Below are 56,786 nucleotides of genomic sequence, written 5' to 3'. Positions count from 1 at the left end.
TTTGTCCTCCTCTTTTTCGAGCCCCTGCCCGCCTCATGTCCACCCTCATCCTGATCCCGGCCCGCATGGCCTCGACCCGCCTGCCGGGCAAGCCGCTCGCCGACATTGCCGGCACTCCAATGATCGTCCACGTCGCCCGCCGCGCTGCCGAGGCCGGGCTCGGCCGGGTCGTCGTCGCCACCGATACGCAAGGCGTTGCGGAGGCGGTGCGCGCGCATGGTTTCGAGGCGGTGATGACGCGGGCGGACCACGAAACCGGTTCCGACCGCATCTTCGAAGCGCTGACCATTCTCGACCCTGGCAACAGCGTCGAGACCATCGTCAATGTGCAGGGCGATCTGCCGACCATCGACCCCCTTGTTATCGGCGCCGCGCTGAAGCCTTTCGAGAACGCAGCGGTCGACATCGCCACGCTCTGCGTCGAGATCGTACGCGACGAGGAAAAGACCAATCCGAACGTCGTCAAGCTGGTCGGCTCGCCACTCTCGACGACGCGGCTCAGGGCGCTCTATTTCACCCGCGCCACCGCCCCTTGGGGCGAAGGCCCGCTCTACCATCATATCGGCCTCTATGCCTATCGCCGCGCCGCACTCGAACGCTTCGTTGCGCTAAGGCCGTCGCCGCTGGAGCGCCGCGAGCGGCTGGAGCAGTTGCGGGCGCTGGAGGCCGGCATGCGCATCGATGCGGAGATCGTCCAGTCGGTGCCGCTTGGCGTCGATACGCCGGACGATCTCGAACGCGCCAGGGCGCTCCTTTCCAACTAAGAAATTCTTCCCCCAATTCCCGAGACTCTGCGCATGCCTGAAAAGACCAACAAAATATCCTTCCAGGGCGAGCCGGGCGCCAATTCCGACACCGCCTGCCGCAACATGTTCCCGTCGATGGAGCCGTTGCCGTGCCCGACCTTCGAGGACGCCTTCAACGCCGTCGAGACCGGCAAGGCCGATCTGGCGATGATCCCGATCGAGAACACCATTGCCGGCCGCGTCGCCGACATTCATCACCTCTTGCCGGAATCGAAGCTGCACATCATCGGCGAATACTTTCTGCCGATCCACTTCCAGCTGATGGTGCTGCGCGGCGTCAGGCGCGACGAGATCAGGACCGTGCACAGCCACATCCACGCGCTCGGCCAATGCCGCAAATACATCCGCAAGAACGGCTGGAAGGCGACGGTTGCCGGCGACACCGCGGGCGCCGCCAAGATGGTCGCCGCGATGAAGGACCGCACCATGGCCGCGCTGGCGCCGGCGCTGGCCTCGACCCTCTACGGGCTCGACATCATTGAGGAGAATGTCGAGGACACCGACAGCAACGTCACCCGCTTCGTCGTGCTGACCAAGAACAAGCAATGGGCCGAACGTCCCTCGGCCGACGCCAGGATGATGACGACCTTCATCTTCCGCGTCCGCAACGTGCCGGCAGCGCTCTACAAGGCGATGGGCGGGTTTGCCACCAACGGCATCAACATGACCAAGCTGGAAAGCTACCAGCTCGGCGCGTTTACAGCGACGCTGTTCTACGCCGACATAGAGGGCCATCCCGACGATCCGCTGGTGAAGCTGGCACTCGACGAGCTCGCCTTCTTCTCGCGCGAAATGCGCATTCTCGGCGTCTATCCCGCCAGCGCCTCGCGCGAGCAATGGAAGGTGGCGGATTAGGATCCGGTCAGGTCAGGCCGAGCTTGTTCTGCTTGGCCGGCTTGCCGCATTCGCGGCGGGCAATCGACCGGTTCATGGCGTCGATCTTGCCGCTTGCCTGGTCGGCGTCGCGTTTGGCTTTCGAGCGCATGTCCGGCGTGAACGGGCCAAAGCCCGTCGCCGGGTTGGAGAAGGACGGCTTGGCGTCCACCGGCAAATGATATTGCTGCGCCAGGCCGTTTCGTTGCGCCAGCAATTGATCGCAAGGCACATTGTCATATAGCAGCGAGGACTGGACGTTTTCGTCCTGCCGTTCGGACATCGAATTGCCGACGCAGCCGGCCATCGCCAGGCAAGACGCCAAGACCATCATGTTCCAGCGCATGAACGTGCTCCTTGTCGTTCGCAGCTGCGGCTTCTCATGCGCAGCGGCAGAAGTCTTAGCCAGATTTTACGCTGCCGGAAAGCAAGCTTGCCCCTACGGCCAGCCCTTCGACCGGTTGGCGGCGATCCTGCCGGATGATTGTTGCCTGCAGCGACAGGACCGAAAAGCCGTTGGCGTCCAGAACCCGCTCTACATAGCTTTGGGAATGCGCGTAGCGGCGGGACGGCAGCAGGGCGAAGCCGGCGCTGTCAGACGATTCTCCGCCCGGGAGCGTCTCGACGGAGAACGCAAACAGACCGCCGCCGGCAAGCATTCCGGCAATCTTGTTCACCACCTTTTCGAGTGCGCCGACATAGATGAACACATCGGCCGCCGTCACCAGATCGGCTTTCGGGCCAGAATAGCAAAAATCCTGCAGGTCCGTCTTGACGAGCAGATCGTAGACGCCTTTGGCGCGCGCCTGCCTCAGCATGGCGGTCGAGATGTCGTAGCCCTCCAGCCGATCGGCGATCGGCCGCAGCCTCTGGCCCATGAGGCCGGTGCCGCAGCCGAGATCGAGCGCCAGCGAAAACCGGCCCGGCCGTGCTGCCTGGATGGCGCGGTCGAGGCATTCGGGCAGACGATACCCGAGCCTGTCGACCAGCTCACCCTCGAAGCTCCCGGCATAGTGGTCGTAAAGCGTCTCGACAAAGGCGCTGGGCGGCGCCGGGGCCGCCGCTGCCCTGCCGATCAATTGCAGCTTGAGCACCGCGCCGAGCCTGTCCGCCGGGTCGAGCCGCAGTGCCGTCGTCCAGGCCTGCGCGGCACGATCGGGCGCGCCTGCCGCTTCCTGCATCTCGCCGAGGCGGAACCAGCCGGCTGGCCATTGCGGCGCCAGTTCGAGCGCGCCGAGCAGCAATTCCGCCGCTGCCGCATGATCGCCGGATGCATAGAGCATTTCGGCATAGTCGGCGCGGCGGTCGGCGGTCAAATCGCCGGACGAGGTCTGGAGCGGTTTCATGCGATCGGGTTCCGCCGGGTGTTTGCAGCCGGCTTGCGCTCTATGCTGGAGTCAGCAGTGACTTACAACAGGCTTCCCGCGCCGGAATTAGCGCCTATCTTGGGGCCATGCGCGCCAGCGACCTGCTTCATCCCCGGCCGGAAGGGCTGTATTGCCCGCCCGGCGATTTCTTCATCGACCCGGTGCGGCCGGTCAACCGGGCGCTGATCACACATGGCCATTCCGACCATGCCCGCTCCGGCCACCGCTCGGTAATGGCGACGCAGCAGACGCTCGATATCATGGGGCTGCGTTACGGCGAAGGTTTTGCCGGAACGACGCAAGCCGCCGTGCTCGGCGAGACGATTGCGCTTGGCGGTGTGGCCGTCAGCTTTCACCCGGCCGGCCATGTGCTGGGCTCGGCGCAGATCAAGGTCGCGCATCAGGGCACATGCATCGTCGCGTCCGGCGACTATAAGCGCCAGAAGGACACGACCTGCGAGCCGTTCGAGCCGCTCAAGTGTGACGTCTTCATCACCGAGGCGACGTTCGGCCTGCCGGTGTTTCGGCATCCGCCCGATTCCGAAGAGATCGCCCGGCTGCTGAAATCGACCGAACAGTTTCCCGAGCGCACGCATCTGGTCGGCGCTTATGCGCTGGGCAAGGCGCAGCGTGTCATGCGCCTGCTGCGCGATGCCGGCTACGAAAAGCCGATCTACATCCACGGCGCGCTGGCCAAGCTCAGCGAGTATTACCAGAGCCAGAATATCGATCTCGGCACATTGGAACCGGCGACCGTCGAGACCGGCCAAAAAAGCGACTTTGCCGGCGCCATCGTCGTCGGCCCGCCATCCGCCTTCGCCGATCGCTGGGCGCGGCGTTTTCCCGATCCGATGTCTTGCTTCGCCTCAGGGTGGATGCGCATCCGCCAGCGCGCCAAGCAGGGCGGCGTCGAGCTGCCGCTGATCATTTCCGACCACTCCGACTGGGACGAGTTGACCGCCACGATCAAGGAGACCGGCGCCGAAGAAATCTGGGTAACGCATGGCCGCGAGGAGGCTCTGGTGCGCTGGTGCGAACTCGAAGGCATTGCGGCTCGGCCGCTGCATCTCGTTGGCTATGAGGACGAGGGCGATTGATGGTGTTTTTGGATCCAGCAATCGCCGGTACGGCGCTCTACGGCGCCCCCCTCTGGCCTGCCGGCCATCTCCCCCTCAAGGGGGGAGATCGGCAGCTTTGGTTTTGCCGCTCATCCTGCAACGTTGGAAATTGGCGAAAGCAGTCGCGACAGCAAATCTCCCCCCTTGAGGGGGAGATGTCCGGCAGGACAGAGGGGGGCGCGACAGAACGCAAGCCTTTCCCATTGGCGTCGCCCCTCCCATGAACCGCTTCGCCGAGCTTCTCGACCGGCTGGTGCTGACGCCGTCGCGCAACGGCAAGCTGACGCTCTTGACCGATTATTTCCGCAGCGTCGAGGATCCGGACCGCGGGCTGGCGCTGGCTGCCATCACCGGCGATCTGTCCATCGCCGCGGTCAAGCCGGCGATGCTGCGCACACTGGTGATCGAGCGCATGGATCCGGTGCTGTTCGGCTATTCCTACGACTATGTCGGCGACCTGGCCGAGACCGTGTCGCTGGTCTGGCCGCAGGCGCCGGTCGACATTGCGAACCACGAGCCGACGCTGGCCGAGGTGGTGGCGAAGCTGCAGGCGGCGAGCCGTTCCGACGGGCCGCAGGTGCTGGCCCGGCTGCTCGACAGCGCCAGCACTTCGGCGCGCTTTGCCATCATAAAGCTGGTCACCGGTGGCCTGCGCATCGGTGTCTCGGCGCGGCTCGCCAAGCAGGCGCTGGCCGATTTCGGCAAGGTCGATGTCGCCGAGATCGAGGAACTCTGGCACGGGCTGACGCCGCCCTATCTCGCGCTGTTCGCCTGGCTCGAAGGCAAGGCCGAAAAACCCAGGAAGACGGCGCTGGCGCTGTTCAGGCCGGTGATGCTGTCGAATGCCGTCGGCGACGGCGACCTCGAAAAGCTCGACCCGGCCGACTACGCGGCCGAATGGAAATGGGACGGCATCCGCGTCCAGGCGGTTTGCCAAGGCGGCATTCGCCGGCTCTATTCGCGCACCGGTGACGATGTCTCCGGCGCCTTTCCGGATCTTGCCGAGGCGATGGATTTTTCCGGCGCCCTCGACGGCGAGCTTCTGGTCGGTGACCCCAGGCAGGCGACGGGCACCTTCTCGGACCTGCAGCAGCGGCTGAACCGCAAGAGCGTGTCACCCAAGATCCAGCAGCAATACCCCGCCTTCATGCGCTGCTACGATGCGCTGCAGATTGGTGACGAGGATGTGCGCGGACTTCCCTTCCGCGAACGGCGCGGCCGGCTCGAGGCCTTCGTCAGGACACTCGATCCGGGCCGCTTCGATCTGTCGCCGCTGGTCGAATTCACCAACTGGCAGACGCTGGAGGAATTGCGCCGCAAGCCGCTGCATCCGGTCATCGAAGGCGTCATGCTGAAGCGCTGGGATTCGCCCTATGTGGCCGGGCGGCCGAAGGGCCCGTGGTTCAAATGGAAGCGCGATCCGCACACGGTCGACGCGGTGCTGATGTATGCCCAGCGCGGCCACGGCAAGCGTTCGAGCTTCTATTCCGACTACACATTCGGCGTCTGGTCCGGGCCGGAAGGATCGGAGGAGCTGGTGCCGGTGGGAAAAGCCTATTTCGGCTTCACCGACGAGGAACTGAGGCAGATCGACAAATATGTCCGCGACAATACGATCGAGCGCTTTGGCCCGGTCCGCTCGGTGCGTGCCGACCGCAGGAACGGGCTGGTGCTTGAGGTAGCCTTCGAAGGGCTCAACCGCTCGACGCGGCACAAATCCGGCGTTGCCATGCGCTTTCCGCGCATTTCGCGGCTGCGCTGGGACAAGCCGGCGGCCGAAGCCGACCGCATCGAGACGCTGCAGGCGCTGCTCGATAGTTAGTGCATGTGGCGCAAAAAGTGTGCAGCGGTTTTGCGGTAACGACATGCACCAAAACAAGAACCTAAAGTGCGTCGCATGAGGCCGGTCCGAACGCGACGTGCTTTAGGGAACGACTGAAACGCGGATCTCGTAGATGTCGACCGACTTGCCCTGCTTGTCGAAGTCGGAATTGATGGCGATGGTGCCGGCAGCACCCGGACGCTTGTCGGGAAAGCGCACGTCGAACAGATATTCATTGCGCTCGCGACCGACCGCATAGCGCTTGCGGCCGCAGTCGCCGAGTTCGCCGAAATTGCAATCGACGGAAATCTGCGTCTCCTGCCCCTCCTCGGAGCGCGCGATGATGTCGAATGTGGCATGCTTGCCGGCTAGTTTTTCCAACACGCCTTGTCCGACGTCGAAGCTGATGGCCGAGCCGGATGCCCCCGAGCGGATGCGCAGGAAGGAACCGCTTTCGTCCTGGATGACGTCGGCCTTGGCGTCCGACGGTGCATTGACCTGCGTCGGGTCACCCGGCGAAAAAACGTTGATCCAGTCGCGCGCCTGGTCCTCCTCGCCCTGCTTTGGCGGCGAAGCGGTGTCGTCCGGCGTGAAATCTTCGCCATCGACCGTTGGCGGCGCTTCCGGTGGCGCTGTGTCGAGCTCGGTCGCCGATTTGAAGACGCCGGTCTGGTTGGCGAAATAAAGGCCGATGCCGGCGGCTGCGAGCAGCGTCACACCGAAGAAGATCGCGGTCAAGGGCAGGCGGCGCCGCCTCGCCCGCCGGTCGTCGCGGTCGGGCGTCACTTCCGCGTCGTCGGTTTCGACGTCGGCTTCGGTCGGAACCGAGGCCCCCATGTCGATAACCGGCGCCTCGGGAACAGGCGCATCGGGCATGATGTCGGGAACGACCGGCAGGACGCGCGACCGGGGCGCATCGGATTCGGGCGGCTGCGCCGGACCGTCAACGACGACATCGGGCGACGGCGCGGGCTCGGCTTCGGCTTCGGCCGGAGGCTCCACCTCCGGTGCTGCCTCTAAACTGTCGGTCGGCGCGGCAACGTCGGCAACCGCCGGCAGGAATTCCGATTCGATTTCGGTGATCTTCGCCTGGACCGCCTTGCGGCGCTTGATGGCGACCTCCACGGTGACGTTTGGATTGGCCTGCAGGGCACGGTCGAGTGCCGCGAAAGCCGATCGATAGACCCGCTCGCGAAACGCCCGGTCGTCGGCATTGCCTTTCTCGAAGGCATTGCGGATCGCTTTTTCGATCGCGTCCAAGCGAATTCCCTCTGCAATTTCACTCACTTTGTCATGATCGTTAGCCGCAGGCGACCAATCAATCAACAAGCGAGCGGCCGCATTCTGCCTTGCCGAGGGGTACAAAGCTTATTTCGGCGGTTTTCGGTAAAGGAATCAACATTTTTCGCTGATTTTCCGGTCACGGCCAACGTGGCGGTCGCGCGGCGTGCCGATGCGGCATCGCGCGGCCAATGGTAGATCGGCGCGGCGGCTGCCCTTGCGCCCGGCCGGAGGCGGCACGAATTGCCTCGTCCTGAAATCGCGACTGCCATCTTGAATTCGCGGCCGGTTGCGTCTATCACGCAGCCCATCCTGGAAGCTCGGCTTCCCGGGCCGCTTTAGCTCAGTTGGTAGAGCACATCATTCGTAATGATGGGGTCAGGTGTTCGAGTCACCTAAGCGGCACCAAAAATCTTCAACAAAATCAACCACTTCTTCCACATTCGCCTTATAGCGGCTTTCGTCGTTCATGGGAAAGGTAGCAAATAGGTAGCAATCCCTATCGCGCCGGTCGCACATACAGATTGACTTGGTCTGCCCCTTTCTCAGATGGCCATGACTTCCCGGCCTGAATAAACCCATGGCGTTCAAACAGTTTGCGTGGTGCCAAGTTTTTGGATTGGATGGTCGTGAACAGGCCTTGCTCTTTGACGGCGGCTAACGTGCCCAAGACTAGAAGATCGCCGAGCCGCGCCCGTCGATGATCCTTGGCAACGTGCAGGTAGCCTACCTCGCCAAGATACTCAGCGTCGGGGAGTGAGACGCCGGCTTGTGTTTCAACGGTTCTCTGATGTCCTCTGTTGTCCTTGATCGCGTTCGTCCCGACGAGTTCGCCGTTGAGGTACAAGAGGCATAAAAAGTGCGCATCTTGGATGCGCTTTGATAGGCCTTGTTTCTCCACCTGCGGCGCTCGCAGGACTAGGTCTTCGAACGCTTCGCGCTCTTCCCTGGTGAACGAACCACCCGGCCTCACGATCAGATGCACAGACACGTCAGCTTGCCTCCCAAAGGCGGCATCAGAGCAGGTCATCATGGGCGCTGTCCAGCCATGGGTATTGATGGAGCCCGGCAGACTTGAGAATGACGACTTCCCAGAATGGGAGTTGGTCAAATCCAATAATTACCAAGCAGAATGCGAGTATAGAGCGGATTACATTTCGGTTTGGTTTGGATATGCAAGACGGGGCCAGGGGTTTCTAACTCGTCGTGAGCCACTGTCACGATTTTCTTGACGAGTTGCTTCGGCCGTGAGATGAGAGGGATGCTGTTATGGTTCCCATCGAAAAACGGTGCTGCCAGTTCCCATGGTTCTGGCAGCACCGAACAGGGCCAAAAGCAGCAGCGTCCAGTTCGCGGCGGGGCCGCATCGAAAACGCGCCCCGCGATCGATGGCCTAACAGCAAGATTCCAAAGATCGTCGGTTTTGAAAGTGAAACCACCCGTGCGCATGAGCGTCCGGGAACGCGCCTTCGTGCGCCTACGATTTAGGATTTGAACATGTCTGAGTCCCCTTCGGCCGATACGGCCACCATCACGCCCGCTGATTTCCTCGCCAAGCTCTTCCCAAATTATGACGGCATCCTGTCTCTGTCCAAGGACGGAGCCGATGCCGATGCCGATGGCACGACCGATGATTTCCATGTCATCGATATGGACGCTGTTAACGCATTTGTGGCCGGGGCAGGTGACCATGACGTTATCGTGGTGCCTCATGAACGGGCTTACGGCCCTGCCGTGTTGGCGTTCGGGTTTGAGCCCGGTGCGGTGATCCCGCAAGATGTGACCGATCTTGGTGTCGTCCTCCAGCCGCAGACCGACAAGGACGGCCCCGTTCTGGTGATCCACGTCGAAGGCGACAAGCCCGAGATTGATCACCTCATTACCGCCCTTGCTGCCGAGTATCCGGAGCTTTCGCCCGACGTGCCATTGCCGGGGCGTAGCTGGACGCTGGAGCCGAGTTCGCAGTTCCGGGGCCGCACAGTCGGGCAAGTACTCGACGTGATGCTGGAGGGCAATGCGAATGAGGCACGGTTGAGTGCAGAAAGGCCGCTGAATGATGCCACGGTCATAGGTGAGATCAGCCCGGACATCCTCAATACCAAGGTGCAGATTTCTGTCGCCGATCGGCGCGACGCGAAGACGTTCAAGGTCGCACCCGAAGTTCCGTTCGAGCGCGTCCTGAATTCAGACCTCAGCAAGATTCGCGTCGGCAAGAAGGATGGCAAGTGCTTCGTGCCCGGCGTCCTCATGGAAGGGCGGCGCATCAACCCGGCTGTCACCAAGCTCTGCATGATGGGGCTCGACGTGGACAGCGGCGCGAGCATGGACAAGACGACTGCCTTGCTCCAGTCGATGGGCCTGTTTTTCATCGCCTACACCACGCACTCCCACGGCTCCCGGAAGATCGAAATCAAGAAGGACCGCTATTACAAGTGGGCCGGTGACAACGGGCGTCCGACTGATCCGACCACGGAAGGCGTGCGGGGCTTCCTCCGGGAGGAAGGGAAGTACGTCGCCGACGTGATCGACTCGGCTGAATATGAGGACACGACGCACGAGACGACTGGCGTCATGATCAATGTGCGGACGCGGGCGATCGACAAATTCCGGCTCCTCTTCCTCCTCGAAAAACCCTTTGTCATTGCCGAGTACCTAGGGCCGCAGAAGGCCGCGATCACGGCATGGGGCGATATGATTCTTGGCATGGGTCGCGAACTCGGCATCAAGGTCGATCGCGCCGCGCGTGATCCCGCGCGTCTGTTCTACCTATCCTCCCGCGACAAGAGCGCCGTCAACGCCAAGATCATCGTCAACGCCGGAGGCGGTATCAAGCGCTCGGAACTCGCAAGCCCTTCTGGCAGACTCGACTGGACCAAAATCAAGCCGGTTTCGATCCAGCAGCACAATGCGACCTCTTCCGACCCTTTCGACCAAGCCGCCGACGCCATGGGAGGTAGCCGCAAGACTTCACCTTTGTCGCCGACGAAGGGGTTGAACCTCTGGGATTTTGAGCGGGAGCGCGGTCACGGTTTTCAGATTTCGCAGGTGTTCAAGGATCACTGCGAGGATCGTTTGCGCGGTGAGACCGCGCCAGGTAAGTTCACCTGCGAATGCCCGTTCGATGATGAGCACTCGAACGCCGGTGATCCCGAAGACCCCGGATGCTACGTGCAGGATGCTGGCATGGATGCCGCCACGTTTGCCTTTCGGTGCTCACATACTTCCTGTTCCGACCGTAGCCGTGCGGACATGATGCACAAGGCCATGGTGGATGAATGGTTTTCTGACGATGTTTTGACTGATCCGGCTTATGATGTGGCTGGCGTTGACGATGAGGACGGCGATAACGCCACTGCCGAGCATCAAGCCGCTGCCGTCGCAGACAAGCCAATCACGCACTTCAAGAAGATGGAACAGGCGGTCACGGCCATGAACAACGAGATCGCAATCGTTCAGCGAGGAGGCGATGCGGTCATCTATCAGAAGCAGGGGAACGGCGAAGGATGGTTGAAGCTGCGCGCGGCGAAAGACATCTATGCGCCTTGGACAGCCGGGAAGGACAAGGACTCGGTATTCTCGGCATGGCTGAAATCTCCTGCGCGCGATCACCGCACCGCCGTTGTCTTCGAGCCTTACCGCCATGGGGAACCGGACGCGACTCCGCGCGACCAACTGAACATGTATCGCGGCTTTGCTATCGAGCCGGTAAAGGGCGACTGGATGGATTTGCAGCGCCACATTTTCCGCATCATCTGCAACGGCGACAAGAGGCTCTTCGCCTACGTGATGGCATGGCTTGCTGACATGGTGCAGAACCCCGGCCGCAAGATCGGCACCGCGCTTGCCATTCTGAGTGTTGAAGGAACCGGCAAGAGCCTGTTCACCGACTTCGTGCGCCAGATTTGGGGTAACCGTCATAGCGTCAAGGTGAGCGATCCGAGACAACTCACGGGCAACTTCAACGGACACATGTCGGGCAAGATGCTCGCCGTTGCAGAAGAAGCATTCTTCGCGGGTGATCCGAAGATCGACTCCATTATCAAGGACATGATCACCAGCGACCGGATGATGATGGAGAACAAGTTCATGGACGCCATCGAAGTTGGCGACTATCGGCGCTTCATCCTCTTGTCGAATGCCGAGAATGTCGTGAGAGCGACAGGGGATGCGAGAAGCTACGCTGTCACGTTGGCTAGTGCCGAGATGAAGGGCAAAGCGGCCTATTTCCAGAAACTCGCCGACCAGCTTAAAGGCGGCAAGGTTTCGGCCGCGATGCTCCATGACCTTCTTCGGCTCGATATCGCAGCCGTCGAACGCACCTATGGCATCGATCTTCGCAACCCGCCTCTTACGGATGCGCTGATCAGTCAAATTCTCATCAATATGAGAGCGGAAGACAGATGGTTGCGCGCCGTGCTTGCAGACGGGACGTTCCCGGATGCGGATGGTGACAGCGGATTGACTGAACCGGATCGAAAGACGTGGCAGGAAGGCTCCCTCACGGTCGCGAAAGAGGCGGTCTATCGAAGCTATAGATCAATGGTGAAAGCACGAGACGGGAAGGAAGTCTCGCCCGAAGCAATCAGCATGTTCTTTATCGGTGCATTTCGGAAGCAGAAGGGCGAGGAGTCTTTGATCAAGGTTGACGGCGATGGGAAGACGGGGCGTTCCTTCGTGCTGCCGTCACTGCTTTCCTTGCGCGAGTTCTACGCGGAAAAGTCCAAGGTGCCTTTGGATCATAGATCGGTTGTCGAAGAGGGCGACTTGATCTTGCCGCCGAAGAAGGCGGACGATCCCGACTACGCCGACGCGTTGCTCGCCTATAAGGACGCCGCCGACACCTTCATCAACGGCGTCTTCGACCGCAAGTGATACCGTGGGGAGGCGTCTCGCCTCCCCTATGCGCCCGATGACGCAAAAAGTGCCGGTCAAACAAGCCATCGGCATGCAGAGTTCCCCAACCTCCCCAACCTTCCCAGGCAATTTTTCAAATACGTGTAGAAAAGGGGAATCCGCCCTCTCTTCTCCGTTATCGGTCGTGTTCGAGTGTGGGTTTCGGGATTCCTATCATGGATTAAAAAAAGGTTGGGGAGGTTGGGGAGGTTGGGGAAATGAAGCCCTTCTCTCACGCCGCCGAAACGTCCCTCTGCTCTCATCCCTGAAAGCCTATCGGCTGGACCAACCGTGTGCATTCGCACGCCTCATACGGTCTCTCCAGAGGTTGAGTGCAGAGGATGGGGGAATTGTCATCCACGATCCAGCCGAAAGCGCGTAAGCTTCTCAGAATCAGAAGAGAGGGGGAGCAAAAGCAAATGGAGAAGGCTAAGCCGGGCTGGTATTTCTTTGTTCGATGCGCCGCGTGCACCTCAGAAATGATTCTCAGTGAAGCGCCTTCACCAGAACAGGAAGCGGGACCCTCCGTCAGCGGCGGCAAGGCTTCCTGTCCGAGTTGCGGAACGAAAGTCACGTATCGTACGGCACAAGTGCGGCGGGGGCTGGTAAGCTAAAGCTGCGATCGCCGCCGATGCCGCCGCGACGATGATCGACGGCGGCTATCATTGCGCCTTGGCTGCGGCACCTCGACATAGCGGCCGATCGATCGCAGGTATGCGATTATCTCTGCCATGAGATGATCGCGCTCGCCGTAGGCTTCTTCAATCCATCGGACTTGTGGCTCGATGGCATCGAGTTGTGCTGGCGGCAGATCAGCATCGCCAAACACATACCCAAAATGACCGACGGCGCAAATGTTGCAGCCAAGATCGACAACGGATTGCACAAAGGCGGGAATGTCTTTTTCCTGCATAGTCCTATTCGTGTCACGGCTGGCGATGGATGGCGACGCGGCCTGCCCCGCCGTGTACCTTCGGCCCGACCTCGTCGATACTTCGATATTTTGGTGCATTTTCTACATCACCCTCACTCAACCCGCCGAGTCAAGCCCATCGGAGCCGCAGCTAGAGCAGTTCCCTCGCCGATGCTGCGAGCCTGCATAAAACCCTCACGCAGCCTCTCTCCTAGCGTGTCACGGCAGAGCAATGGTGGCGTTGAACCAAGTGCTGCTCCACACTCGTCTCAAGGTCACGGGAAGAGCCAGCGCCGTTTGTGCAAGGAGCACCACAGGGCCTCTTTGGGACCTTTGTCGCTTGCTTCTATCAGTTCAGTGTCGGCATGATATTCTTAGCGCTGTTCAGCCAAAAGGGGTGCGACCATGTACGACCATTTGACGCCGTGGGAGAAGTTCCGGGCAGGGCGTGAAGCTGTCGAGACGCTGAAGGGTGCGCTTGGCTTGGGAATGGTTATCTGGCTTTGGGCCGCCTTCAAAATCCACTACCTCGAGAAGTTACCGGATTCCCTTTGGGATCACAGCGGCCGTGACAACGTTCAGAACTTCATTGACCACATTGCCAGATCAAATCTGGCCGTTCTTTCGATTGCAGGCTTCGTTTTGGCTGGATTGCTCTTTTGCCTTATGACTCTGTTCGTATTGAGCTTCTATCTTGCTTCGATAGTAGATTGGTGGGACCAACTCTTTCCCAAAGAACTGGAACTGGAGAAACGACCGGTAGCGCTTTTTATCGTTAAATGGGGCGTTCTCCTGCCTATGAGCGCTGTCATATGGATTGTGCTAGGTGGTGGCCTTTATCAACTGGCGAAGCTGGAATTGTGGCTGATTTATCGGTGAAGGAGGCCAAGGTGACGTAGGCCTTCAAATCGCGCGATTTCGACGAAAAATGTGACGATCTTTCCTTCTATGAAAGTTCGTTGCCCAACCCTCTGCCGATCCCCGTTCATAATCCATTGGTTATGCATGTATCATATATACCACACTGTGGTAAATATAACATACTCTGCATTAACCTTGATTGATTAGGTAAACGCGCACCGGCCGGATCGCGGACCCTCTCATTCTGCACTCAACCTCTCAAAGGGGACCTCGCATTTCTGTAACCACAGCTGGCCCTCCAGATGACCGAAAATGCCGGTTTGATTAGGGTGTACTTGGGCAGGACCAGCCGAACCGCCTGCATTAACCATGAATCCGGTCTGTTTCCAGGCCTTCCGAATTTACTGGACCACTTCAAGCGAACCGAATATGGTGAACTAGCCTAAATCGAACCGGGAGCCTGAAATGTTCATTCGTGCATACCTGAGAGCGAGCACATCCGAGCAAAATGCGGATCGTGCACGCTCCGACCTCATCCAGTTCGCTGCTGCACGCGGGCTGACGATCGCGGCGTTCTACGTTGAGAACGAGTCCGGTGCGTCTCTCCAGCGGCCGGAACTGTTCAGGCTGCTATCGGACTGTCAACCCGGCGACGTGCTGTTGCTGGAGGCCGTGGACCGGTTGACGCGCCTCAATGCAGACGATTGGGAGAAGCTCAAAGCCGAGATCGCCAAGCATAAGGTGAAGATCGTCGCTCTTGATCTTCCAACCTCATGGCAGATGACTCGGACGATCCCCGATGAAGACGAGTTCACGCGCGACCTGTTCAAGAGCCTCAACACGCTCATCCTCGACATTCTCGCCAGCGTGGCGCGGAAGGATTACACCGACCGCCGCAGACGACAGGCGCAGGGCATCGCCAAGGCGAAGGCAGACGGCCGCTACAAGGGCCGTCCAGAGGATGCCGAGCGCAACGCTGCGATCGTGAAGATGCTCACCAACGGTCAAAGCTGGTCTAGCATTGTGGCCGCGACGGGGGCCTCTAGGTCTACACTGTCGAAGCTGGCAAGGCGTGTGCCTGCGGCTGCATAACCTTCCACGTCATCACGATCCACAGTGAGGCCCGGCATCGTCCGGGCCTTTTGCTGTCCGGCTCGTGGTTCGAGAAGGTTGAGCGCAGTTGCCATCGATCTCGATGCAAGCGCCGACAGGGTAGGGCCGCCCCTTCGATTTTTTCTTCCTCTATTTCCAGGGTCGTTAATAGCTATCGGCGCGCCGGGGTCCCAGACGGGTATTTGGGGTAGGCATCTATTCCTAGACCTAATACGCAGACCACTAAATACTAACATTGTAGACTTTAGATTTAGTCTGCGTTTCTGAACTCATCCTCTCACCAACATTCTGCACTCATCCTTTTACTATAAAGATTTGCAACCTATCCTTTGCCAACCCCGCAACTCCTGGCCTGCCTTTGGCCAATAGCGATTGATTGGTTGAGTGCAGACCCACTCATGCAGAGATCAGGTTGGTTAATCGCACCACCATTCCCACAGCCCGTGTTGTTTTCTGTACCATTCGCATATTCAGAGACCTTGGCCATAGTGGTACTATGCGCCGCTCGGCTGGTAGCCGCTGCCGTCTTGATCCCCAAAATACGAGAACACCCATGGCTACGTGCAAGAATTCCATGCGCCGCGACGGCAGCATCAGCAAAAGCATCACACTTCCTGAGCATCATGTCGACTATATTGATGCTCTGGCCTTGAGAGACTTGGTGCCATTTACGGCGGCGCTCCGTCTAATTGTCGAAAGGGACTTCGTTACCCACGGCGGCAAGGTGGGAGCTCTCGTATGACCATCGGCAGAGGCGGTGTCAGCCACAATAGATTTGTAGTCTCCATTACGGATTCGCAGTTGAAGTTCGTCAACCGCCAAGCCGCAGTCACCGGGCTTGGCCGCGCTCATGTCGTGCGCAAGGCTCTGGCGCTGTTGCAGGACAAGGTCTCGGCAGACGCCAAGGCCGAGCGCGCGGCGGCAATCGAAAGCGATCGAGCCCGGAACGAAGGCGCGTGCTGACATGACCGACATGAAGAAGGAAAATTGGCCCCTCGTATCTTTCCGGCTGCACCCCGATACCTGCCACGCGGTTGCCCAAGCCATGAGGCGTCAGGGCATCAAGTCGCGTCCCGAGTGGCTGATTGCGGCCATCACAAGAGAACTTGCCGAGCAGGCCGCTCAATGACCCGCCCGAGAGACGATTTTCAGCGCATTGGAATCTTCATTCCAGCGGCGATGGATTGGCGGATCGACCGAGCATGCACCCGCGAAAATAGAGATCGTGGCGATCTTTTAAGAGCCGCCCTCGACCAGTACCTCACTCGATCGGAAGAGGGAGTCCATGCTGAACGATCCGTTTGAGACTACCCGGCGCACAGTTCTTCTGAAGCTCTTGCCCGGCGTCGTCGATAGGGTCGATGAAGCCGCACAAGCCGAAGGCAAGAGCCGTGTGGACTGGTTGCGCCGGGCCGTTCTGGAGAAATTGGCCCGCTCTGAAGCGCGGTCGCAAACCGAAAACACAGGACATCGACATGCTAGATTTGAACGACGAGCAGAGCGCCTACATGGCCCGATTCCCGGGCAGGGAACTCTCCGACCTCCCACCAGAGGTGCGACTCGAGGTGGCCAACTTGGCCAAGCCCACCGTCATCGACGGGCGCGTCGATGAACCCACGGCCGATGAACCCACGGCAGACGCGGAGCCGGCACCCACGCCGGCACAGATAGAGTACCTGAATGCAGTCGGCTTACCTCTCGCCGAACTCACGCCCGCGCAAAAGGATGACTATGATTTTTGGGGCCGACTCGGGGCAATCATCCGGAAAGACGCGCCGGCCGAAGTCGCCAAGCCGCTGCCTGAAGAACCCGACGCGCCGGTCGTTGTCGATGCACATTCCGTCCTAGACCCTGAACTCATCAAGGATTTGTCGCCTGTCAGGAAGGCAGGACTCGCCGACGCACTGGTGACGGTCAAGCGCGGGACGCGCATAGGTGACGGCCTCAGTCAGGCCACGTCGCTGGAGCGGGCCAAGTTCTACCTAGCACCATTTGTCAAGCGGAAGCGCTAAGCATGTGTATCCGCCTCATGCCGGTGCCAGATCGACGGAGACCACTGCCGATCGAATGCCCGGTATCGCCCCTTTCCCCGAAACGCCGGTCGAAGCCGAAAGGGTAAATAGAATCGTGCGTTGAGCGACACGGGCCGGCCTCGGGAAATGATTGGCCTGTGAAGTTCAATTTGCATGGCGGCGACTAGAGTTGTCCTTTCGCTAGTCGCCGCACCGAATCCTCGAAGCGTGGCTATCCGTTTCGAGAGCCCAGCCGGCTAACGTTCCGAAGAGGCAGACACCTTTCACTGCTTGGCTGGGCACCTAATCACCTAATCCTCGAAGCTTAGGCATAGACTTCGAGGTTAGCCGGCCACCTTGCCGTTCCCCTCCCGGCAAGGTGGCCGAGCCCTCAAACCATAAGCCTCCGGCGCGGTGCGCCTCACTCCCGACAGTACCTAATCGTCACGCGCTCTCGCAGCGCACGGGAGTCCCATGTCAGATTTCAATATCCAGATTGGCGTCGATAGCCGCAAGGCTCAAACAGGCGTCACGCAATTCACTCGCTCTGTCTCGGATTCCCTGAAGGCACTGCGCCAGTTCGACTCCGTGTCGAAGAGCGCCTTTGCGTCTCTCGACAAGCTCGGCAGATCGAATCTGGGTAGCCTCGCCAAGTCAGCCAGGGGCACCGCTGTCGCTCTCGACGCTCTCAGCAAGGTCAAGGTCTCAAAAGCGCTGGTCACCAATCTCCAGACCCTCCAGAAGGCCCTCGCCAACTTCCGTTTCAATGCAGCCGCCATAAAGGCCGTACCGATTGCCTTGGCGAACTTGAACCGTATCCGCATCGACGGCCGGCTCGTCACGTCACTCAATCAGATCAAGGCTGCTCTGGTAGGTTTCAAAGGCCCTCCGCTCGCTGCCGTTCGCAACCTAAACGCCCTTGTCGCCGGGCTTGCCGTAGCCAATCCCGCTCGCATCAATGCTGCCGCCGCCGCGCTATCGCGCCTCAATGGTCTAAGCCTTCGCGTCGGCCGTGGGAGCATGCCCGACTTCTCGAAGTCGACGAATTCACTTCGTGGTTTCACGTCGCAGATGTCATCCACCACGTCCGCCGCGAACCTCTTGCGGAGCGCCTTGGCAGGCATTGGTGCGGTTGCAGCAGCACGCGGCGTGTACCAGACGGGCAGCGCCTTCATCAGTTTGCAGAGAACTCTGGGCACGGTTGCATCGTCCTCCGACGAAGTTGGACAGCAGATGCGGTTTCTACAGAACCTCACTGCCCAGATGCCCATCTCGTTGGACGCCGTGGCTACCAGCTATGGCCAGTTCGCGACTGCCGCTCGTCTGTCCGGCGTCAGTGTCGCTGATACCCAAAAGATTTTCTCGTCGTTCTCGACTGCGTTCGCTGCCATGGGCACGAGCACGGAGCAGCAGAAGAACGCCTTCCTTGCGCTCACGCAAATGATGTCGAAGGGCACCATCCAAATGGAAGAATTGCGTGGCCAGTTGGCCGAGGCGATGCCTGGAGCGGCCCAGATTCTTGCCGACAGCCTTGGCGTGACCACGCTCAAACTCCAGAAAATGATGCAGGCCGGCGAAGTCGGGTCGGAAGCTCTGGTTAAGATGTCCGCGCGACTCCAGTCGCAGTTCGGGCCGGCTATGGCGTCCGCAATGAATTCTTCGCAGGCGTCCATCGTAGGGCTCCAGAATGCTTGGACGACTTTCCAGCGGACTCTGTTCGACAATGGCTTCAACGCTGGTCTGGGTGCGCTCGCAAAGCAGTTGGCCGCCGCATTGAACAGCGACCCGGTGAAGAAGTTCGCCGCCGATATAGGCACTTATCTAGGATCAGCCCTCCGCGTGATCGGCGCAACGGTCAAAATCCTCTCGGACAACACTGACACCATTGCCACCTTCATGAAGGCATTCGCAGGTTATGCTGCGATCACAGCCGCCGCCGCCGCCCTGCGATTGTTGGTCCTTCCAATTACGCTGATGGCCCCGCTGGTCACCGGCGCGACTGCGGCCTTTCGCGGTTTGAAAACAGCAATGATGATCTTCGCCGGTGGCGAGACTCTGGCAGCCGTGGGCGGCCTCGGCGCGGCGTTTGCGGTTCTGACTAGCGAGGTCATGCTGACGGTCGCCGCCCTTGGACTCTTCGCTGCCGCAATCGATTCGGCCTTCAACGACAGTAGAGCCACCAACGCATTGATCGATGGCGCTGGCGCGGTCTTCACGGCCCTGTCCGATAAGGTGGCCAGCTTCGGCGCTGGCCTTGCTGATGGCGTGTCCAAGGCCTTCGGCGCTGCCATGGCCGAGACCGATAAATACGCCAAGGCAATCCAAGACGCGGACCTCTTGAACCAAGACCTAATCAGCCGAAACGCCACTCGTGAGGCCAGCAATGCAGCCGCCAAGCTCTCTGCCCTCACAGATGCCCAGCAAGCCGTCTGGGATGAGGTCAACGCCGTTGGCAAGGCTAACGACGAGTACCAGAAACAGCTTGTCCTCCTAGACGCTATCGCTGCCAAGAAAGGCATCGATGCCGCGCCGTGGAAAAAGGCGCTTGCTGTCAAGACTCTTGATGACCGCAATCCGGCTGGAGCACTGGCACGTGACCACGGCGACGATCTCGCCAACCTTCGCGGCAAGACAGGTGAACAGAAGGCCCTCAACGATGCCCAGAGGGATTACAACGACCTCCTTAAGAAAGGTCAGGACATCGGCGCGGGCGGCTTAGCCGCGCTGACTGATTACTATCGCGGCATCGCCAAGATGAATGGCGAGATCGGCAACGGTATCGAGCGCTGGACCACCTCAGTCGGCGACTTCAACGACAGTATTCAGAATGCCGTCAAGGATGGCATCGGCGGCCTGTCGGATGAGATCACAAACTTCGTCACCGGAGCCGATGCCGACTTCGCCGGTCTTGCACGATCGATTCTAAAGACCTTTGTTCAGATCAGCCTCAACAGCCTCATGAAGGACCTCTTCACGGGTCTCGGCATGGATGGTCAGACCAACGGCGGCGGCATGGCAGACGCTGCACTGGCGAAGCTGGCGAACATCGGCAGCACCATCAGTACCGCTATGACCAACGTGTACACGACCGGCCTATCCATCAATGGTATGCCGGTCGATGGCGGCCTCGGCCCGATGTCACAGATCACGCGTGCACCGCTTGCGGATATCCCAGGTAGCACCGTTGCCCCACGAATGCCGCTTGGTACAGATCGCTTCCCAATCGAGCCGGGCAGAGCCTTGCCGGCAGGATGGGCAGCAACTGGCCCGATCGGCGCGAACACCACAGCCAAGGCCAATCGCATCGGCTACGTCGATCCTGAACGCTTCGCGCCGGGCATTACACCGAACAATGGTGATCTGGCACGTGCCGGCGAGTCCATGGGGGCTGGGTTCACCAAGGTCATTGCTTCCGGCAAGGGCTTCACCAGCTTCATGAATGCTGACGGCTCGACAGTGACCCGCCACGGCAGCTTCGCATGGCGCAACAACAATCCGGGCAACATTGAGGACGGACGGTTCACGCGCTCGCAGCCGGGTTATCTGGAAGGTGGTGGACGCTTCGCAGCCTTCGACACGCTAGAGAACGGGCGCGCTGCCCGTGAACGCCTTCTGTTCGAGTCTCCAGCTTATCGCGACCGGACGCTGGAGTCGGCGATCAACCGTTACGCTCCACCATTCGAGAACAACACCAAGGGATACACCAGCCAGCTTGCTGCTGCTGCCGGCGTAAGCAGCCAGACCCGTATGTCGGACATGACGGCGGAGCAACGTCGACTCCTGATGATGAAGCAAGAGGAGATTGAAGGCTTCCGGGTCGGCAAGACATTCCAGTCAAGCGCTATCGATCCCGCGACCACACAGGGCATTGATGCCTTGAACGTAAAACTCCAGACCGTAGGCACCACGGCAGCATCGACGGCTCCGGCGTTTGATACGATGCGCGCGGCTAACCAGAACCTCGCTACGGCATCGACCATGACAGGTGTGCAGGTGCAGCAGGCTGGCACCATGGCAGGAACAGCCTCGCCGCAGTTCACCACGGCAGGGCAGTCGATCGCTACCGCCGGCCAACAGGCGGCTACAGCCGGCACACAGGCGCAAGCCGGTGCATCCGGTGTCGGCGGCTTTGGACAGGGCATCAGCAGCCTGCTAGGCCCTCTGGCGTCCGCTATTCCGGGCCTTGGGCAGTTCGGTGGCATGATCATGCAGCTTCTCCAATCCATGATGGGCGGAGGGGGCATTGGCAGCATGCTCGGCGGCCTTTTCTCGGAAGGCGGCTATTCCACGTCGCCACTTTCACGGGCATCTCTGCCGGCCGGCATGTGGTCGAACGCGCCACACTACGCGGAAGGCACGGCCAACACCTCTGGCGGCATGCCTGCGGTGCTCCACCCTAACGAGGCCGTGATCCCGCTCACTCGTGGTCGGGAGATTCCGGTGGACCTTGGTGGCAACGACAACCGCTCGAACGATCGCAGCCGCGACAACCGGCCGGTGGTGAATAATTTTAACTTCCACGATGTGAAGGACGCGGACACTTTCCGCCGTTCGAAGAACCAGACCAAAGCCCAGATGCTCAGCGCTATGAAGCGCGCCGAGATGAGGGCTTGACCATGCTGCTACGTGCTGAATCTTGGCTGACCAGCGGTCCCGATCACAGTTGCCTTCGGCAGGCGCTTGCACCTGCGTTTTGGGTCAGTGAAGACGGTATGACGCCGCTTGGTGTGGATTGGGACCATGGTTTTTTCACTGTCCTAGTCTCGGCGCTCGAAGGCGATGCTTTCGTGGCGATTAACTCTTCCGAAAGCGTCGATGCCGAGATGGCCGGGCACCTGCTCCTCGAAGGCCAGACGGCCCGTTTCCGGGTTCTCGGCGGCTGTGTATGGGCGAAGGAATATCATCAGAACGGATAAGCTCCGTCTCGCACCGGAGCTAGTTTTGGGGCAGCAATCGTTAGACGGTTGCTGCCTCTTTTTATTTTACAGCAACGGCAAAAGCGGAGCCTTGCGGCAAAGTCTTGATCAATTTCGTTGTTTTTCAACGGCTCCGCTTTTGTGCCTCTTGGGCCTGTTTTTCAGAGCCTTTTTGTCTGTTGACGGTGTTGGTTTGCTTCGCTAACGGGCGTGATTATGAGCGACCTTTTCACCACTTCAACCGTGCCACGCGGCGTCAAGAAACACTCACCAGTGACGACGCCAATCCGCGCTTTCACCGGCGAGCGTTTCGTCGGCAAAACGGAATTGCGGCAACTGACATCGATATCGCCGCAGCACATCGACCGGCTGGAGAAGGCGGGGCTCTTCCCGCAGCGCGTTCGCCTCGGCCCCGGTCGTGTGGCGTGGGTATATTCCGAGGTCGGGGTATGGATGGATGATAAGATCGCCGGACGCGTCAGGGACTGGGTTGCCCTACGCCGCCATTGACGGCTCTGCCTTCGCCTGCACAATCCATTTCACGCTGTCTGCCCACAACTGGAGCGCCTCGCGCTTTTCTTTGTCATAGGCATAGGTGTTGTAGATTTTTGAGACCCCGGTCATCGACGCCGCCGAGTGGTTCAGAACATGCTCGATGACGTGCGGCGGAACCTGCCGCTTAGCGAGATTGGTCGCCAGCGTCCTGCGGAGGTCATGCAGCGTCCAGTTCTCCAGCGGCTTGCCGTCGATTTCGATCTTGTCATCTAGGCCCTTCTTACCCTTCGCATAGCCAGAGAAGTGGCTGTCCTTATTGCCTCTCGCCGGGAAGACGAACGGCGAGTCCTTTAGCTTCGGAATGCTTCGCAAGATATCCAGCGCCAACGTCGATAGTGGGATAATGGTAGCGTTTTCATTCTTGGTCCGGTCTCCGGGTATTTCCCAATTGCCAGCTTCAAGGTTGAGTTCAGACCACCGCATAGCAGCTACCTCGGTGCGCCGCTGGCCTGTCAGCATGAGCAGCCTGACAATCGATCCGAACGGATAGCCGACTTCATCAGGGGCAGGCTCACAGCCCTTCCATATGGCCGCTAGTTCGGGATCAGAAACGACTCTCTCACGCATCTTGATTGGCGCGGGGTTCTCCAGTCCCTCGCATGGCGAAATGGCGATGACATCTTCCTTTTTACACCAATTGAAAAGCGCCCGCATGTACCAGAACGCCGTGTTGGCGGCCTGCGGATGGCCCATGGCAACGATCCGCTTCAAGGCGCTCTTTATGTCCGCCTTGGTCACGTGATGGACAGAGCGCGTGCCATACTGGGAGACGAGGTATTCTTTCAGGCTCCGCTCGACCAGCTTCCACGAATCCCATTTCGGTATGCCGCTTTTGGCGAAAGCCTCTCCCTTGCACTCGGCTTCGATGAACTGCCCGACGAGAGCATCGACGCGATCGGACAGCTTTCGCTTCTCCTTCGTCTTCTCAGCTTGCGGATCGACGCGTTGGCAATCTTTCCTTTCGCGTCCTGTGCCTTGTCACGCGCGTCTGCCAACGACAGGTCCGGGTAGCGGGCGATGGTGTAACGGCGCGGCCTGCCTTCGAAGCGGAAGAGAAGGACGAATGTCTTGGTCCCTTTTGGGCTGACGCGGACGCCGAACCCCTTCACCTTTGAATCCCAGATATCGTATTCTTTCGCCCCCGGCTTCGCCGCTTTCAGCGCCAACTCAGTCAACACACTCATGACAGTCCCCTCAAAAAAGGTAGCAAATAGGTAGCAGAATCTATCGCGTTGCTATGTTCACGTATGAGAAGCTTAGAACATGCAACGCCTTGCAAATCAAGGCTTACAGCGGGAATGATGGTCGTGGATGAGGAGATATGAAGAGCGTAGTTACGATATTCGTAATGATGGGGTCAGGTGTTCGAGTCACCTAAGCGGCACCAAAATTCTCGATGAATTAAACGGGACCATTTCACAGATCAACTCGATGGAACGTCGCTATCACCCAGCGACGCCACGGTCTTCAGCGCGCCGTCGAGCATGTCGCCCTTTTCGTCCTTCAGCGCGGCTTCGCGCAGGCGCCGGGTCCAGTCTGCGGCGTCCGGGCGGCCCTTGACCAGGTCGAGCGCCGACAGCACGCGGTCGAATTTCGACTGTGCGCGGGCGTGGGTGTCGCTGTAGCCCTTGATCAGCCGGCGGCAGTTGAGGATCTCCGTGCCAAGCGCGTAGTCCTCGCCGACTTGGCCCAGCGCCAGCGCATACCAGCGCTCGAGATGCGCGGTCTCGATCTTGTGGCGCAGCAGCCGGCGGCGCCAGCGGCGCAGGCCGCCGATGAACCACAATGCGGCAAAGCCGGCAAAACTGTCGGTGCGGATATGGCGGCCGCGGTTGATGCGGCGGTCGAGGAAGGCGGCGAGCTTCGGCCGCGCCTCGATGTAGCTGCCGAGCCCGGCCGGCAGCGTGCCGCAGAATTCCTCGATGCGCGGATGGAAATATTCGGTCACCTGCAGGACTGAGCCTTGCTTGACACCAACCTCACGGCGTACGCGCTGGTCGCGCGTCGAGCGTGTCTTCAGATCGGCGACGCGGATCATGTCGTCGTAGCACATCGCGTTGGCCAGATGCTTGGCGGCGGCGATCGACAGCGCGTAGGCGTGTTCGGCATTGTCCAGGACGACCGCCCGGTCCAGCCGGTCGAGATACTCGCCGCCATAGGCGATGTCCTGATAGTCGACGACTTTTTTCAGGCCGCGAAGCGCCATGTCGTGCACAGGTGCCGGCAACGCGGCGACGCGCGCCGCCAGTTGTTGCCAGCCCTTCAACAGGCTTTCCGGGCCGCTGACTTTTGTCCCCGCGCCCGAGCCGGTTTCAGCGGCCGCCGGCTGTGCAGTCTTGTCGCCCGAAGGCGCACTCGCGATGCCGCGCGCCCGATCGTAGGCGGCGCCGAAGGCGGCGAGGCTGGCCTTGACACCACGGCCGCCGGCACTGACCGCCTGCTCATAGCTTTCGCGACTGAACGGCAAGGCGTCGGAGCCGGCCAGCGCGCCGAGCAGGCTGGCCGAGATCATCGAGCCATTGTCGGCGGCGATCTTCTCCATGTCGAAGGCAATGAAGCGCTTGGCCGCGGCTTCCGCCGTGGCATGCACCTTCGAGGACGAAGCGAGGCCATCGCCGGGCTCGATCTTCTCCGAGACCGCGGCGATGCGGTGCGACGAGGCGATCAGCGTGGTGCGCTCGGGCGTGACGAAGCCGCGGATGATGGCGCGGCCGGCCTCCATCAGTTCGGCGGCAATCAGGATGTCGACGTCGCCCTGCGACGGCGACAGCGCGAAGACCGGCAGGCGGCCGGTGTCGCGGCACATTTCGACATAATAGATGGTGGCGCCGGTGCGCTGGGCGACGCCGGCGACCGAGGTCGATTGCGCGACGTAGCCGTTGCGCTCGGCGACGTCGGTGATCCAGTCGGCCAGCACGCCACCGCCCTGGCCACCGACCGCCAGCACGGCAAGCTTGATGACGCGCTCGTCTTCGGGGGCGCCGGCTTTCGAGCGCGATGAGGGCACGGCGTCAAGCATCGGCGAATATCAGGCGCCGGCTTTCACGGCGCCGCTGCAAGAGACCGATCATGGCGCGGCGAGCGGCTTCAAGGAAACGGTCCCAGCGGCTCGGATTGTGCACGACATCGGCGCGGTAGAAGGATGGGCAGAGCACCGCCGCATCGGCGACCTCGCCGCAATTGCCGCAACCGACGCAGCTTTGGTCGATATGCGCCACCGGATCGTCGCGCAGGGGGTCGTCCAGCGACTTCACCGACAGCGACGGGCAGCCGGAAAGCCGCATGCAGGCATGGTCGCCGGTGCAGATATCTTCGTCGACGCCGAATTTCGGCTTGACTATGCGCGTCCCGCCCTTGATCGCCTTGTCGACCAGCGGCTTTTCGCGGCGCTGCCGGTTGAGCATGCATTCGGACGAGGCGACAATGACTTTCGGGCCCTTTTCGTCCGTCGTCAGCGCCTCGCGCAGCGTGTCTTGCATCTTGGTTACGTCGTAGGTGCGGTCGATGTGGCGCAGCCATTTGACGCCCATGCCCTTCACCGCCTCGGTGATCGGGTGCTTGGTCGACTTGGTCTTGTTGCCGGCGCGGGACGACAGGATGTCCTGGCCGCCGGTGGCGGCCGAATAGAAATTGTCGACGATGACGATGACGCCGTCGTTCTTGTTGAACACCGCGTTGCCGATCGACGAGGTCAGACCGTTGTGCCAGAAGCCGCCGTCGCCGACGAAGGAGATCGAGCGGCGCTTGGCATCGGGCGAATTGAACGCCGAAGCCGAGGCCGGCCCCAGCCCGTAGCCCATGGTAGTGGCACCTAGCTCGAAAGGCGGCATGATCGAGAACAGATGGCAGCCAATGTCGGAGGCGATGTGGTGCTTGCCCAGCTCCTGCTCGACCAGCTTGGTGGCGGCGAAGATCGGCCGCTCCGGGCAGCCGACGCAGAAGCCGGGCGGCCGGCCCGGGACGACGTTGATCAGGTCGGCGGTGTCGAGCCCGTCGCCGATCTTGTTCGGCGCGCGGACCTCGCTTGGCAGCAGATGCGGGATGGTGGCGCGCAGGAACGATCCGATGCCGTCGAGCATCACCTGGCCGGTATATTCGCCGGCCATAGGCAGATGTTCCTTGCCGACGAGCCTGGTGCCGCGGCCGGCCTTGTGCAGCATCGCGGCAAAGGCCTGTTCGATGTAGTTGGGCTGGCCTTCCTCGACGACGAGGACGGCGTCCTTGCCTTCGCAGAAAGACAGGAACTCGTCGTCGACTAAGGGATAGACGGCGTTGAGCACATAGAGCGGCACGTCGGTGTCGCCATAAGTGTCGGCGAGGCCAAGCCGCTGCAGCGCCCGGATGACCGAATTGTACATGCCGCCCTGCATGACGATGCCGACCGAGCCGTGCTCCGGGCCGAAAAACTCGTTGATCTTGTTGGTGCGGATGAAATCCACCGCCGCCGGCCAGCGTTTCTGCACCTTTTCCTTCTCGTGCAGGAAGGACGCGGGCGGCAGCACGATGCGGCCGGTGTCGCGGCGCGGCGCCTCGAGCGCATCGGCCACAGTCATTGCCGGGCGCTTGTTGTCCTTGGCGATGAAATGGCCGTGGACATGGCAGCAGCGAATACGGACCTGCAGCATGACCGGCGTGTTGGAAACCTCGGACAGCTCGAAGCCGTCCTGCACCGCCTTGACGATCGACGGCAGGTTCGGTCGCGGGTCGAGCAGCCAGACCTGGCTCTTCATGGCAAAGGCGTGGCTGCGCTCCTGCATGATCGAGGAGCCTTCGCCGTAATCCTCGCCGACGATGATCAATGCACCGCCGGTGACGCCGCCGGAAGCGAGATTGGCGAGCGCGTCGGAGGCGACATTGGTGCCGACCGTCGACTTGAAGGTCGCCGCGCCGCGGATAGGATAATGCACCGATGCGGCAAGCATGGCGGTGGCCGTGGCTTCCGAGGCGCTCGCCTCGAAATGCACGCCGAGCTCGCCCAGGATATCCTGCGCGTCGGCCAGCACGTCCATCAAATGGCTGATCGGCGCGCCCTGATAGCCGCCGACATAGCCGACGCCGCATTGCAGCAGCGCCTTGGTGATGGCGAGAATGCCTTCGCCGGAAAACTCCTCGCCGGCGCCGAGCCTGAGCTTTTCGACTTCCTTGGCAAAAGACCGTTCGGCCATTTTGGGCTCCTTCCGTTACCGCCCCGATGGCGGCGCGTAAGATCAGATGTCGTGCTTGCGAATGTTCTTCAGCATCTTCTGCAATGTCGCGATCAGCGCCGCGTATTCGGCATCGTCGACATCGTCGAACATTGCCTCGAAAGCGTCGTGCATGGCCGGCCAGGCGCGCGCGAACTCGGCGCGGCCATCGTCGGTCAGGAATACATGGCGGATACGGCTGTCGGTGACCCCCTGCTCGCGCCGCACAAACCCTTGCCCCTCCAGCGTGTCGAGCGTCCGGCTCAAGGTCGACTGCTCGATGACGGTATAGACCGAGAGATCGTTGACGGTGACGCCATCGGTGACCGACAACACCGCCAGCGTGCGCACCTGCGGAATGGTCAGGCCCTGCTTGCGGAAATTGTCGCGCAAGGTGGCGTTGTAGCGGCCCATGATGCGGTTCATCAGATAGGGCGCGAATTGCTGCAGGCCGATCTGGCCCAAAGTCGAGATGCGCTGGCGCTTTTCAACCTTCTGTTCCATCACAGCCTCCCCGCCAGGAGAAAGCCGGAGCCGCCGCCCAAGCCAGCACCCGGATGGGTCGAGGCACCGATGTGGTAGAGACCCCTGACCTCGGTGGCGTGATTGCGGCTCGTCTTGAACGGCCGCCACAGAAACGACTGGTCGATAGCCGAGGAACCGCCATAGGGGTCGCCGCCGACCAGATTGATGTTCATAGCTTCCAGGTCGGTCGGCGAACAGGCGCGGCGTGCGATGACGCTGTCCTTGAACCCATCGATATGGCTGGCGAGGATCGCTTCGGCACGGTCGGCATAGGCTTCGCGCAGCGCCTCGGTCCAGCGACCGTCTGCCGGTGTTTGCAGTTTGCCGGCGGCATCGCCCTTGATATGCCGTGGCGCCTCGGGCAGTTGCAGCCACAGGACCGCCTTGCCGGCCGGGCAGCGCGATGGGTCGAGCGCGTGCGGCTGGCCGACGCACATGGTCGGCACCTCCGGCAGCATGCCGCGCACGGCTTCGTTGCAGGCCTTCGAGACGCCGTCGAGCCCCGGCGTCAGATGCAGCAGCGCGACCTTGTCCAGGCCCTCGCCGCGCCATGCCGGCGGCTTGTCCAAGGCATAGTGGATCTGGAAATTGCCCTTGCCGTAGCGGTATTTTTGCGCTGCCTCGACGTCGGCTTTCGGCGCCGCGTCGCCGAGCAGCCGCTGGTAGAGCTGGGTCGGCGTGACCGAGCAGATGACGCTCTTGTTCACGTTGATCGTTTCGCCCGAAGCCAGCCGCACGCCGGCGGCGCGGCCTCCGCTTTGGACAATAGCCGCGACGTCGGCGCCGGTGCGGATTTCGCCGCCGCGTTCCCTGATCAAGGCTTCGAAGGCGGCCAGCAGATTCCTGGCACCGCCCTTGACGATCGGCGCGCCGGCCGCCTCAAGCGCGAAGGCGATGACCTTGGCGATCTGGCCGGAGAACGCGTCCTCAGGCCCGAGGCCGGCATGCAGCACCCAGGGTGCCCACAGCGCGCGCATGGTTTCCGACTGGTAGGTGCTTTCCAGCCAACCGCGCGCTGGCACCAGCGCGCTGCCGAGAAAGGCGGCAAGGCCACGCGGGCCGCACCGCCAGGCTTCACCCGCCAGCAGCCTGGCCGTCGGGTAGGACCACAGGCTGCCACCGAGCAGTCCGAACAGCAGACCGGCGTTGCGCTCGATCTCGCCGACATCGTTTGCGTGCCGGTCGCCGTCGCCCGCGGCAAGCGCATTGATCGCCGCTACATTGGCGATACGATCGGTGCGCAGGACGGCATGGCTGCCGTCCGGGCGCAGCACACCGGTCGGCGTGGAGGTGTTGCAAAACTCCAGGCCGTGCCGCGCCAGATCCTTGCCCAGCGCCGCATACGCCGGCGAGGTGATGAACAGGACAAAGGTCGTCGCCATCACGTCGTGGATGAAGCCGGGCGCGGTGATTTCTTCGGTTCGCATGCAGCCGCCGATGCGGTCGTTGCGCTCGAGCACCAGCACCTTCGCCCCCTTGCCGCCAAGCATCGCCGAGCAGACCAGCGCGTTGATGCCGCTGCCGACGACGATGTGATCGGGAGCGCTCATCGATGCGTGCTCCTAGCCGGCAGGAGTTCAATTGCAGAGATTGGCGCTCTACGGCGCCGTAGAGCCGCAGCTTTGCAAGGCTGCCGCTCCCACTCCGTCACCACAGTGCCATTTCCGCACATGATCTTCTCCCGAAGACCGCAGCTACCCTATTGCCTTGGCACCAACGCCAACGCGCGGATCGGACTGCCGGTGCCGTGCTCGATCTTGAGCGGTGCAGCGATCAGTATCGCGCCTTTCGGCGGCAGCCGGTCGAGGTTGCAGAGGCTGGCGAGGCCGTAGCGGTTGGCCTTGTGCATCAGGCTGTGCGCCGGAAACGGCGGCTCCATTCCCCCTGCTTTTCCAGCATCCGTGCCGATCGTCTCGCTGCCCCAGCCCTTGATGTCCTTGCTAATCAGATACTGGATGGCTTCGGCGGTCGGGCCAGGCGTGTGCGGTCCGGTCTCATTGGCGTTGAGGAACTCGGCTTCCGAGCCGTTGCGCTTATACCAGTCGGTGCGCATCACCACCCACTCGCCGGGATTGATAGCGCCATGTTCGGCTTCCCATGCCTTGATGTGATCGACGGTGAGCAGGAAATCGTGATCGGCTGCCGCTTGCTTCGAACAGTCGATGACGTTGACCGGGCCGACGAAGTTCTGCGCCGGAATGGTGTCGGTGGCGCCGTCCGGATAATCCTTGCCGGTGATCCAGTGGTTGGGTGCGTCGAAATGGGTGCCCGAATGCTCGCCGAGCTTGAGCCAGTTCCACGCCCACCACGGGCCATTCTTGTCATAGGCGGAGATGGCGTGGATCTCGATCTTCGGCGTGTCGACCGCCAGTTCCGGCGGCAGCTTGATCAGTGGCGTGTTGGGCCCGAGCGGCGCCGTCAGGTCGACCACCTGGATGGCGCCTGAAAGCAGCTGGCCGGCGACTTCGCCTAGAAGTTGTTGTGTGTCCATGGTCTCTGTTCCCTCTTGCTCGATGGTGCTGAAGGCTCTCGCGGCCCTTAATATCCTACTAGACGAAAACATATGCATCTGCAATTATCTTTAAGCATAAAGCAAATGGGACGGGGCGTGAGCGAGTTCGACGCCATATTTGTCGGGGCAGGCCACAACAGTCTGGCATGCGCCGCGCATCTGGCGCTCAAAGGCTGGAAAACGGCAGTTTTCGAGCGTAATGCAACGATCGGCGGCGCCGTCCAGACGCGCGAATTGACGCTTCCGGGCTTCCGGCACGATTTCGGCGCGATGAATCTCAGCCTGTTCGCCGGCTCGGCCTTTCACAAGAAATATGCAAATGAATTGAAAACCCACGGGCTGGAATTCGTGCCGGTGGCCGACTGTTTTGCCAGCGCCTTCCCCGACGGTCGCTGGTTCGGCGTCAGCAGCGACCTGGAAAAGACCGCCTCGCGCATGGCCGCTTTTTCCGACGCGGACGCACAGACATGGCGCCGTCTGGTTGCGGCATTCCCGGCGGAGGCCGAGCATCTGTTCCGGCTGCTGGGCTCGCCGATGAGCGGCCGTGCGCTCGCCGGCACCGCCTGGAACCTCTGGCGCAAGAAGGGTTTTGCGGGCGCGCTCGATACTGGTCGGTTGCTGCTTTCGTCACCCCGCGCCTGGCTCGAGGAGACTTTCCAGTCACCGCATGTCAGGGCGACGCTCGCCACCTGGGGCATGCATCTCGACTTCGCCCCCGATATCGCCGGCGGCGCGGTGTTCCCTTACCTCGAATCCATGGCCAACCAGCGCTTCGGCATGGTGCTCGGCAGAGGCGGCGCCGACACCATTATCCGCGCTCTGTCGGGCATGCTCACGGCCGCCGACGGCAAGATCGTCACCGGGGCTGATGTCGCCGAGATCACGGTTTCGGCCGGCAAAGCGACCGGCGTGCGGCTCGCTTCCGGCGAGACCCACACAGCCACCAAGGCCGTCATCGCCGGTGTCGCGCCCAAGGCGCTGACCGGGAAACTGTTGCCTAACGGATCGGGCGACACCGGCTTCGACACGGCCGTGAAAAAATTCCGCCACGCGCCGGGGACGTTGATGATCCATCTGGCGCTCGACGATCTGCCGGACTGGCGCGCCGGCGCCGAGCTTCGGCAGTTCGCCTATGTGCACCTTTCGCCGTCGCTCGACGCCATGTCGCTGACCTACCAGCAGGTGATGGCAGGCATGCTGCCGGATGAACCGGTGCTGGTCGTCGGCCAGCCGACGGCCGTCGATCCCTCGCGCGCGCCGGACGGCAAGCACGTACTTTGGGTGCAGGTGCGCATGCTGCCAGCCGAGATTGCAGGCGATGCAGCGGGCACGATCGCGGCGGCTCACTGGGACGAGGCTAGGGAGCACTACGCCGAGCGCGTCCTCGACATTATCGAGCGCTATGCGCCCGGCCTTCGTCGGAAGATCCTCGGCCGCGCCGTGTTCTCGCCCATCGACCTCGAACGCGAGAACCCGAACCTTGTCGGCGGCGACCAGATCTGCGGCAGCCATCATCTGGCGCAGAATTTCCTGTTCCGGCCGGCGCGCGGTTACGCCGGCTGGAACACGCCGGTCGGCAATCTGCACCTGACCGGGGCGGCAACATGGCCCGGCGCCGGCACCGGGGCGGCGTCGGGCTACATGCTCGCGCAACAACTTGGCGGGAGGTAGGCTCCATTTTTCATCTAGGGTGAAGGAGGACAAGGCGCGGTTGCCCAAGGAGCCTGAACCCACCGATTGACAACGACACCGCGCATAAAAGCAACAGGGGAATGACCATGACAATCAACAGACGAGAATTGCTCGGATATGGCGCGGCCGCACTTGGCGCCACGGCGCTCGGCCTGCCGCAAATCGCCAAGGCTGCCGGCGAACTGACCATCGCCTACAATGTCAATTTGCCGTCCTGGGACCCGACCACCGGGCCTTCGGCGGTCAACCCGACCATCCAGGGTCTCTACCAGTCGGTGTTCGACCAGTTCATCCCGCAGAAGCCGGATCTTTCTTTCGCGCCCGGCCTGCTCACCGAATGGGGCTGGAACGAGGATCGCAGCAAGATCATGATGACGGTGCGCGAGGGCGTCACCTGGCATGACGGCTCGCCATTCACGGCCGAAGACGTGGTCTGGTCGCTGCAGCGGGCGGGCGATGAAAAGACCGGCAACCCGATCCAGTTCGTCTGGAAGAACGTCAACAACTTCAAGATCGACGGCAACAAGATCACCGGCGACGTCGTGCAATTCGACCCGGTGTATTTCAAGTGGATGTCGTTCCTGACCGGCTACATCATGCCGAAGGCCTATTACGAAAAGGTCGGCGCCGAGGGTTTTGAGAAAGCCCCGATCGGCACCGGGCCCTATATGGTCGACAAATTCGAGCGCAACGCCTTCCTGCGGCTCAAGGCCAACCCGAACTACTGGGGCGGCAAGCCGGCCTTCGAAAACGTAACCATCAAGTTCGTCACCGATGCGGCGAGCCGCGTCGCCGAGATCGAGTCCGGTTCCTCGCAGGTGACGCTGGAAATCCCCTATGAGGAATATGACCGCCTGATCGCCAAGGATGGACTTGCCGGCTCATGCAAGAACGTCTCCGACATCGGCATGATCTTCTTCAACGACATCGACGTGATGCTGGACAAGAACGTGCGCCAGGCGGCGGTGATGGCGGTCGACAAAAAGCTTTTGGTCGACCGGCTGCTGCGCGGTTACGGCCAGCCCATCGATACGCTGGAGACGCCGGAATACGAGGCCTACGATGCGTCGATCAAGGTGGAGCACAATCCGGACAAGGCCAAGGAACTGCTGGCCGCCTCCGGCTATTCGCCGGAAAAGCCGGTCAAGTTCACGATACAGACGACCAAGGGCTTCAAGCCCAAGGACTACGAGATGATCCAGGCGATCGTCGGCATGTGGCGCAAGGTCGGCATCGAGGCAACGATCGAGGTCTACGAGATCGCCAAGCACTACGAGCTGCGCGCCGCCGACAAGCTGGCGCCGGCGGCCTTCTACAATTGGGGCAATGCCATCGGCGATCCCACCACGTCGACCGGCTTTGCCATGTATGGCCCAAGCCCGCATTCGGTATGGGACAGCCAGGACCTGATCGACATGATCAATCCACTATGGGGCGAGAAGGACGAGGCCAAGCGCATTGCCGGCTGGAAGGCCGTCGACAAATACATCGCCGAACAGGCCTATGTGCTGCCGCTGATCCAGTATGCGCAGCCGATCGTGCATGCCAAGGGCGTCAATGTGGTGCAGCATGTGTCGGGCGCACTTCTGCCGGCGCTGATGAGCCCGGCCTGAGACAGTCTTCGGCTTGCCGCGCGCCGTCCGGAATGACGGCGCGCATTTTCCGCCACGGGCGACCATGCTGCTGCAAAGATTCCTGATCCGTCTTCTGACGATGGCGATCACGCTGTTCGGCGTGGCCGTCGTCGTCTTTATCGTCATCCGTGTCGCGCCGGGCGACCCGATCGCGATGATGCTGCCGCCCGGCGCGACCGATGCCGACATCGCTCGGCTGCGCGCGCTTTACGGGCTGGACAAGACCATCGTCCAGCAATTCTTCATCTGGCTGGCCGGTGTCGTCAGGGGCGATTTCGGCACGTCGATCTCACTGCGGCAGGACGTGCTTGGGCTGGTCTTCAATCGCCTCCCGGCCACGCTGGAACTCGCCATCGTCGCGCTTGTGATGGCGCTGGCGATCGGCGGCACGACGGCGATCCTCGGCGCGCGCGAACGCGGCACCGCGGTCGAAGCCGGCATCGACATTGCCAGCGGTGCGGCACTCTCGATTCCCGATTTCCTGTGGGGCCTGGTGCTGATCCTTCTGTTCGGCGTGCTGGTGCCTATCTTCGACATTTCTGGCCGGGTGTCGCCGCAGCTCGACCTGCCCTTCGCCACGCAATTCTATCTGTTCGAAAGCATCGTACGGCTGCGCTTCGACCTGACCAGGGACCTGCTGGCACACATGCTGATGCCGGCGATTGCGCTGGCGCTGCCACTGGCCGCGATCATCTCGCAGCTGCTGAAACAGTCGCTGAAGGAAGTGCTCGACCTCGACTACGTCGTGCTGGCGCGGGTAAAGGGCTTTTCGGAAACGCAGGTCATCCTGCGCGAGGCGCTGAAGAACGCGGCCCTGCCGACGCTGACGCTGGTCGGCGTGCAGTTCACCTTCCTGATCGGCGGCACGGTCATCGTCGAACGACTGTTTTCCTATGAAGGTCTCGGCAACATGGCGATCGATGCCGTCATCAACCGCGACCTGCCGCTGATCCAGGGCATCGTGCTGGTCTTCGCGCTGCTGTTTGTGCTGATCAACCTTGCCGTCGACATGATGTACGCCCTGCTCAATCCGAGGCTGCGCCATGGATGAGGGCCGCATTCCAAGACATGGCTCGCGGGCACGCCTGTGGCTGGCCGGCGGCTGGCTGGTGATTGCGCTGCTGGCCGCAATTCTTGCGCCGTTGGTCGCGCCGCAGGACCCGCTGGCGCAGGATTTGATGCTGGAGCGGCTGCCGCCGTTCTGGCTGAGCGGTGCTGAGCCCGGCTACTGGCTCGGCACCGACAGCCTCGGCCGCGATCTTCTGTCACGGCTGATCTTCGGTGCCCGCATCGCCTTCATCGTCGCCTTTGCGGCAGCCCTTGCCGCCTGCCTGGTCGGCTCGACGCTGGGGCTGATCGCCGGCTATTTCGGCGGCTGGGCCGACCGCATCATCTCGCGCATCGTCGATGTCTGGATGGCGTTTCCGCCGGTGCTGTTTGCCATCCTTCTGGTCGCAGTGCTCGGTACCGGCTTGAGCTCGGTTATCATTGCCATTGCCGTCATCGACTGGACGCGCTTCTGCCGGGTGATCCGCGCCGAGACGTTGGGCCAGTCGCGCATGGACTATGTCGAGAACGCCCGCATCGCCGGCTACGGCCGCATCGGCATCATGCTGCGCGAAGTGCTGCCCAATGTGGTGCCGTCGATCGTCGCGCTGCTGTCGCTGGAGATGGGCATTGCCGTCATCGTCGAGGCGATCCTGTCCTTCGTCAATCTGTCGATCTCGACCGACGACCCAACCTGGGGCGGCATCATCGCCGAGGGCCGCCTGTCGATCCATCAGGCCTGGTGGGTGCTGGTGTTCCCGCTGGTCACGCTGATCCTGACGGTGCTGTCGTTCAGCCAGTTCGGCGAAGGTCTCAGGGCACGTTTCGATCCGGTGCTGCGATGAACGCGCTGGCGAAACCCTGCCTTGACATACGCAGCCTTAGCGCGGTGCTGCCTAATGGCTTGCGCGTGCTGCGCTCGGTGTCGCTCGCCGTCGAGCCCGGCGAGGTGCGCGCGCTGGTCGGCGAGAGCGGCGCCGGCAAGACGATGATCGGCAAGGCGGTGCTTGGCGTGCTGCCCTCGAGCGTGCGCATCGTCGAAGGCGATATGTTGCTCGAGGGCGAGGACCTCGGCAAGCTTCAGCCAAAGGCAAGGCGCACGCTGATCGGCGCGCGCACGGCGCTGATCCCGCAAGACCCGCTGACCGCGCTCAACCCGTCACGGCGAATCGGCCCGCAGATGACCGACCGGCTGGTGCGCATCCTCGGCTGGAGCGGCGAGAAGGCCGATGCACGCATCCGCCAATTGCTGGACGAGGTGCAAATCCGCGACCCCGAGCGTGTCCTCAAATGCTATCCGCACGAGCTGTCCGGCGGCATGCGCCAGCGCGTGCTGATCGCCGCGGCGTTTGCGGCCGAACCAAGGCTGATCGTCGCCGACGAGCCGACCACGGCGCTCGACGTGACTGTGCAGAAGCAGATCCTGCGGCTGATCGCGCAACTGCAGCGCGAGCACGGCACGGCGATCCTGTTCATTACCCATGATCTCGGCGTCGTCGCCAAGATCAGCCAGAAGGTCTCGGTGCTCTATGCCGGCAAGGTGGTCGAGGAGGCCGAAACGGCCGCTCTCTTCGCCGCTCCGCAGCACCCCTACACGCGAGCTCTGATGGCCGCGACGCCACGCTACACCGACCCCTTCGCCTCGCTGAAGCCGGTGGACGAGGCGGTGCTGGCCGGGCTTGCTTCGGAGATCGCCGCCGCCGATCAGGCCTGGAGGCGCCCGCATGGCTGAGCCGCTGTTTTCCGTGCGTGGGCTGAAGGTCGCGCTGCCCGACATGACGCGCAAGCCGCTGATCGGCCGCGCTCCCTTGGCCGAGATCCTGAAAGGGCTGGATTTCGACCTGCCAAAGGGATCGGTGACCGGCATCGTCGGCGAATCCGGCTCCGGCAAATCGACGCTTGGCCGCGCCTTAGTGCGGCTTCTGGAGCCGAGCGCCGGCAAGGTCATCTTCGACGGCCGCGACATCACACATCTGCCTGAGGCCGAGCTCCGGCCGCTGCGCCGCAATCTGCAGATGATCTTCCAGGATCCGATGTCGTCGCTCAACCCGCGCCGCACCATCTTCAGCATCATCGCAGCACCGCTCAAGCAGAACGGGCTTGGCGACAACCTCAGGGATCGTGTCGCGGAGGCGCTTCAGCGCGTCGGCCTGCCGCAAGGCTTCGCCAGCCGCTATCGTCATGAATTGTCGGGCGGCCAGCGCCAGCGCGTCGGCATTGCCCGCGCGCTGGCGCTGTCGCCGAAATTCGTGCTGGCCGACGAAATCGTCTCAGGCCTCGACGTGTCGACGCAGGCACAGATCCTGACGCTGCTGGAAAAACTCGCCGCCGAAATGGGCCTGACCGTTGCCTTCATCAGCCATGACCTGTCGGTGATCCGGCGGCTCTGCCGGCAAGTGATCGTCATGCGCGAAGGCGCGATCGTCGAAGCCAGCGCGACCGACGCTTTGTTCGAGCAGCCGCAGCAGCCCTACACGCGCGATCTGCTCGCCGCCATTCCGCTGCCCGAGATCGATGATGCCTGGCTACTTCCCGCCGCAAAGGCGCCGGCATGAAACACAATCCTATTCGCACGCTAAAGAGCGGGCCTCGGGCGTGCGGCCGGCAAAATGTCCCGCGATGGAGGATGACTGACATGAAGAATGCAATCCGCTACGCAGTGCTCATCGCCACCGTGCTGGGAAGCATCGGCACCGCTTACGCCAGTTCCATTCCCGGCATGCGTGGCCACGACCACACCGGCGTCACCGTCCCCGACATGCAGCAGGCGGTCGATTTCTTCACAGAAGTGGTTGGCTGCAAGAAGGCGATGTCGTTCGGCCCGTTCGCCGACGACAAGGGCACATTCATGCAGGATCTGCTGGGCGTCGATCCCAAGGCGGTGATCGAGGAGATCACCCTGATCCGCTGCGGACACGGGTCGAACATCGAGCTGTTCAAATACACCGCGCCGGACCAGAAGGACCTGACGCCTCGCAACAGCGACATAGGCGGCTTCCATATCGCCTTCTATGTCGACGACATCGCCGCCGCAAAAGCCTATCTTGACGGCAAGGGCGTCAAGACGCGGATGGGACCGCTGCCGGTTACCGAAGGCCCGGCCGCCGGCCAGACCATCCTCTACTTCCAGGCGCCCTGGGGCTTGCAGTTGGAAGCGATCAGCTATCCCAATGGCATGGCCTATGAAAAAGATGCGGAGACGGTGCTGTGGAGCCCGAAGAACCCGGAAAAATAGCCCGGGGCGTCCCTGGCCTGCGCAAGCCGACTGCCGGCAAGCTGGGTTTCTGGGGCGGATTGTTTCAATCCTGAAACTTCAAGCTTGAATTAATCCGTCTCAGGCGTAAACTCGACAAACAGAAGCGAAGAGGAGATCGCACGATGAAAGTTGCGGTTCTCGGCGGCGGACCAGCCGGGCTCTACTTTGCAATCTCGCTGAAGCTCAGGGATGCCGCGCATGAGGTCACGGTGTTCGAGCGCAACCGTGCCGATGACACGTTTGGCTGGGGCGTCGTGCTGTCGGCCGAAACGCTGGAGAACCTGACCAAAAACGACCCGGTCAGCGCCGTCTGGATCCGCAAGCATTTCGCCTATTGGGACGATATCGCCGTCATCCATGACGGCGTGCGCACGGTCTCGACCGGTCACGGCTTTTGCGGCATTGGCCGCAAGCGGCTGCTCACGTTGCTGCAGCGGCGCGCGCGCGAACTCGGCGTCAAGCTGGTCTTCGAAACCGACATCGCCGATCCCAAGCCATATATGGAGACGCACGACCTGGTTGTCGCCGCCGACGGGTTGAACTCGAAAGCGCGGAGCGCCTTCGTCGACGTGTTCAAGCCCGATATCGACATTCGTAGATGCAAGTTCGTCTGGCTCGGCACCCACCAGAAATTCGACGACGCCTTCACCTTCATCTTCGAAAAGACCGAGCATGGCTGGGTGTGGGCGCATGCCTACCAGTTCGACAGCGATACCGCGACCTTCATCGTCGAATGCAGCGAGCAGACATGGCAGCGCTTCGGCTTCGGCGCGATGTCGCAGCAGGAATCGATTGCCGTCTGCGAGCGCATCTTTGCCCGTCATCTCGGCGGCCACGCGCTGATGACCAACGCCAATCATATCCGCGGCTCGGCGTGGATCAATTTCCCGCGCGTCTTGTGCGAACGCTGGTCCTACAAGAACCTGGCGCTGATGGGCGACGCGGCGGCGAGCGCGCATTTCTCGATCGGTTCCGGCACCAAGCTGGCGCTGGAAAGCGCGGTGGCGCTGGCCGACTATCTCGAGTCCGAGCCAGACCTCGAGGCCGCCTTTAGCAAATATGAGGACGCCCGCCGCACCGAAGTGCTGAAGCTGCAGTCGGCGGCGCGCAATTCGCTCGAATGGTTCGAGGAGGTCGAGCGCTATCTCGGCCTCGATCCGGTGCAGTTCAACTATTCGCTGCTGACGCGTTCGCAACGCATCAGTCACGAGAATTTGCGGCTGCGCGATGCCGAATGGCTGGCCGGCGCCGAGGAGTGGTTCCAGCGCCAGGCCGGCGCCGGGGGCAACAATCTGCGTCGCGCGCCGATGTTCGCGCCGTTCCGGCTGCGCGGCATGGCGCTGCAGAACCGCGTCGTCGTCTCGCCGATGGCGCAGTACAAAGCGGTCGACGGCTGTCCGACCGATTGGCATTTCGCCCATTACGCCGAACGGGCCAAGGGCGGCGCCGGTCTCCTCTACATCGAGATGACCTGCGTCAGCGCGGAGGGCCGCATCACGCCTGGCTGCCCCGGTTTCTATGCGCCCGAGCATGAGGTCGCCTGGAAGCGGCTGGTCGAGTTCGTCCATGCCGAAACCGAGGCCAAGATCTGCGCCCAGATCGGCCATTCCGGTGCCAAGGGGTCGACCAGGCTCGGCTGGCAGGGAACCGACGTGCCGCTGCCCTCAGGCAATTGGCCCGTCATGGCCGCGTCTTCCGTGCCGTGGTCGCGGGAAAACCAGGTGCCGAAGGCGATGGACCGCGCCGACATGGATATGGTGCGCGACCAGTTTGTCGCTTCGGCCGAGATGGTGGCGCGCTGCGGCTTCGACATGCTCGAAATCCACGCCGCGCACGGCTATCTCCTGTCCTCCTTCATCACGCCCTTGACCAACCGGCGCACCGACTCCTATGGCGGCTCGCTGGAAAACCGCATGCGCTACCCCTTGGAAATCTTTCATGCGGTGCGCGCCGCGTGGCCGGCCGAGAAGCCGATCTCGATGCGCATCTCCGCCAATGACTGGCTGGGCATCGAAGGCGTGGCGCCGGCCGATGCCGTAGAGATCGCGCGGCTGCTGCATGAGGCCGGCGTAGACATCTGCGACGTATCGGCCGGCCAGACTTCGGCCGTGGCAAGACCGGTCTATGGCCGCATGTTCCAGACGCCGTTTTCCGATCGCATCCGCAACGAGGTCGGCATGGCGACGATGGCGGTCGGCAATATCTATGAGCCGGACCACGTCAACTCGATCCTGATGGCGGGCCGCGCCGATCTCGTCGCACTGGCTAGGCCGCATCTTGCCGATCCGTATTGGACGCTGCACGCGGCCGTCATGCTTGGCGATCGCGGCGTCAAATGGCCGGATCCCTATCTGCCCGGCCGCGACCAGCTCTACCGGCTGGCCGAACGCGAAGCGGCAGCGGGGTTGAAAGTATGAGTGCCGCGGCGACGATTTCGCGGCGTCATGCGCTGGTCACCGGCGGCGGCTCCGGCGTCGGCCGCGCGATCGCGCTGGCGCTGGCCGGCGCGGGCGTTGACGTGACCATCTGCGGCCGGCGCGTGGAGCCGCTTGCCGAGGTCGCCGCGGAGAACAAGTCCATCTTCGCCATTGCCGCCGACGTCACCGACGAGACGTCGATGGCGTCGCTCTACGAGGCCGCGGAAGCGGCACGCGGAGCGTTCGACATCGTCGTTGCCAATGCCGGCATGTCCGGCAGTGCCCCGGCGCAGCGGACCTCGCTGGCAGACTGGCAGCGCACGCTCGACGTCAACTTGACCGGTACGTTCCTGACGGTGAAGCCGGCGTTGGCCGGCATGGCAGTGCGCAAGACTGGCCGTATCATCTTCGTCGCTTCCACCGCCGGACTGAAAGGCTATCCCTATGTCGCAGCTTACGTTGCCGCCAAGCATGGCGTCGTCGGCCTGATGCGGGCACTCGCCGTCGAGACCGCCAAGTCCGGCATAACAGTGAATGCCGTGTGCCCAGGGTTTGTCGAAACCGAGATGCTGGAGAGCACCGTCCAGCGCATCGTCCAAACGACCGGCCGCTCGTCCGAGCAGGCACGGACAAGCCTAGCCGCGACCAACCCGCAAGGCCGCTTCATCCAGCCGGAAGAAATTGCGGCCGCGGTACTTTATCTGTGTGGCGACGCCGCCCGGTCGATTACCGGGCAGACGATTTCGATCTCCGGAGGTGAGACATGGTAGCCGGTCCCCTGCCCGCCCCGTCCGGACCCGGCAAGGACCGCCTGCGGCTGTGGATACGCCTGCTGCGCGCCTCGCGCACCATCGAGGCCGAGCTGCGCGAACGACTGCGGCAAGAGTTCAACACAACGCTGCCACGCTTCGACGTGATGGCCGCGCTCTACCGCGCGCCGGAGGGCATGCTGATGAGCGATCTTTCGCGCTTCCTGCTGGTGTCCAACGGTAATGTCACCGGCATCATCGACCGGCTGGTCTCGGAAGGGTTGGTGATGCGGGCCCGACGCAATGGCGACCGCCGTACCTCGATGGTACGGCTGACGGAAGAGGGATCGAAGATTTTCGCCGTGATCGCCGCCGCGCATGAGAAATGGGTCGGCGAGTTGCTGGGCAATGTGAGCGAGGATGAGGCGCGCCGGCTGACCGGCATGCTGACCTCTTTCCGCAGCAATTGGGAGGGACGGGAATGACGAAGCTGGCCGGCCGCAAGCCGAAGCATTTCCTCTGGCAGGTCGAAGGCAAGATCGCAAAGATCCGGCTCGATCGACCGGAGCGCAAGAACCCGCTGACCTTCGACAGCTATGCCGAATTGCGCGACATATTTCGCGACCTTGTCTACGCCGATGATGTCGATGCTGTGGTGGTCCTGCCCAATGGCGGCAATTTCTGCTCGGGCGGCGATGTCCACGAAATCATCGGCCCACTGGTCAAGATGGACATGAAGGCGCTGCTCGCCTTCACCCGCATGACGGGCGATTTCGTCAAGGCGATGCTGAATTGCGGCAAGCCGATTATTGCGGCGGTCGATGGCGTGGCGGTCGGCGCCGGCGCGATTATCGCCATGGCCTCCGATATCCGCATCGCCACGCCCCAGGCCAAGACAGCATTCCTGTTCACCCGCGTCGGCCTTGCCGGCTGCGACATGGGGGCCTGCGCGATCCTGCCGCGCATCATTGGCCAGGGCCGCGCCGCCGAGCTGCTCTATACCGGCCGCACGATGAGTGCCGAGGAAGGCGAGCGCTGGGGCTTCTACAACCGGCTGGTCGATACCGCAACGCTTGAGGCCGACGCGCTCGACATGGCCGCGCGGATCGTTTCCGGCCCGACCTTCGCCCATGGCATGACCAAGACGCAGCTGAACCAGGAATGGTCGATGGGTCTCGACCAGGCGATCGAAGCGGAAGCGCAGGCGCAGGCGATCTGCATGCAGACCCGCGATTTCGAGCGGGCGTACACGGCTTTCGTGGCCAAGGAGAAGCCGGTGTTCGAGGGAAATTGAGATGATCGCTTCCACGCTGGCGGGACAGCACCCCCCTCTGGCCTGCCGGCCATCTCCCCCTCAAGGGGGGAGATTGGATATCAGGCCCGCTTTCGCCAATCTCCAATATCGCAGGGAGAGCCGTGGCAGCGAAGCCGCCAATCTCCCCCCTAGAGGGGGAGATGTCCAGCAGGACAGAGGGGGGCGCCGTGGAGCGCCAGGGCCGGAGAATTGTGGAGGCAGCAATGCCTGACCGTTCCTTCCTCTCCTGGCCGTTCTTCGAGGATCGCCACCGCGATCTGGCGGAGCGGCTGGAGGCATGGTGCGCCAAGAACCTGCCGGTCGCGCATGACGATGTCGACGCGGCCTGCCGCGAGCTGGTGGCCAAGCTCGGCCAGGACGGCTGGCTGAAGCCGACGGCGCTCGATACTGACAGCCCTGCAGCACTCGACGTGCGCACGCTCTGCCTCACGCGCGAGACGCTGGCCCGGCATGACGGGCTGGCCGATTTCGCCTTCGCCATGCAAGGGCTCGGCACCGGCGCACTCAGCCTGTTCGGCACGCCCGACCAGCAGCACTGGCTGGCGAAGACACGGGCCGGCAAGGCGATTTCGGCTTTCGCGCTGTCGGAGCCGCGCTCGGGCTCGGACGTCGCCAATATGGAAATGACGGCCACGCGTGACCGCGACAGCTATCTCTTGTCCGGCGAAAAGACCTGGATCTCCAACGGCGGTATCGCTGACTTTTATGCTGTCTTTGCCCGCACCGGCGAAGCGCCCGGCGCCAAGGGGCTTTCCGCCTTTGTCGTGCCTTCCGAAACCGAGGGGCTGATCGTTGCCGAGCGGCTGGAGGTGATCGCGCCGCACCCGCTCGCCCGGCTGTCCTTCGACAATGCACGCATTCCAGCCTCGGCGCTGATCGGCAAACCCGGTGACGGTTTTCGCATCGCCATGTCCGTGCTCGACGTGTTCCGTTCGACCGTCGGCGCAGCGGCGCTCGGCTTTGCCCGGCGCGCGCTGGACGAAAGCATCACAAGAGTGGCCGAGCGCAGGCTGTTCGGTGCGCCGATGGCCGAGCTGCAGATGGTGCAGGGCCACATCGCCGACATGGCGCTGGATGTCGATGCCGCCGCGTTGCTGGTCTATCGTGCCGCCTGGACCAAGGACATGGGCGCGGCTCGGGTTACCCGCGAAGCCGCCATGGCCAAGCTGTTCGCTACCGACAAAGCGCAGGAGGTGATCGACAAGGCTGTGCAGCTGCATGGCGGCGACGGCGTCCGCAAGGGCCATATCGTCGAAAGCCTGTATCGCGAGATCCGGGCGCTGCGCATCTACGAGGGAGCGTCCGACGTGCAGAAGGTGGTGATTGCACGGCAAGTGATGGGAGCGGCCTGAGACAGGAGTTTGCGTGAAAATTATTGTCTTCGAGTTTTGAGCGACCGGATTTGAGCATTGGGAGGTTTTGACATGCACACCATCCTGCAGCCGGAAGGCTGGGCGAAACCCGTCGGCTACGCCAATGGCGTCGCCGCGCGTGGGCAGCTTGTCTTCGTCGGCGGGCAGGTCGGCTGGAACGGACAGGGCCGCTTCGAGACCGATGATCTTGTCGGCCAGGTGCGGCAGACGCTGGCCAATATTGTTGCTGTGCTCGCCGAGGCCGACGCCAAGCCGGAACATATCACCTCGATGACCTGGTACTTTACCGACAAGGCGGAATATTTGGCCAATCTCAAGGGGATCGGAGAGGTCTATCGCGAGGTGATCGGCCGGCATTTCCCGGCGATGGCCGCCATGCAGGTGATGGCGCTGGTCGAGGATCGCGCCAAGGTTGAGATCCAGGCCACGGCGGTTATTCCGGAGTGACGGCAACACGTGGCAATTTTTTAAGCTTAAAACTTTCGCCTTGAAAAGCGCGGTACTTTGGATAGCATCCAATGTCTTGCGACTGCCGTGCCGGGAGGGCTTTCCGGCAGTCCCGTCACTTGGCGCATCAAAACCGTGCGGGGCCAAACCCGTCCGATCACAACCAGAGGGAACGAAAATGAACTTCACCCGTCGCAACCTGCTGCTTCTTGCTGCTGCCATCGGCATCGCTGGCGGCCCGGCCTACGCCGAAGGCACGCTGAATGTCGGCGCCTATCCGACCAATCCGCCTTTTGAATACAAGAACGAGAGCGGCACGTTCGAGGGTTTCGAAGTCGACATCATCAATGAGGCGGCAAAGCGTATCGGCATGACCACTGATATCGCCGATCTCGGTTTCCAGGCGCTGTTCGCCGCCACCACCTCGAAGCGCATCGACGTCGCCATCTCGTCGATCACCATCACGCCGGAGCGGCTGAAGTCTCAGTCGTTCACGCAGCCCTACTATGATTCCGACATGGGCATCGCCGCGAAGGCCGACAGCCCGATCAAGGCCGAGGCCGACCTCAAGGGCAAGATCGTCGGCGTGCTGTCCGGCTCGACCGGCGAAGCCTGGGTCACGGCCCACCAGGAAGCGGACGGGTTCAGTGACGTCAAGGGCTACGACACGCAGCAGAATTTGCTGCTCGATCTCAGCTCCGGCCGCGTCGATGCGGCGGTCAGCGATATTCCGGGCCTGGAATATTCTTTCACCAGGATGAAGGATCTCGCCGTAAAAGAGCGCATCAAGACCGGCGAGCAGTACGGTCTGATGATGACCAAAGACCACCCGCTGCTCGGCAAGCTGAACGACGCGCTGACCGCGATGAAGAAGGACGGCACGCTGGCCGCGATCCACAAGAAGTGGTTCGGCAGCGACGCACCTGCCGATTCCTCGACCGTCAAGGAAATGCCTATGCCGAAGGCCTGAGCGGCAGTTCGCGCTTAAATGTCGTGCCGGCTTTCGATGCCGGCACGATTTCGGATTTCGGGCTCGTGCTCGAGCGTCGCGGGACGCCAAACGTTTCGGAAATGCTGCGATGTCGCTGCTGGACACCTTCTTCAACGCCGACGTCATGGTCTCCAGCCTGCCGGCGCTGCTGCGCGGTTTCCTGAACACCCTGCTGCTCGGAATCATGAGCATCGGCATCGGTATTCCCGTCGGCCTCGCGATCAGCCTGGTGCGGCTCTATGCGCCAAAGCCGCTTCGGCTGCTGGCTGTCGGCTACATTGACATTTTCCGGGCGATGCCGGTGCTGGTCGTGCTGATCCTGATCTACTATGCGCTGCCGTTCCTCGGTATTCGCCTGTCATCGTGGACGTCCGCGGTGATGGCCTTCGCCATCATCATGGCGGCCTATTCGGCCGAGGTGTTCCGCTCCGGTATAGAGAGCATTCCGCGCGGCCAGTTCGAGGCGGCGCAGGCGCTCGGCCTGCCGTTCTTGCTGACCTTGCGCAAGGTAGTGCTGCCGCAGGCGATCCGCGTCGTCATTCCGCCAATGACCAGCAATTGCGTTTCGATGTTCAAGGATACTTCGCTCGCTTCCACCGTGGCGCTGCCCGAACTGCTGAAGGAAGCGACCAACGCGCAATCGCTCTATGCCAATCCTTCACCGCTGATCGGCGCGGCGCTGGTCTATCTCATCTTTCTCTGGCCGATGGTCCGTCTCGTCAGCCTCCTTGAACGCCGCTTTCAAACCGAAAAGACCCGCTGAATCTGTCAGCGCACCTCGCAGGAGACGACCTTGAACCAGCATCAGATTTCGAAAACCGGCGATGCCGCAGCTTTCCCGGTCGAGACGATCCGCGCCATGTTTCCCGCCTTGCAGCAAGCCGGGGACTTCGTCTTCATGGACAATGCCGCCGGCGCGCAGATCCCGCAAAGCGTGCTCGATGCGGTCACCAACCATTTGGTCGCGCATAATGTGCAGCGCGGCGGCCGCTATGGCCGCAGCGTCACCGTCGACCAAGCCGTCGCCGGCGCTCGCGAAAGCGTGGCCTTGCTGATCAACGCCACCGACCCGGCGGAGATCTGTTTCGGCATGAACGCCACTTCGTTCATCCGCCTGGTCAGCCTCGGCATCGGCCAGATGCTTTCCGAGCGCCCAAACGGGGAGCGTGACGAGATCGTCATCACCGACATGGATCACGATGCCAATATCGCGACGTGGCTGGCGCTGGCGCCCGCCGGCGCCAAGTTCAAATGGTGGCGGATGCGCGAGGACGGCAATCTGCATGTCGACGATTTGCGCCCGCTGGTCTCAGAGCACACCCGGCTCGTCGCCTGCACGGTAACGGCGCATTCGATCGGCTCGATTGTCGACGTTGCCTCCGTGGCTGGGATTGCGCATGCGGCAGGCGCCGAAGTGTTCCTCGACTGCGTGCATTACGGGCCGCACGGGCTGATCGATGTGCAGGCCTGGGATTGCGACTATCTGGTCTGCTCCGGCTACAAGAATTTCTCGCCGCATATGGGCTTCCTGTGGGGCCGCTTCGAAACTCTGAAGCGCCTGCCGACCTTCCGCGAAGATTTCATCCCCGACGAGCCGCCCTACAAAATCGAGGCCGGTACCTTCATTTACGAGAACGTCTCCGGCATGGATGCCGCGGTGCGCTACCTCGAATCGATCGGCCGCAATTTCTTGTCAGAGAATAACCGGTCGCGCCGCGACAACATCGTCGCCGGCATGAATGCCATCCGCGACTACGAACAGGTGCTGGCGCGCGAAATGCTGGCGGTGCTCAAAGATTGCGGCGCGACGATCTACGGCGTGGCCGAAGAGGCACGCCTCAGCGAGCGCGTGCCGACCTTCTGCTTCAATGTCGGCACGCTGTCGCCGCAGAGGATCGTCGAGGAAATGGCCGAGATGCAGATCGGCGTTCGCGACGGCCACATGTATGCGCCGCGTCTGATGAAGCGGCTCAACCTCAGCATGGACAGCGGCGCCGTGCGCGCCTCGCTGGTGCATTACAATACGATCGAGGAAGTCCGGCGCTTCGGCGAGGCGCTGCGCACCATCATCGCCCGGCTGTCCTGATCGGACTGGGCGGCGGCGCCGGCGCGATCCTCGTGAAGCGCAAAGGCGGTCGCACCCGGGTTCTCCAAGCCGGGGCGCAATTGCATGCTTGGGATCAAGTAATCGCCGCCATTCTGCTGCCGATAACGAATGGGCCGGATTGTCTCGAGCGTTCGCATCCTTTCGCGCAGTCGCTCCGCGACAGGCTCGAAATCCGCCTCCCCGAAACGGTCCACCCTGTAAACCACGAACGGCGGAAGCACGTCGTAGCCCGGATAGTATAGAATCCCGTGATTGATCGGGAACAGCAGGTCGTCGATCGGGCCGTTGACGCCGCGGGCGGAATAATGCTCCTCCCAGCCGCCGGTGGTCACGATCAGCATTGCGCGCTTGCCGGCGAGCGTTCCCTCACCAAAGCGGTCACCCCACCGCTTGTCGCTGTGCTCGCCAACGCCATAGGCGAAGCCGTAGGCGTACACGCGATCGACCCAGCCCTTGAGGATCGCCGGCATGGCGTACCACCACAGCGGGAACTGGAGGATCAGGGTATCGGCCCATAGCAGCTTGTCGATCTCCACTTTGACGTCTTCGGTCAGAGTGCCGCTCGCAAAAGCTTTTTTGGAGGCGCCGGCCGGCAGGAAGCGTGCTTCAGGCGGCCACGACGGAAAGTCGGCACGGTCTACCTCGGCTTTCCAGCCATCGGCGTAGAGGTCAGACACCCGCACCTCATGGCCTTGGGCCTCAAGTTCCCCGATGGCGACGTCACGCAGTGCGCCGTTGAGCGAACGCGGTTCAGGATGAGCAAAAACAAGCAGGACTTTCATGGGTCTACTCCGAAGAAGGACGATAGACACCAAAGGTAGCCAGCTGTGGGCTGATCCACTATATGTAGGAAATGTATAAGATAATGCCGAATAATGGATAGATCGAACGTCACCCTTGAGCGCATGCGCACCTTCGTTCGCGTCGCCGAGCGCGGCAGCCTCTCGGCGGTGGCGCGCGAGCTCGGAGTTGGGCAGTCGACGGTCACACGGCATTTGCGAGAACTCGAGGAGGCCGTCGGAGTGCCCTTGCTCAGCAGGACCACCCGGCGCGTCACGATGACCGATGAAGGCAGCCGTTACTATGCCGACAGCGTCCAGATCCTGCGCCTCGTCGAGCAGGCCGGCGATGAGGCGCGGGGCACGCGCGGCGCGTCGGCCGGCACGATCCGGATATCCTGCACGGCGGCGCTCGGGGTCTTACATGTCAGCCGGCTGATCTTCGCCTTTCAGGACCGCTATCCCTACATCGGCATCGATCTCAGCCTTACCGACGAGCGCATCAACCTTGTGCGGGAGGGCGTCGACATCGCGCTTCGCCTCGGCCCGCTCACCGACAGCTCAATGAAACTGCGGGCGCTCGGGCAATCCCGGCGTCTGCTGGTGGCGGCGCCGGCCTATCTGGCGGCGCGGGGCAGACCGGCTGTCCCGCAGGATCTGCCTGGCCATGAAGGCATCCGGATGTCGAACATCGCGGGAAGCGACACGCTCACCTTGCAGGGGCCGGGCGGCGAGACCTTTGCGGTGCCCTTTGGCGGCAGATTTCTGGTCGACCATGGGCTTGCTGCGCGCGAAGCCCTTGTCGCCGGACGCGGCATCGCACCCGCCCACCACTGGCTTGTCGACGATCTTCTGGCGGCCGACCGGCTGGAAGTGGTCCTGCCGGGCTATTTTCCGCCTCCCGTCCCGCTGAGCATGCTGATCGTTCCGGAGCGTGCGGGCATTGCCCGGGTGCGGCTGCTGGTCGACTTTCTCGCCGAGCAGATCTCCGGCATTCCGGGGATCGAGAAGCGGTAACCGGCCGGCAAACCTCGCCGGATCAGGCGGCCTTCTTCTTGGCCAACCGTGCCTTGATGCTGGCAACGTCGGCACGCGGCGTCGCCGCGAACAGCGTCCTGGTGTAGCTGTGCTTGGGGTCGGCGAAGACCTCGTCGCGCGAGCCGTATTCGACCGCTTCGCCGAAGTACATTACCATCACGTCGTCGGCGATGTAGCGCACCACCGACAGGTCGTGGCTGATGAAAACATAGGTTAGCTGAAACTCGTCCTGCAGGTCGGCGAGCAGGTTCAGCACCTGCGCCTGCACCGAAAGATCAAGTGCCGAGACCGGCTCGTCCAGCACCAGAAGGCTGGGGTTGAGCATCAGCGCGCGGGCGATGGCGATCCGCTGGCGCTGGCCGCCCGAAAACATATGCGGGTAGCGATTAAAGTGCTCGGGGCCGAGACCGACCTTCTTTAGCATCTTCATGGCAAGATCGCGCCGCTCATCGGTCGTGCTGTCGGTGTTGATGAGCAGCGGCTCGCCAAGCACGTCGCCGATCTTCTGGCGTGGATTGAGCGAACCATAAGGGTTCTGGAAGACGATCTGGACCTTGCGGCGCATTTCCTTCGACAGGCCGTTCCTGCCGATGTCTACCTTCTTGCCGTCGATGAAAAGCTCGCCGGAGGTCGCCGGGTCGATCAGGGTGATGATGCGGGCGAGTGTTGACTTGCCGCAGCCGCTCTCGCCGACGATGGCCAGCGTCTTGCCCTTGTCGACGCTGAACGAAACACCCTTGACCGCATGAACCGTACGGGAGGGGCGGAAAAGCCCGCCACCGACATGATAGTCGCGCACGATGTTCTTGCCTTCGACTACCGTCACGCTCATGAGGCGGTTCCTCCTGCGGACCGGGCTGCGACTACAGATGGGGCCGGCTCAAACAGCATGTCGGAAACAGTAGGCAACCGGTCGCCGACGGCGTTTTCGGGCAGCGCCGACAGGAGCGCGCGCGTGTAGTTGCTCTTGGGGGACTCGAACAGCGACAGCACGTCGGCCTCTTCCATCTTGCGGCCCTTGTACTGGACGATGACACGGTCGGCGGTCTCGGCAACCACCCCCATATTGTGGGTGATCATGATCAGGCCCATGCCATATTTGGCCTGCAGGCCGACCAGCAGATCGAGGATCTGCTTCTGGATGGTGACGTCGAGCGCCGTGGTTGGCTCGTCGGCGATCAAAAGCTTGGGATTGCAGGCGATGGCGATGGCGATCATGACGCGCTGACACTGACCACCCGACATCTGGTGCGGGAAGGAGCCCAGCCGTTCCTCGGGGTCGGCGATGCCGACCAACTTCATCAATTCGATGGCACGCGCCCGGCGCTGGGCGCGGTCCATGCCCATATGGAAGCGCAGCACCTCCTCGATCTGGAAGCCGACGGTGAAGCACGGGTTGAGGCTGGCGACCGGCTCCTGGAAGATCATCGAAATATCCTTGCCGACGATCTTGCGCCGCTCGGATGGGCCGAGCTTGAGCAGGTCGATGCCGTCGAAGGCCATGCGGTCGGCCCTCACCGTCGCGGTGTTGGGCAAAAGCCCCATCACCGCCAGCATAGCCACCGACTTGCCCGAACCGGATTCGCCGACGATCGCCAGCACCTCGCGCGGTTCGACCGACAGGTCGATGCCTTGTACCGCCATGAATGGTCCAGCGGCGGTGTCGAAGGAAACGGTCAGGTTCTTGATCTCGAGAAGAGGCATTGAATTATGACCTCTTCAGCTTGGGGTCGAAGGCATCGCGCAGGCCGTCGCCGATCAGATTGATTGCAAGCACAGTAATCAGGATGGCAAGTCCGGGGAAGGTCACCACCCAAGGCGCGCGCAGGATGAACTCGCGCGCCGAGGCGAGCATCGTGCCCCATTCCGGCGTCGGCGGCTGCGCACCGACACCGAGGAAGCCGAGCGCCGCAGCCTCGAGAATAGCGTTGGAGAAGGACAACGTCGCCTGCACGATCAGCGGTGCCAGGCAGTTCGGCAGGATCGTCCTCACCATCAAGCGAAGATGACCGGCACCAGCCACCTTGGCGGAGATGACATATTCGCGGTTCTTTTCGGCCATCACGGCGGCGCGGGTGAGGCGCGCAAAATGCGGCTGCAGCACCAGCGCGATCGCCAGCATGGCATTGAAAAGGCCGGGGCCAAGGATCGCCACCAGCACCAGCGCCAGAAGCAGCGACGGGAAGGCCAGGATGATATCCATGATGCGCATGATCAGCGTGTCGACCCAGCCGCGGAAATAGCCGGCGAGCACGCCAAGCACGATGCCGCTGGTGAGCGAGAAGACAACGACCACCAGGCCGATGAACAGCGAGAAACGCGCCCCGAAGATCAACCGTGAAAGCATGTCGCGGCCGACCGCGTCGGTGCCGAGCAGGAACATCGATTTGCCGCCTTCCTGCCAGGCAGGGGGTGCCAGCAGCGCATCGCGAAACTGCTCGTCGGGCGAATGTGGGGCGACGAACGGCGCAAAGATCGCCACCAGCACCAGCGCCGAAAACACGACAAGGCCGATGACCGCGCCGGTGTTCATCGAGAAGTAGTGCCAGAACTCGGCGAAAGCCCGTTGCCTGCCGCCTGTCGGGATGGAGGCGGCGGTAGCTTCGGCGGCGGATTCGTCGGTCATCTCACTGCACCCGGATGCGCGGATTGATGACGGCGTAGAGCACGTCGACGATCAGGTTCACCGCCATGACGATCAGCGCGATGATCAGCAATCCGCTCTGGACGACGACATAGTCGCGCTTGCCGATGGCATCGATCATCCATTTGCCGATGCCCGGCCAGGAAAAAATGGTCTCGGTCAGAATGGCGCCCGCCATCAAGGTGCCGACCTGCAGTCCAATGGTGGTGACCACCGGGATCAGCGCGTTGCGAAAAGCGTGCAGACCAATGACGCGGCGCGGCGCCAGGCCCTTGGCGCGCGCGGTGCGGACATAGTCCTCGCCCAGCACCTCGAGCATCGCCGAGCGCGTCTGGCGCGCTATGACGGCAAGCGGGATCGTCGCCAGCACGATCGACGGCAGGATCAAATGGCTGACGGCAGATTTGAAAGCGCCGCTCCTGCCGGAGATCAGACTGTCGATGAGCATGAACCCGGTCGTCGGCCTGAAGAAATACTGCAGGCCGATGCGGCCGGAAACCGGCGTCCAGCCGAGATAGCCGGAGAAGAAGATAATGAGCAGCAACCCCCACCAGAAGATCGGCATCGAATAGCCGGTCAGCGCGACACCCATCGTCGCCTGGTCGAACCACGAGCCGCGCTTGACCGCGGCGAAGATACCGGCAGGAATGCCGAGCAGGACGGCGATGATCAACGCCACTGTCGCCAGTTCCAGCGTGGCTGGAAACAGCGCCTGGAATTCGCCGAGCACTGGCCGCTTGGTGGCAATAGATATGCCGAAATCGCCGGTCAGGACCCTGCCGATATATTCCAGGTATTGGATGACATAGGGCCGGTTGTAGCCAAACTGCTCGATGAGCTGGGCGTAGCGCTCGGGGCTGACGCCGCGCTCGCCCGCCAGGGCCAGGATAGGATCGCCGGGCAGAAGCCGGACGAAAGCAAACGCCGCCAGCGATATGCCGAACACGGTCGGGATGATCAAAGCGAGCTTGTGGAGGAGATAACGGAGCATCTTGCTTCATAGAACGGCGGCGCGGGAAGTCCAGCGCCGCCGTTCAATTTCTCAGGACTTATTCGGTGACGTCGACGCCGTCAAACCGATGAATGCCGAGCGGGTCCATAACGAAGCCCGACACCTTCTTGTTCATCGGCATGAAGACCTTGGAGTGGGCGATGGTCAGCCACGGAGCCTCACGCTTGAACACCACCTGAGCTTCCTCGTAGATCTTGGTGCGCTCGGCGACGTCCGTCGTTGCCTTGCCTTTTTTCAGCAGGGCTTCGAATTCCTGGTTGCACCAGATCGCATAATTGGACTGGCCGATGGCATCGCAACCGAGCAGGAAAAAGAAGTTGTCCGGATCGCCATTGTCACCGGTCCAGCCCAGTTGGAAGGCGCCGTCGCGATCCTTAGCCTTGCCGCGCTGGCGATACTCGGTCCATTCGTAACTGACGATCTCCGCCTTGACCCCGACGGCGGCATAATCGGCCTGGATCAACTCGGCGACGCGCTGGGCGTTCGGGTTGTAGGGGCGGCTGACCGGCATAGCCCAGATCTTCATCGACAGATCCTTGACGCCTGCATCGGCCAGCATCTTCTTGGCCGCCTCCGGATCATAGGGATCGTCCTTGATGTCCTTGTTATAGGACCACATGGTCGGCGGGATCGGGTTGATGGCCGGCGCACCGGCGCCCTGATAGACCGCGTCGATGATCGCCTTCTTGTTTACCGCCATGTTGAGGGCCTTGCGGACCTCGACCTTGTCGAAGGGCGGCTGCGTCGTGTTGTAAGCCATGTAGCCGATGTTCAGGCCTTCCTGCTCGTCGACCTTGAGGTTCGCGTCGGCCTGCAGTCCGGCAATGTCGGCCGGCGCCGGGTATGACATGATATCGCATTCGCCCGCCTTCAGCTTCTGCGCGCGCACGGCGGGGTCGGGCGTGATGGCGAAGATCAGATCATCGATCTTCTGGCGGCCGCCATAGTAGCCGTCCCATGCTGCATAGCGCACGACCGCATCGACCTGATAGTCGACGAACTGGAACGGACCAGTGCCGACCGGCTTCTGGGTGAACTGCTGCCTGGTGCCGGCCTTGTCGAGCTGGTCGGCATATTCCTTGGAAACGATCGAGGCGAAATCCATGCCGAGGTCCGGCAGGAAGGCGACTTCAGGCTTGTTCAGCACGAATTTCACCGTCAGGTCGTCGACCTTGACGATTTCCTTCAGGAGATCGGGGAAGCCCATGCCGGTGAAATATTCCCAGCCGGTGCCTTCCAGATAGCTGTACCACGGGCTTTCTTTCTTCCACTGGCGTTCGAAGGAAAAGATCACGTCGTCGGCGTTGAGGTCGCGCGTCGGCGTGAAATAATCGGTCGTCTGGAATTTCACACCCGGGCGAAGCTTGAAGGTGTATTCGAGACCGTCATCGGAAACCGTCCAGCTCTCGGCCAGGCCGGGCGAGATGGTGGTCTTGCCATGCTCGAACTCGACCAGGCGCGAATAGATGGTGCGCGACGAGGCATCGAAGTCGTTGCCGCCGCTCCATGGCGACGGGTCGAAGCCGGCCGGCGATGCCTCCGAGCAATAGACCAGTTGTTTTGCATTGGCCACGCCGCCGAGGACGCTTGCAGCCAGCAACGCGGCTGCAAAAGTCAGTTTCTTTTTCATTGAGCACTCCCTGATGTTCTTCCAAGCCCCTCTGTCAGGCTCGCGAAGGCCGCATATAAGCACCGTTTTTCTAGCTTTGGAACTGCTTGTTTGCCTAACCCACGGGAAGCAGAAAAAAATTCCGGCATGCGGCGAATTGTGGAAAAAACCAGCCGAATCCGCAGATCACGACATTATTAGCGACTTCAATTTTTTGTTGATCGGTAATGCCGCCAATCGGGGAATCGAGCCGTCCGGTTCAAGCGATGCGCGTCCGAAAACCGGTCCCGGCCAAGAGGTTTGACGGCAAGTCTTACCGCACTCCAGGTAGCGAGGCTTGCACGGCCGCTTGTGGCAATACATAGATAGATGGGCAGCGTGCCGGATTTTCCCAGGTTCCGGACATTGCGGCAAGCGTGGGATATCTTTGTTGATCAGGGCGGTGGTGGCGCGCAAGCATGCCGAAACAATAAGAACGATTGAGGGAGCGACAGGTGGCAAAACCGGCAAAGACAACCAACGCGGCGAAAGCAAAGGCCGAGGCAACATCGAAAGCGGTCAAGTCAAAAGCGGCCGCCGCCAAGCCGACGGCTACCGCGAAGGCAAGCGCGAAGCCGGCGGCGAAGACCACGGCTGGAACGGCTGCTAAACCGGCAACCGGCAAGACTGCGCCTGCTGCAAAATCTGCCGCCAAGCCGGCGGCGAAGGCAGTGCCGACAGCGCCACGACCGCCGGCAGGTCCGGCCAATAGATTACCGAAGGCGATCACCGCACTGGCCGCTGGCCTGCCTGAAAAACCGTGGCTCCAGAGTTACCCAAAAATCGTGCCGGCCGAGATTGGCGACCTGCCCTCCAGCTCGATCGGCGACTTTCTCGTTGCCGTGTGCAAGCAGTTTGCGAATCGGCCGGCCTTCGTCTGCATGGGCAAATCGATCACCTATGCCGACCTCGAGCGACAGTCGGCCGCCTTCGGCGCCTATCTGCAATCAACGGGGCTGCAGAAGGGCGCGCGCGTCGCGCTGATGATGCCGAATGTGCTGCAATATCCGGTGGCGATTATGGCAGTGCTTCGCGCCGGCTATGTCGTGGTCAACATCAATCCGCTCTACACGCCGCGCGAGCTGGAGCACCAGCTCAAGGATTCCGGCGCTCAAGCCATTGTCATCCTCGAAAATTTTGCCTGCACCTTGCAGGCGGTGATCGCCAGGACCGCGGTCAAGCATGTAGTGGTCGCCTCGATGGGCGACATGCTCGGCGGGCTCAAGGGAACGATCGTCAACTTCGTTGTACGCCGCATCAAGAAGATGGTGCCGGCATGGTCGCTGCCCGGCCATGTCAAGTTCAACGCCGCGCTGAAGGCCGGCACCGGCATGGCCTTCAGGCCCGCAAAGGTCGCGGCCGACGACATCGCCTTCCTGCAATACACGGGCGGCACGACCGGCATCTCCAAGGGCGCGATGCTTTTGCACAGCAACATTTTGGCGAACGTCGCGCAGAACGCGCTGTGGGCCGAAGACGCTTTTACCGTCAAGCCGAAGCCGGCGCATCTGAACTTCCTCTGCGCGCTGCCGCTCTATCACATTTTTGCGCTGACGGCGAACGTGCTGGTAGGCATGCAGCAAGGCGCGCAGAATGTCCTCATCCCCAATCCGCGCGACATTCCCGGCTTCGTCAAGGAGCTGCAGAAATACCCGATCCACATCTTTCCGGGCCTCAACACGCTGTTCAATGCGCTGCTCAATAATGAGGATTTTCGCAAGCTCGATTTCAAGCCGCTGATCCTGACGCTGGGTGGCGGCATGCCGGTGCAGAGGGCCATCGCCGAACGATGGAAGGCGCTGACCGGCTGCCCGATCAGCGAGGCCTACGGGCTCACCGAGACCTCGCCGGGGACAACCATCAACAAATTCAGCGACGGCGTTTACA

52 protein-coding genes and 1 tRNA gene (1 of these 53 running past the window's edge) are annotated in these 56,786 nt (G+C 62.0%); 35 read left to right on the top strand and 18 right to left on the bottom strand.

Annotation, left to right across the window (positions count from 1 at the left end; translation table 11 throughout):
* The first annotated feature begins 35 nt into the window (after positions 1 to 35).
* Positions 36 to 764 carry a 3-deoxy-manno-octulosonate cytidylyltransferase gene (locus NKI29_RS06070; RefSeq protein ID WP_023676856.1) on the top strand — a complete coding sequence of 243 codons (729 nt, stop codon included), beginning with the start codon at positions 36 to 38 and terminating at the stop codon, positions 762 to 764.
* Positions 765 to 797: 33 nt separating this feature from the next.
* Positions 798 to 1,661, top strand: coding sequence for a prephenate dehydratase (locus tag NKI29_RS06065; RefSeq protein WP_352570292.1), 864 nt, complete (start codon positions 798 to 800; stop codon positions 1,659 to 1,661).
* A 7-nt stretch (positions 1,662 to 1,668) separates the two neighbouring features.
* Here NKI29_RS06065 and NKI29_RS06060 read toward each other — a convergent pair whose 3' ends face one another.
* Positions 1,669 to 2,025 (bottom strand): hypothetical protein, encoded by a 357-nt coding sequence (locus tag NKI29_RS06060; RefSeq protein WP_352570290.1) that lies wholly within the window; start codon positions 2,023 to 2,025, stop codon positions 1,669 to 1,671.
* A gap of 55 nt (positions 2,026 to 2,080) precedes the next feature.
* A complete protein-coding gene (locus tag NKI29_RS06055) occupies positions 2,081 to 3,025 on the bottom strand; it encodes a methyltransferase domain-containing protein (RefSeq protein ID WP_352795685.1) in 945 nt (314 codons plus the stop codon).
* 107 nt (positions 3,026 to 3,132) lie between these two features.
* Between NKI29_RS06055 and NKI29_RS06050 the strand changes: the two genes are divergently transcribed.
* A complete protein-coding gene (locus NKI29_RS06050) occupies positions 3,133 to 4,143 on the top strand; it encodes a ligase-associated DNA damage response exonuclease (protein ID WP_352570288.1) in 1,011 nt (336 codons plus the stop codon).
* Between the two features lie 241 nt (positions 4,144 to 4,384).
* Complete coding sequence (locus tag NKI29_RS06045) at positions 4,385 to 5,986, top strand: cisplatin damage response ATP-dependent DNA ligase (protein WP_352698177.1); 1,602 nt, start codon at positions 4,385 to 4,387, stop codon at positions 5,984 to 5,986.
* Positions 5,987 to 6,088: 102 nt separating this feature from the next.
* On the opposite strand, the gene NKI29_RS06040 is transcribed toward NKI29_RS06045, so the two are convergent.
* Positions 6,089 to 7,246: a hypothetical protein gene (locus NKI29_RS06040; RefSeq protein ID WP_352698179.1), complete on the bottom strand. Its 1,158-nt coding sequence runs from the start codon at positions 7,244 to 7,246 to the stop codon at positions 6,089 to 6,091.
* A 353-nt stretch (positions 7,247 to 7,599) separates the two neighbouring features.
* Between NKI29_RS06040 and NKI29_RS06035 the strand changes: the two genes are divergently transcribed.
* Positions 7,600 to 7,675, top strand: a tRNA-Thr gene (locus NKI29_RS06035).
* Between the two features lie 91 nt (positions 7,676 to 7,766).
* Here the strand turns inward: NKI29_RS06035 and NKI29_RS06030 are convergent.
* On the bottom strand, positions 7,767 to 8,300 hold the full coding sequence (locus NKI29_RS06030) for a GNAT family N-acetyltransferase (protein WP_352795683.1): 534 nt from the start codon (positions 8,298 to 8,300) through the stop codon (positions 7,767 to 7,769).
* 464 nt (positions 8,301 to 8,764) lie between these two features.
* Between NKI29_RS06030 and NKI29_RS06025 the strand changes: the two genes are divergently transcribed.
* The gene (locus NKI29_RS06025; RefSeq protein WP_352795681.1) at positions 8,765 to 12,139 is read left to right on the top strand and encodes a primase-helicase family protein; all 3,375 of its coding nucleotides are present in this window, start codon (positions 8,765 to 8,767) and stop codon (positions 12,137 to 12,139) included.
* A 631-nt stretch (positions 12,140 to 12,770) separates the two neighbouring features.
* Here NKI29_RS06025 and NKI29_RS06020 read toward each other — a convergent pair.
* Positions 12,771 to 13,073 (bottom strand): Y4lK-related protein, encoded by a 303-nt coding sequence (locus NKI29_RS06020; protein ID WP_352795680.1) that lies wholly within the window; start codon positions 13,071 to 13,073, stop codon positions 12,771 to 12,773.
* 405 nt (positions 13,074 to 13,478) lie between these two features.
* On the opposite strand from NKI29_RS06020, the gene NKI29_RS06015 reads away from it, so the two are divergent.
* From NKI29_RS06015 to NKI29_RS05975, 9 genes are all read left to right on the top strand, one after another.
* Positions 13,479 to 13,952, top strand: coding sequence for a hypothetical protein (locus tag NKI29_RS06015; RefSeq protein ID WP_352795678.1), 474 nt, complete (start codon positions 13,479 to 13,481; stop codon positions 13,950 to 13,952).
* A 447-nt stretch (positions 13,953 to 14,399) separates the two neighbouring features.
* On the top strand, positions 14,400 to 15,026 hold the full coding sequence (locus NKI29_RS06010; RefSeq protein ID WP_352795677.1) for a recombinase family protein: 627 nt from the start codon (positions 14,400 to 14,402) through the stop codon (positions 15,024 to 15,026).
* 759 nt (positions 15,027 to 15,785) lie between these two features.
* Positions 15,786 to 16,010 carry a hypothetical protein gene (locus tag NKI29_RS06005; RefSeq protein WP_352795676.1) on the top strand — a complete coding sequence of 75 codons (225 nt, stop codon included), beginning with the start codon at positions 15,786 to 15,788 and terminating at the stop codon, positions 16,008 to 16,010.
* Position 16,011: 1 nt separating this feature from the next.
* A complete protein-coding gene (locus NKI29_RS06000; RefSeq protein ID WP_352795674.1) occupies positions 16,012 to 16,176 on the top strand; it encodes a hypothetical protein in 165 nt (54 codons plus the stop codon).
* Positions 16,173 to 16,352 (top strand): ribbon-helix-helix protein, CopG family, encoded by a 180-nt coding sequence (locus NKI29_RS05995; protein ID WP_352795672.1) that lies wholly within the window; start codon positions 16,173 to 16,175, stop codon positions 16,350 to 16,352. The genes NKI29_RS06000 and NKI29_RS05995 overlap by 4 nt, the downstream gene beginning before the upstream one ends.
* 56 nt (positions 16,353 to 16,408) lie before the next feature.
* Positions 16,409 to 17,059, top strand: a complete 651-nt coding sequence (locus tag NKI29_RS05990; protein WP_352795671.1) for a hypothetical protein — start codon at positions 16,409 to 16,411, stop codon at positions 17,057 to 17,059.
* A 474-nt stretch (positions 17,060 to 17,533) separates the two neighbouring features.
* Positions 17,534 to 21,673, top strand: a complete 4,140-nt coding sequence (locus tag NKI29_RS05985; protein WP_352795670.1) for a tape measure protein — start codon at positions 17,534 to 17,536, stop codon at positions 21,671 to 21,673.
* Positions 21,670 to 21,975 (top strand): hypothetical protein, encoded by a 306-nt coding sequence (locus NKI29_RS05980; protein WP_352795669.1) that lies wholly within the window; start codon positions 21,670 to 21,672, stop codon positions 21,973 to 21,975. Before NKI29_RS05985 ends, NKI29_RS05980 begins: the two co-directional genes overlap by 4 nt.
* Positions 21,976 to 22,191: 216 nt before the next feature.
* Complete coding sequence (locus NKI29_RS05975) at positions 22,192 to 22,485, top strand: helix-turn-helix transcriptional regulator (protein ID WP_352795667.1); 294 nt, start codon at positions 22,192 to 22,194, stop codon at positions 22,483 to 22,485.
* On the opposite strand, the gene NKI29_RS05970 is transcribed toward NKI29_RS05975, so the two are convergent.
* The 7 genes from NKI29_RS05970 to NKI29_RS05940 form a co-directional block, all read right to left on the bottom strand.
* Positions 22,471 to 23,241, bottom strand: a complete 771-nt coding sequence (locus tag NKI29_RS05970) for a site-specific integrase (RefSeq protein ID WP_352795665.1) — start codon at positions 23,239 to 23,241, stop codon at positions 22,471 to 22,473. The genes NKI29_RS05975 and NKI29_RS05970 overlap by 15 nt on opposite strands.
* A gap of 71 nt (positions 23,242 to 23,312) precedes the next feature.
* Positions 23,313 to 23,714, bottom strand: a complete 402-nt coding sequence (locus tag NKI29_RS05965) for an Arm DNA-binding domain-containing protein (protein WP_352795663.1) — start codon at positions 23,712 to 23,714, stop codon at positions 23,313 to 23,315.
* 239 nt (positions 23,715 to 23,953) lie between these two features.
* A complete protein-coding gene (locus NKI29_RS05960; protein WP_352795661.1) occupies positions 23,954 to 25,549 on the bottom strand; it encodes an indolepyruvate oxidoreductase subunit beta family protein in 1,596 nt (531 codons plus the stop codon).
* The gene (locus NKI29_RS05955) at positions 25,542 to 27,695 is read right to left on the bottom strand and encodes a thiamine pyrophosphate-dependent enzyme (protein WP_352795659.1); all 2,154 of its coding nucleotides are present in this window, start codon (positions 27,693 to 27,695) and stop codon (positions 25,542 to 25,544) included. The genes NKI29_RS05960 and NKI29_RS05955 overlap by 8 nt, the downstream gene beginning before the upstream one ends.
* 42 nt (positions 27,696 to 27,737) lie before the next feature.
* Positions 27,738 to 28,217, bottom strand: coding sequence for a MarR family winged helix-turn-helix transcriptional regulator (locus NKI29_RS05950; protein WP_352455076.1), 480 nt, complete (start codon positions 28,215 to 28,217; stop codon positions 27,738 to 27,740).
* Positions 28,217 to 29,788, bottom strand: a complete 1,572-nt coding sequence (locus tag NKI29_RS05945; RefSeq protein ID WP_352570279.1) for a phytoene desaturase family protein — start codon at positions 29,786 to 29,788, stop codon at positions 28,217 to 28,219. The genes NKI29_RS05950 and NKI29_RS05945 overlap by 1 nt, the downstream gene beginning before the upstream one ends.
* 149 nt (positions 29,789 to 29,937) lie before the next feature.
* A complete protein-coding gene (locus tag NKI29_RS05940; protein ID WP_023676844.1) occupies positions 29,938 to 30,729 on the bottom strand; it encodes a cyclase family protein in 792 nt (263 codons plus the stop codon).
* 117 nt (positions 30,730 to 30,846) lie between these two features.
* Here NKI29_RS05940 and NKI29_RS05935 point away from each other — a divergent pair, with 117 nt between their 5' ends.
* The 16 genes from NKI29_RS05935 to NKI29_RS05860 all read left to right on the top strand — a co-directional run bounded on the left by NKI29_RS05935 (position 30,847) and on the right by NKI29_RS05860 (position 47,757).
* Positions 30,847 to 32,421, top strand: coding sequence for a phytoene desaturase family protein (locus NKI29_RS05935; protein WP_023676843.1), 1,575 nt, complete (start codon positions 30,847 to 30,849; stop codon positions 32,419 to 32,421).
* Positions 32,422 to 32,528: 107 nt separating this feature from the next.
* On the top strand, positions 32,529 to 34,055 hold the full coding sequence (locus NKI29_RS05930) for an ABC transporter substrate-binding protein (protein WP_023676842.1): 1,527 nt from the start codon (positions 32,529 to 32,531) through the stop codon (positions 34,053 to 34,055).
* 64 nt (positions 34,056 to 34,119) lie between these two features.
* On the top strand, positions 34,120 to 35,127 hold the full coding sequence (locus tag NKI29_RS05925) for an ABC transporter permease (protein WP_023676841.1): 1,008 nt from the start codon (positions 34,120 to 34,122) through the stop codon (positions 35,125 to 35,127).
* The gene (locus NKI29_RS05920; protein WP_352795658.1) at positions 35,120 to 35,968 is read left to right on the top strand and encodes an ABC transporter permease; all 849 of its coding nucleotides are present in this window, start codon (positions 35,120 to 35,122) and stop codon (positions 35,966 to 35,968) included. Before NKI29_RS05925 ends, NKI29_RS05920 begins: the two co-directional genes overlap by 8 nt.
* A complete protein-coding gene (locus NKI29_RS05915; RefSeq protein ID WP_352703352.1) occupies positions 35,965 to 36,855 on the top strand; it encodes an ABC transporter ATP-binding protein in 891 nt (296 codons plus the stop codon). Before NKI29_RS05920 ends, NKI29_RS05915 begins: the two co-directional genes overlap by 4 nt.
* Entirely contained in the window at positions 36,848 to 37,678 is an 831-nt protein-coding gene (locus tag NKI29_RS05910; protein ID WP_352570273.1) for an ATP-binding cassette domain-containing protein, read from the top strand. The genes NKI29_RS05915 and NKI29_RS05910 overlap by 8 nt, the downstream gene beginning before the upstream one ends.
* A gap of 80 nt (positions 37,679 to 37,758) precedes the next feature.
* Entirely contained in the window at positions 37,759 to 38,358 is a 600-nt protein-coding gene (locus NKI29_RS05905; protein ID WP_352570271.1) for a VOC family protein, read from the top strand.
* Between the two features lie 143 nt (positions 38,359 to 38,501).
* Positions 38,502 to 40,796, top strand: coding sequence for a bifunctional salicylyl-CoA 5-hydroxylase/oxidoreductase (locus NKI29_RS05900; RefSeq protein WP_352577492.1), 2,295 nt, complete (start codon positions 38,502 to 38,504; stop codon positions 40,794 to 40,796).
* On the top strand, positions 40,793 to 41,566 hold the full coding sequence (locus tag NKI29_RS05895; protein WP_352577491.1) for an SDR family NAD(P)-dependent oxidoreductase: 774 nt from the start codon (positions 40,793 to 40,795) through the stop codon (positions 41,564 to 41,566). Before NKI29_RS05900 ends, NKI29_RS05895 begins: the two co-directional genes overlap by 4 nt.
* Entirely contained in the window at positions 41,560 to 42,030 is a 471-nt protein-coding gene (locus NKI29_RS05890; RefSeq protein ID WP_023676834.1) for a MarR family winged helix-turn-helix transcriptional regulator, read from the top strand. Before NKI29_RS05895 ends, NKI29_RS05890 begins: the two co-directional genes overlap by 7 nt.
* Complete coding sequence (locus NKI29_RS05885) at positions 42,027 to 42,839, top strand: enoyl-CoA hydratase family protein (RefSeq protein ID WP_023676833.1); 813 nt, start codon at positions 42,027 to 42,029, stop codon at positions 42,837 to 42,839. The genes NKI29_RS05890 and NKI29_RS05885 overlap by 4 nt, the downstream gene beginning before the upstream one ends.
* Positions 42,840 to 43,063: 224 nt before the next feature.
* Entirely contained in the window at positions 43,064 to 44,212 is a 1,149-nt protein-coding gene (locus NKI29_RS05880; protein ID WP_352577490.1) for an acyl-CoA dehydrogenase family protein, read from the top strand.
* Positions 44,213 to 44,284: 72 nt separating this feature from the next.
* Positions 44,285 to 44,680, top strand: a complete 396-nt coding sequence (locus NKI29_RS05875) for a RidA family protein (RefSeq protein ID WP_023676831.1) — start codon at positions 44,285 to 44,287, stop codon at positions 44,678 to 44,680.
* A gap of 178 nt (positions 44,681 to 44,858) precedes the next feature.
* Positions 44,859 to 45,650 (top strand): ABC transporter substrate-binding protein, encoded by a 792-nt coding sequence (locus NKI29_RS05870; protein ID WP_352570264.1) that lies wholly within the window; start codon positions 44,859 to 44,861, stop codon positions 45,648 to 45,650.
* Positions 45,651 to 45,759: 109 nt separating this feature from the next.
* The gene (locus NKI29_RS05865) at positions 45,760 to 46,434 is read left to right on the top strand and encodes an amino acid ABC transporter permease (RefSeq protein ID WP_292656040.1); all 675 of its coding nucleotides are present in this window, start codon (positions 45,760 to 45,762) and stop codon (positions 46,432 to 46,434) included.
* A gap of 30 nt (positions 46,435 to 46,464) precedes the next feature.
* Positions 46,465 to 47,757, top strand: coding sequence for a cysteine desulfurase-like protein (locus NKI29_RS05860; RefSeq protein WP_352577489.1), 1,293 nt, complete (start codon positions 46,465 to 46,467; stop codon positions 47,755 to 47,757).
* On the opposite strand, the gene NKI29_RS05855 is transcribed toward NKI29_RS05860, so the two are convergent.
* The gene (locus NKI29_RS05855) at positions 47,688 to 48,560 is read right to left on the bottom strand and encodes an NAD(P)H-dependent oxidoreductase (RefSeq protein ID WP_352570262.1); all 873 of its coding nucleotides are present in this window, start codon (positions 48,558 to 48,560) and stop codon (positions 47,688 to 47,690) included. The genes NKI29_RS05860 and NKI29_RS05855 overlap by 70 nt on opposite strands.
* A gap of 93 nt (positions 48,561 to 48,653) precedes the next feature.
* On the opposite strand from NKI29_RS05855, the gene NKI29_RS05850 reads away from it, so the two are divergent.
* Positions 48,654 to 49,574 carry a LysR family transcriptional regulator gene (locus NKI29_RS05850; protein ID WP_352795657.1) on the top strand — a complete coding sequence of 307 codons (921 nt, stop codon included), beginning with the start codon at positions 48,654 to 48,656 and terminating at the stop codon, positions 49,572 to 49,574.
* A gap of 22 nt (positions 49,575 to 49,596) precedes the next feature.
* Here the strand turns inward: NKI29_RS05850 and NKI29_RS05845 are convergent, their stop codons facing one another.
* The 5 genes from NKI29_RS05845 to NKI29_RS05825 are packed head-to-tail and all read right to left on the bottom strand — an operon-like array spanning position 49,597 to position 54,881.
* Positions 49,597 to 50,427: a dipeptide ABC transporter ATP-binding protein gene (locus tag NKI29_RS05845; protein ID WP_352577488.1), complete on the bottom strand. Its 831-nt coding sequence runs from the start codon at positions 50,425 to 50,427 to the stop codon at positions 49,597 to 49,599.
* Positions 50,424 to 51,299, bottom strand: coding sequence for an ABC transporter ATP-binding protein (locus tag NKI29_RS05840; protein ID WP_023676824.1), 876 nt, complete (start codon positions 51,297 to 51,299; stop codon positions 50,424 to 50,426). Before NKI29_RS05840 ends, NKI29_RS05845 begins: the two co-directional genes overlap by 4 nt.
* A 4-nt stretch (positions 51,300 to 51,303) precedes the next feature.
* Positions 51,304 to 52,221, bottom strand: coding sequence for an ABC transporter permease subunit (locus NKI29_RS05835; RefSeq protein WP_023676823.1), 918 nt, complete (start codon positions 52,219 to 52,221; stop codon positions 51,304 to 51,306).
* Between the two features lies 1 nt (position 52,222).
* Entirely contained in the window at positions 52,223 to 53,230 is a 1,008-nt protein-coding gene (locus NKI29_RS05830; protein WP_023676822.1) for an ABC transporter permease subunit, read from the bottom strand.
* Between the two features lie 58 nt (positions 53,231 to 53,288).
* Positions 53,289 to 54,881, bottom strand: a complete 1,593-nt coding sequence (locus tag NKI29_RS05825) for an ABC transporter substrate-binding protein (RefSeq protein WP_023676821.1) — start codon at positions 54,879 to 54,881, stop codon at positions 53,289 to 53,291.
* Between the two features lie 13 nt (positions 54,882 to 54,894).
* On the opposite strand from NKI29_RS05825, the gene NKI29_RS05820 reads away from it, so the two are divergent.
* From NKI29_RS05820 to NKI29_RS05810, 3 genes are all read left to right on the top strand, one after another.
* Entirely contained in the window at positions 54,895 to 55,164 is a 270-nt protein-coding gene (locus NKI29_RS05820) for a hypothetical protein (protein ID WP_352570256.1), read from the top strand.
* Between the two features lie 126 nt (positions 55,165 to 55,290).
* The gene (locus tag NKI29_RS05815; RefSeq protein WP_352577487.1) at positions 55,291 to 55,509 is read left to right on the top strand and encodes a hypothetical protein; all 219 of its coding nucleotides are present in this window, start codon (positions 55,291 to 55,293) and stop codon (positions 55,507 to 55,509) included.
* Positions 55,510 to 55,570: 61 nt separating this feature from the next.
* Positions 55,571 to 56,786, top strand: the 5' portion of a protein-coding gene (locus NKI29_RS05810) for a long-chain fatty acid--CoA ligase (RefSeq protein ID WP_352577486.1). It continues 530 nt past the right edge of the window; only the first 1,216 of its 1,746 coding nucleotides appear in the window; the start codon lies at positions 55,571 to 55,573; the stop codon falls past the right edge of the window.

Origin of the sequence: Mesorhizobium sp. M0678 (genome assembly GCF_040320505.1) — a bacterium.
Lineage (GTDB): Bacteria > Pseudomonadota > Alphaproteobacteria > Rhizobiales > Rhizobiaceae > Mesorhizobium.
This window is presented reverse-complemented; position numbering and strand designations above follow the sequence as displayed.

What these genes read in the sequence shown, in the direction of transcription:
- NKI29_RS06070 (WP_023676856.1), top strand. Translation starts at nt 36, where the DNA reads ATGTCCACCCTCATCCTGATCCCGGCCCGCATGGCCTCGACCCGCCTG.
- NKI29_RS06065 (WP_352570292.1), top strand. Translation starts at nt 798, where the DNA reads ATGCCTGAAAAGACCAACAAAATATCCTTCCAGGGCGAGCCGGGCGCC.
- NKI29_RS06060 (WP_352570290.1), bottom strand. Translation starts at nt 2,025, where the DNA reads ATGCGCTGGAACATGATGGTCTTGGCGTCTTGCCTGGCGATGGCCGGC.
- NKI29_RS06055 (WP_352795685.1), bottom strand. Translation starts at nt 3,025, where the DNA reads ATGAAACCGCTCCAGACCTCGTCCGGCGATTTGACCGCCGACCGCCGC.
- NKI29_RS06050 (WP_352570288.1), top strand. Translation starts at nt 3,133, where the DNA reads ATGCGCGCCAGCGACCTGCTTCATCCCCGGCCGGAAGGGCTGTATTGC.
- NKI29_RS06045 (WP_352698177.1), top strand. Translation starts at nt 4,385, where the DNA reads ATGAACCGCTTCGCCGAGCTTCTCGACCGGCTGGTGCTGACGCCGTCG.
- NKI29_RS06030 (WP_352795683.1), bottom strand. Translation starts at nt 8,300, where the DNA reads ATGATGACCTGCTCTGATGCCGCCTTTGGGAGGCAAGCTGACGTGTCT.
- NKI29_RS06025 (WP_352795681.1), top strand. Translation starts at nt 8,765, where the DNA reads ATGTCTGAGTCCCCTTCGGCCGATACGGCCACCATCACGCCCGCTGAT.
- NKI29_RS06020 (WP_352795680.1), bottom strand. Translation starts at nt 13,073, where the DNA reads ATGCAGGAAAAAGACATTCCCGCCTTTGTGCAATCCGTTGTCGATCTT.
- NKI29_RS06015 (WP_352795678.1), top strand. Translation starts at nt 13,479, where the DNA reads ATGTACGACCATTTGACGCCGTGGGAGAAGTTCCGGGCAGGGCGTGAA.
- NKI29_RS06010 (WP_352795677.1), top strand. Translation starts at nt 14,400, where the DNA reads ATGTTCATTCGTGCATACCTGAGAGCGAGCACATCCGAGCAAAATGCG.
- NKI29_RS06005 (WP_352795676.1), top strand. Translation starts at nt 15,786, where the DNA reads ATGACCATCGGCAGAGGCGGTGTCAGCCACAATAGATTTGTAGTCTCC.
- NKI29_RS06000 (WP_352795674.1), top strand. Translation starts at nt 16,012, where the DNA reads ATGACCGACATGAAGAAGGAAAATTGGCCCCTCGTATCTTTCCGGCTG.
- NKI29_RS05995 (WP_352795672.1), top strand. Translation starts at nt 16,173, where the DNA reads ATGACCCGCCCGAGAGACGATTTTCAGCGCATTGGAATCTTCATTCCA.
- NKI29_RS05990 (WP_352795671.1), top strand. Translation starts at nt 16,409, where the DNA reads ATGAAGCCGCACAAGCCGAAGGCAAGAGCCGTGTGGACTGGTTGCGCC.
- NKI29_RS05985 (WP_352795670.1), top strand. Translation starts at nt 17,534, where the DNA reads ATGTCAGATTTCAATATCCAGATTGGCGTCGATAGCCGCAAGGCTCAA.
- NKI29_RS05975 (WP_352795667.1), top strand. Translation starts at nt 22,192, where the DNA reads ATGAGCGACCTTTTCACCACTTCAACCGTGCCACGCGGCGTCAAGAAA.
- NKI29_RS05965 (WP_352795663.1), bottom strand. Translation starts at nt 23,714, where the DNA reads ATGAGTGTGTTGACTGAGTTGGCGCTGAAAGCGGCGAAGCCGGGGGCG.
- NKI29_RS05960 (WP_352795661.1), bottom strand. Translation starts at nt 25,549, where the DNA reads ATGCTTGACGCCGTGCCCTCATCGCGCTCGAAAGCCGGCGCCCCCGAA.
- NKI29_RS05955 (WP_352795659.1), bottom strand. Translation starts at nt 27,695, where the DNA reads ATGGCCGAACGGTCTTTTGCCAAGGAAGTCGAAAAGCTCAGGCTCGGC.
- NKI29_RS05950 (WP_352455076.1), bottom strand. Translation starts at nt 28,217, where the DNA reads ATGGAACAGAAGGTTGAAAAGCGCCAGCGCATCTCGACTTTGGGCCAG.
- NKI29_RS05945 (WP_352570279.1), bottom strand. Translation starts at nt 29,788, where the DNA reads ATGAGCGCTCCCGATCACATCGTCGTCGGCAGCGGCATCAACGCGCTG.
- NKI29_RS05940 (WP_023676844.1), bottom strand. Translation starts at nt 30,729, where the DNA reads ATGGACACACAACAACTTCTAGGCGAAGTCGCCGGCCAGCTGCTTTCA.
- NKI29_RS05930 (WP_023676842.1), top strand. Translation starts at nt 32,529, where the DNA reads ATGACAATCAACAGACGAGAATTGCTCGGATATGGCGCGGCCGCACTT.
- NKI29_RS05925 (WP_023676841.1), top strand. Translation starts at nt 34,120, where the DNA reads ATGCTGCTGCAAAGATTCCTGATCCGTCTTCTGACGATGGCGATCACG.
- NKI29_RS05920 (WP_352795658.1), top strand. Translation starts at nt 35,120, where the DNA reads ATGGATGAGGGCCGCATTCCAAGACATGGCTCGCGGGCACGCCTGTGG.
- NKI29_RS05915 (WP_352703352.1), top strand. Translation starts at nt 35,965, where the DNA reads ATGAACGCGCTGGCGAAACCCTGCCTTGACATACGCAGCCTTAGCGCG.
- NKI29_RS05910 (WP_352570273.1), top strand. Translation starts at nt 36,848, where the DNA reads ATGGCTGAGCCGCTGTTTTCCGTGCGTGGGCTGAAGGTCGCGCTGCCC.
- NKI29_RS05905 (WP_352570271.1), top strand. Translation starts at nt 37,759, where the DNA reads ATGAAGAATGCAATCCGCTACGCAGTGCTCATCGCCACCGTGCTGGGA.
- NKI29_RS05900 (WP_352577492.1), top strand. Translation starts at nt 38,502, where the DNA reads ATGAAAGTTGCGGTTCTCGGCGGCGGACCAGCCGGGCTCTACTTTGCA.
- NKI29_RS05895 (WP_352577491.1), top strand. Translation starts at nt 40,793, where the DNA reads ATGAGTGCCGCGGCGACGATTTCGCGGCGTCATGCGCTGGTCACCGGC.
- NKI29_RS05890 (WP_023676834.1), top strand. Translation starts at nt 41,560, where the DNA reads ATGGTAGCCGGTCCCCTGCCCGCCCCGTCCGGACCCGGCAAGGACCGC.
- NKI29_RS05885 (WP_023676833.1), top strand. Translation starts at nt 42,027, where the DNA reads ATGACGAAGCTGGCCGGCCGCAAGCCGAAGCATTTCCTCTGGCAGGTC.
- NKI29_RS05880 (WP_352577490.1), top strand. Translation starts at nt 43,064, where the DNA reads ATGCCTGACCGTTCCTTCCTCTCCTGGCCGTTCTTCGAGGATCGCCAC.
- NKI29_RS05875 (WP_023676831.1), top strand. Translation starts at nt 44,285, where the DNA reads ATGCACACCATCCTGCAGCCGGAAGGCTGGGCGAAACCCGTCGGCTAC.
- NKI29_RS05870 (WP_352570264.1), top strand. Translation starts at nt 44,859, where the DNA reads ATGAACTTCACCCGTCGCAACCTGCTGCTTCTTGCTGCTGCCATCGGC.
- NKI29_RS05865 (WP_292656040.1), top strand. Translation starts at nt 45,760, where the DNA reads ATGTCGCTGCTGGACACCTTCTTCAACGCCGACGTCATGGTCTCCAGC.
- NKI29_RS05855 (WP_352570262.1), bottom strand. Translation starts at nt 48,560, where the DNA reads ATGAAAGTCCTGCTTGTTTTTGCTCATCCTGAACCGCGTTCGCTCAAC.
- NKI29_RS05850 (WP_352795657.1), top strand. Translation starts at nt 48,654, where the DNA reads ATGGATAGATCGAACGTCACCCTTGAGCGCATGCGCACCTTCGTTCGC.
- NKI29_RS05845 (WP_352577488.1), bottom strand. Translation starts at nt 50,427, where the DNA reads ATGAGCGTGACGGTAGTCGAAGGCAAGAACATCGTGCGCGACTATCAT.
- NKI29_RS05840 (WP_023676824.1), bottom strand. Translation starts at nt 51,299, where the DNA reads ATGCCTCTTCTCGAGATCAAGAACCTGACCGTTTCCTTCGACACCGCC.
- NKI29_RS05835 (WP_023676823.1), bottom strand. Translation starts at nt 52,221, where the DNA reads ATGACCGACGAATCCGCCGCCGAAGCTACCGCCGCCTCCATCCCGACA.
- NKI29_RS05830 (WP_023676822.1), bottom strand. Translation starts at nt 53,230, where the DNA reads ATGCTCCGTTATCTCCTCCACAAGCTCGCTTTGATCATCCCGACCGTG.
- NKI29_RS05825 (WP_023676821.1), bottom strand. Translation starts at nt 54,881, where the DNA reads ATGAAAAAGAAACTGACTTTTGCAGCCGCGTTGCTGGCTGCAAGCGTC.
- NKI29_RS05820 (WP_352570256.1), top strand. Translation starts at nt 54,895, where the DNA reads ATGTTCTTCCAAGCCCCTCTGTCAGGCTCGCGAAGGCCGCATATAAGC.